We start from the raw sequence: 56,529 nt of genomic DNA on the forward strand, positions 1-56,529 counted from the left end.
ATGGCGATCACACGTATCGATGTTAATCGATTTCCTTGCAGGCGGGACAATTGCTTGGGAACGCTCCCATGATATGGGCGGACGCGCCAATGTGGGTACCCCGCCGGTCACCTCAACTGGTGATGTCCTTGCGGGTGAAGCGCCAGAAGGCCAGGCTCCAGAACAACGTGGCGTAGACGATTGCCGAGAACGCGCCCTTGACCACGTCATCGGTCTGCATCGGCGAGGACAGCAACCCCAGCCAGGCGCTGCTGTAGTGGGTGGGCAGCAGGTTCCGCAGGCCGCCCAGCGCGGTGATCTGGTCCAGGATGCTGGAGAGGATCCAGAGCAGCACCGCGCCGCCGACCGCGCCGAGCGCGGCATCGGTGGTCACCGACAGCAGGAACGCCAGCCCGGCCACCACCAGCAGCACCACCGCCAGGTACCCGAGCACCCCGAGCAGCCGCAGCAACCCGTCGGCCGGGGCCAGCTCGGCCGAGACCTGGCTGCTCAGCGGCTTCCAGCCGTACCGCAGCGTGCCGGCCAGCAGCGCGGTGCCGGCCAGCAACAGCAGCGCCAGCCCGGAGTACGCGAGCGCGACGACCAGCTTCACCGCGAGCAGCCGGGCCCGGGGCACCGGCACGGCCAGCAGGTAGCGCAGGCTGCCCCAGCTCGCCTCGCTGGCCACCGTGTCGCCGCAGAACAACGCCACCACCACGACCAGCAGGAACGACGCGGAGACCAGGATCGAGAACAGGGTGAAGTTGAGCCCGCCCGACGTGGCCAGGTCGGCCAGGCTGGAGAACTCGCCCCGCCCGCCGCGGTCGTCGTCCCCGGAGTCGAACTGGAACGCCACCAGGATGATCAGCGGCAGCAGCACCATGAACCCCAGCGCGAGCTGGGTACGCCGGCGCGACGCCTGCCGCCGGAACTCCGCGGCGAACGGAAGCGTCGCCGAGGGCCGGTAACCGGCCGCCGCACCGCCCGCGCCGGGCCCGGACGTGCCACCACCAGGCGACGATGCCACAGACGAACCCGCCATCACCGGTCCCCGCTTCCCCGAGAGTTCTCGCCGACCAGGGCGAGGAACGCGTCCTCCAGGCGGCGCCGGGGCACCACCCGGTCCACTCCGATACCGGCCCGGACCAGCTCGGCCACCACCTCGCTGCGGGCGGTGCCGTTGGTGTCGACCACCAGCCCGCCGTCGCCGTCGGGCAGCACCCGTACGCCGCCGAGCCGGTCGAGCACCGTACGCGCCGCGTCCGGGTCGCTCACGTCGAACAGCACGCTCGGCGACTCGCCGACGATCTCCTCCACCGGGCCGGACGCCACGATCCGCCCCTTGTTGACCACCACCGCGTGCGTGCAGGTCTGCTCCACCTCGGCCAGCAGGTGGCTGGAGACCAGCACCGCCCGGCCGTCGGTGGCGTAGCGCTGGAGCACCCGGCGCATCTCCGCGATCTGCGGCGGGTCCAGCCCGTCCGTCGGCTCGTCCAGCACCAGCAGCTCGGGCAGGCCGAGCATGGCCTGGGCGATGGCCAGCCGCTGCCGCATGCCGTGGCTGTACTTCTTCGTCCGCCGGTGCACCGAGTCACCCAGGCCGGCGATCGCCAGCGCCTCGTCGAAGTGCGCGTCCTCCCACGGGCGGCCGGTCGCCCGCCAGTACGCCTTGAGGTTGTCCAGCCCGGACAGGTGCGGCAGGAAGCCCGGCCCCTCGACGAGCGCGCCGATGCGGGAGAGCACCGGCGAGCCGGGCACCAGCCGGTGACCGAAGACGTAGATCTCCCCGGCGGTGGGCTGGGTCAGCCCCATCAGCACCCGCAGCGTCGTGGTCTTGCCCGCGCCGTTGGGCCCGAGCAGGCCGACCACCTGGCCGGGGTGCACCTCGAAGTCGACGTCGGAGACCGCGACGAAACCGTCCGCGTACTCCTTGCGCAGGTTGCGCACGGCGAGCGGGACGCCCGCGTACTCCGGGTGCACCGAGCTGTCCTGGCGACGGTGCCGGCGGCGGGTGAGCAGCACGACCACGACGAGCCCGAGCACGATCGCGGCGAGCAGACCGGCCAGCGCCCAGCGCCACACCGCGGCCGTGGTGGGGATGGGCGAGGCGTCGACGGTGGGCAGCGTCAGCGGCCCGTCGGCCAGCGCCACGGTGTGCACGGCCGGCTCGGCCGGGGAGGCGTACGCCTGGTCCGACGTCGCCACCACGAGCCGCAGCCGGTGCCCGGCCTCGACCCGCCGGACGATCCCCGGCAGCGTGACGGTGACCGGCGTGGCCGCGTCGACGGTGGCCGGCAGGCCGGTCAGTCGCACCGGCGCCACCAGGCCCGACGGCAGCGTGGCCGCGCCCTGCGGGTCGACGTCGTAGAGTTTCACGAAGAGCACCGCCTCGCCGGTCGGGGAGGCGGCCCTGATCCGCACGGTGGGCGCGCCCACCACGTCGACCGCGTCGTCCAGCGGCGCCGACTCGAAGCGGGCGTGCTGGCCGGGGATGTCCCCCGCCACGCCGTCCAGCAGCGAGCCGAGCGCGCCCGCGAACGGCACCGAGGAGATCGCCGCCGGGTTGCCGTTCGGCGGTACGGCGACCGGCTGGGGCGGGCCGGCGAGCGTCACCTCGCGGCGGTCCTGCCCGGCCAACCCCGGATAGTCGGCGGTACGGAAGCCGGTGGCCACCAGGCCCCGGTCGAGCGCGTCGAACCCGGCGATCCGGGAGAACGTGAACGTGTCGCCGGGGGCGGCTCCGTCGCCCTTGACGTAGTGGTCGAGCCACTGCGCGGTCAGGAACTTCACCCGGTCGGAGTCGGAGGTGGGTCCGGAGCCGCCGTCGTGGCCGCCGGTGAACCAGGCGACCCGCACCGGCGTGCCGGCGGCGGCGATGCCCCGGGCGTTGGCGTCCGCCTCGGCCAGCGGGAACAGCGTGTCCGCCTCGCCCTGCACCAGCAGCGTCGGCGACTTGATCCGGTCCAGCACGCCGGCCGGCGACGACCGGCGCAGCAGCTCGACCGCCGCCGCGTCGGCCCGGCCGGTGGTGGCGATGCGCAGGTACGCGGCGCAGACGTCGGCGGCGAAGCGGCCGCAGGACGGGTCGGCGGCGCCGCCCGGCGCGCGACCGGAACCGGTGCCCGGCCCGGCGCCCGGCTGCGGACTCGGCGGGCCGGCGGACTCGGGCGCGCCCTCCGGCGCGGCGGCGGTGGCCCCGGAGAGCCCGGCCGGACCGGAGCCGGCGTTCCCGCCGCCGCCGAAGAAGATGCCGGCCCAGCCCTTCTTGAACACGCCGTCGGTGGACTGCCGGCCGGTGCTCTCCGGCAGGAACGCCCGGGACAGGTCGTTCCAGGTGATCATCGGGACGATCGCGTCGACCCGCTGGTCCTGCGCGGCCAGCAGCAGGGCCAGGCCGCCGCCGTACGAGCCGCCGACCACACCGACCCGGGGGTCGCCGGCCGCGTCGAGGCGGATGTCCGGCCGCTCCGCCAGGCGGTCGAGCAGGCGCTGCGCGTCCCGCACCTCGTAGTCGGTGCTGTCCAGGTGGATCTGACCGCCGCTGCGCCCGAAGCCGCGAGCGGTCCAGGTGAGCACCGCGTACCCCCGGGCGGCCAGGTCCTCGGCGTCGGAGCGGACCGAGTCCTTGGTGCCGCCGAAGCCGTGCGCCAGCAGCACCGCCGGTACACGGTTCGCGGCCGACGCGCGGTCCGGCAGGTAGAGCGTGGTGTCCAGGTCGACCGGCTCGTCGCCGGAGGGCCCGGAGCGGACGGTCACCAGCGCCGACTCGGTGCGGAAGTCCGGGCTCTGCGGCCGGGCCACCCAGACGAGCCCGGCGGCGACGAGGACGACCACCGCCACGACGGCGACGATCCGGCGTGGGCGTCCGGCCAGGGCGCGCCGGATCCGCGCGACTGGTGATCTCATGCGGCACACGGTACGGGCCGATCGCTGTGCATTCGCTGAGATCCGCCGTACGTCTGTCCGGTTGCGCCGTTCGTCGCCCGCAGACCGTCGTCCGCCAAAGGTCCAGAACATCCCAGCGGTGCATGTTCGGATCATGTGAATTCACATCTACACGCGCAAACCACCGTCGATGTCACTTCTCGGCTACATGATCGGACGCTGAGTGACGCCCAGGCTCACTCAGCGTCGCCCAGAATGGACTGACGTGAAGCCGACTCATCGACCGAGGTTGCACCGACGTCCGGTTCGGCTACTTTTCCGGTCCGGTGCACGGGACTGCGTACGGCGACCTCCCGGGGCACCGACCGCCCCGCCGTCGCCGGAGGAGACACACCATGACAGTCCCCGCGCCGCGGGTCCGTCGGCGGCCCGCCGTACCGGGCCGTACGCTTCCCCTGCTGCTGGTGCTGGCGCTGCTCGTACCGCTCGGGTTCATCTTCGCCCAGGCCGAGAACAACACCGCCGACGACCACGAGCTGGCGAGCCGGGAACGGCTCGGCGTCCGCTACCTGCGCGCTCTCGGCCCGATCACCGACGCGCTGGTGGAGGCGCAGGCGATCGCGGTCGCCGAGGGGTCCGTCTCCCGGACCGCGCTCACCGCCGCGATCGAGGGCGTCGCCGAGGTGGACAACGCCGTCGGCGACGAGTTGCGCACCCACGAGCGCTGGGCCGGGCTGCGGGCGAAGCTGGAGGCGCTGCCGGACCGCGGGCTCGGCGACCCCGAGGCCGCCTTCCGGGCCTACGGCGAGGCGTGCGACCTGCTGCTGGCCCTCTACCGCAAGGTGCGGGAGAGCTCCGGACTGATCCGCGACCCGCGCTCGGACTCGTTCTTCCTCCAGGACGGCATCGGCGGTGACCTGCCCACCGCGACGGTGCTGGCCGGGCGGCTCGTCGACCTGGCCCGGCTGGCGGCCAAGCGTCCCGCCGCCGAGCGCGCGCGGACCGGAGCGGAACTGGCCGAGCTGCGCGTCGCCGCGCTCGGCCCGGCCACCGACCTCGTCGCCGACCTGCGCTCCGCTGTCGACAGCTCGGAGAGCACCGACCTGGGCGCCAACGTGCTCACCCCGCTGGACACCTACCAGCGCTCGCTGGAGACGTTCTCGGCCTACTCGGCGCCCGGCGGCGGCCGGTCCGCGCCGGGCACCGACCAGCTCACCCAGGCCGGGATCACCGCGCAGAACGCCGCCAAGCAGCTCCGGACGGTCATCCTCGACCAGCTCGACACGCTGCTGAAGGAACGGCTGGACGCGATCGACCGGGACCTGCTGCTGGGCCGGGTCGCGGCCGGCACGGCAGTCGCGCTGCTCGCCGGGATCGCCGCGCTGCACGTGGCCGCGGCGCGGCGGGAGCGGTCCTCCGGCCCTCCTCCGGCGCGCCGGACGCCGACCGAGGCAGGACCGCCACCGGCGGTCCACGAGGACCCGCCGATCGTCGCGTCCGAGGGTGACCGCCAGCCGGTCGCCGTCGGCCGGGGCGGCGACGCCGACCGGTGGAGGCCGTTCGATGCTGCTCGCTAGGTTACGGATCCGGGGCAAGCTCGCCCTGCTGGTGATCATCCCGCTGCTCAGCATGGTCGGGCTGGCCGTTCCGGTGGTCATCGACCGGGTGGCCGCCGCGCAACGGGCCGCCGACACCGCCGAGACGGTCCGCATCGCCAGCCGGGTCGGCAGCCTGGTCCAGGATCTCCAGCAGGAACGCCTGCTCTCGATCGGGCTGCTGCTCGGGCGGGTGGCCCGCACCGAGCTGATCCAGAAGTCGGCCACCGTCGACGACCGGGTCGCCGACCTGCGCGCCGAGACGCTGCCCGCGCCGATCCGCGAGAGCCTCGACGGGGTACGCAAGCTGGACGACGTCCGCACCGCCACGCTCGCCGGCCGGGCCAGGCCGGGCCAGATCCTGACCGCGTTCGCCGAGGTCGACACCGCCCTGATCGACGCGCTGCGGCTGCCGTACCAGGTGGACACCGACACCGCGGCCGGCCGGCAGGTGCTCGCCCTGGACGCGCTGCTGCGCGTCGACGAGGCACTCAGCTCCTGCACCACCCAGATCGTGCTGGTCAAGGCGACCGGCGACCCGCTGATGTCGCGGTCGTTCGTGGCGTGCATGGCGGCGCTCAACGTCGACAACCGGCGCTTCCGCCGGCTGATCACGCCGGAGCAGCTCAAGGTGGCCGAGCTGGACGACGCGGCGGTGGCCGCGCGGACCAGCCCGACGTTCCTGGTGGACAGCCTCCGCGACCCCGACGCCGCGATCGCGCCGGTCTCGCTGGACGTGCTCTTCCCCGCGTCCCGGTCCATGATCACGCTGGGCCAGTTCGTGGAGAAGAAGGTCGTCGCGGACGTCATCGCGGAGACCCGCGCCCGGGAACGCGAGGCCCTGACCGCGGCCTGGCTGGTCACCCTGGCGGCCGGCGTCATCCTGCTGGTCGTGGTGCTGCTGAGCATGACGGTGGCCCGTACCGTCGCCCGCCCGCTGAGCCGGCTCACCCGCTCCGCCGAGCGGGTCGCCCGGGTCGCCGAGGCGGAACTGACCCGGGTCGCCGACGACGAGTCCGAGAGCGTGCCACCGGTACGCCTCGACCCGGTGGAGGTCGGCGCCCGGGACGAGATCGGCGAGCTGGCCCGCGCGTTCGACCGGGTGCAGCGCACCGCCGCCCGGCTGGTCGAGCGCCAGGTGGCCGGACGCCGCAACGTGGCGCAGATGTTCGGCCACGTCGGGCGGCGTACGCAGAACCTGGTCGGCCGCCAGATCGCGCTCATCGACCGGCTGGAGCGGCAGGAGACGGACCCGGGCCGGCTGGAGCACCTGTACCGGCTCGACCACATCTCCAGCCGCCTGCGCCGTAACGCGGGCAGCCTGGTGGTGCTCTCCGGCGCCACCGGCTCGGACGGCCACGTGGCCCCGGTCCCGCTGGCCGACGTGGTCCGGCTCGCGCTCGGCGAGATCGAGGACTACACCCGCGTCGACGTGGAGGTGCCGCCCGGTGTGGCGGCGGCGCCCGCGATCGTCGGCGACCTGGTCCTGACGCTGGCCGAGCTGATGGAGAACGCCACCTCCTTCTCGGCGCCGCACACCCGCGTGGTGGTGACCGGCGAGCTGACCGACGGCGGCGCCCGGCTCGTCGTGGTCGACCACGGCATCGGCCTGACCGAGGAGCGGATGACCGAGGAGAACGCCCGGTTCACCCGCCGGGAACGGCTCGACCTCGCCCCGACCGAGGTGCTCGGTCTCTTCGTCGTCGGCCGCCTGGCCCGGCGGCACGGCTGGCACGTCCGGCTGACCCCGACCGTCGGGGGCGGCGTCACCGCCACCCTGGAGGTCCCGGCCGCCTCGCTCGTGGTCCGCCGGGCCGAGCCGGCCTTCGCCGGCGCCGCGCGGGCCGCCGTACCGCCCGGCGGGCACGAACGCGGACCGGCGACCGGCGAACCGCCCGCCGGTTTTGACGCGGAGCTGCTGAGCCGGGCCACCCGCAGCATGTCCAGCGGCAACCCGTGGAACGCCTTCGGCAACCGGGACGACGCTCCGGAGCCGGCCGAGGAACTGAACTTCCCCACCGCCGGTCCGCCGCCCGCCTGGCCGCCGGCCGCCGGTGCGCCCGCCACCCTGCCGGCCGGACCGGCGGCGCGCCCCGGCCGTACCTCCCCGCCGACACCGGTCGTCGGCCCGGTCCCGGTCGCTCGCCCGGCCGCCGGGCCGACGGCCGGCCCGACCCTCACGCCGCCGGCCGGTCCGGCCCTGACCCCACCGGCGGGGCCGGCCCTGAGCCCGCCCGCCGGTCCGGCCCTCGCGCCGACCGGCGGGGCCGGCCTGGCCGCCGGGCCGTCGTCGCCACCGGCCGCCCGGCCGGTGCGCACGCCCAGCGTCGGTTCCGCGCCCGTGCCGACCGCCGGACCGGCGTCGGCCCCACCGGTCGGACCGGTCCGCTCGGCGCCGCCCGCCGGTGGTCGCCCGTCGGTCCCGGCCGGGCCGGAGCCGGTCGGCCCGCCCTCCGGACGGCCCGGCGCCCGGTCGCCGATCCGGCAGCGGGTGCCCGGGGCGAACCTACCGGCCCCCGCGCCCACCGCCCCGGCCGGCCCGGCGACCGCCGGGCCGCTGATCGGCGTCCCCGCCGACCCGGCCCACGTCCGGGCCCTGGTCGAGGCGTTCCAGGACGGCGTACGCCGGGCCGAGGGCCACAGCGTCTCCGCCCCGCCCACCACGGAACGACCCCGGCTGAGCCGGCGGGTGCCGGGCGCGAACCTGGCCGCCACCGCGACCCAGTCCACGCCACCGACCAGTTCCGACCCCGGCGACCCCGTCGAGGTCCGCAATCTCGTCAACGAGTTCGAGGCGGGCGTCGCCCGTGCTCTGCGCGAAGTCAGCCCAGACCGTCATTACGAAGAGGACCCATCACGGTGACCAGCCCGTTCCTGCACGACAACATCGAACAGAGCGCCACCGGCGACCTCAGCCCCGAGGCGCGCACCTTCAACTGGCTGCTCGACTCGTTCACCTCCAGCACCGCCGGGGTGATGGAGGCGATCGCGGTCTCCTCGGACGGGCTGCTGATGGCCATGTCCGCCATCAAGGACCGGTCCAACGCGGAACGGCTCGCCGCCGTGGTCTCCGGCATGACCAGCCTCGCCGGGGGCGCCGCGAGCTGGTACGCGCTGGGCGCGCTCAACCGGGTGATCGTCGACATGGCCGAGGGATACCTGCTGATCAGCGCGATCAGCAGTGGTTCGGTCCTCGGCGTCGTCGCCGACCGCACGGCGAATCTGGGCACCGTGGCGTACGAGATGACGCTCTTCGCCGGCCGGGCCGGCGGCGCCCTGAGTCCCCGCCTGATCGCCGAGCTGAAGAACGCCGTCCAGCAATGATCCCGGGGGCCGCCGGCGCGGACCCGGAGCCGGAACCCGGCATCCGGGTCCGCCCCTTCCTGCACGCGTCCGCTCCGAGTCCGGAGCCGGACGCGGGCGACGGGGAGCCGACCGGCCCGCGCCCGTTCGTGCTGACCGCCGGACGGGTGGACGGCGACCCGGCGATCGGTCTGGAGACCCAGGTCACCGCTCGTCCGGGCAGCACCTCGTGGGCGGTGACCGCCCGGCTCGCCCCGGAGCTGGCGGCGATCGTCGCGATCTGCGCCGAGCCCGTCTCGGTGGCAGAGATCTCCGCCCGGACCCGGATGCACTTCGGTGTGACCCGGGTGCTCGTCGGCGACCTTCGCGCCGCCGGTCATCTCGACGTGCACGTCGCGGACGGCGACGACGCCCTCGATCCCGACATCATCCTGCGAGTGATTGATGGACTTCGTGCGATCTCCTGAATGGCCGGCGGCGGCCCTGGGCGGGCCGTCCGCGAACAGCGCCCCGAGCCGCTACGGCGGACCGGCCCCGCTGATCGGCCGCGCCACACCGCCACCGCCCACCCCGCCGCTGCCGTACCTGCCGCCCGGGGTGCCGCCACAGGAACCGGCACCGATCGTCAGCCGGGTGCCGGTGCCCCGCCCGCCGATCCCGGTCAAGATCCTGATCGCCGGCGGGTTCGGGGTCGGCAAGACCACCACGGTGGGGGCGATCTCGGAGATCGCGCCGCTGACCACCGAGGCCGAGATGACCACCGTCGGGATCGGCATCGACGACCCCGGCGGCGTCGCCGGGAAGACCACCACGACGGTCGCCATGGACTTCGGCTGCGTGACCATCGACCGCAGCCTCAAGCTCTACCTCTTCGGTACGCCCGGACAGGCGCGGTTCGGCTTCATGTGGGACGACCTGGCCCGGGGGGCGCTCGGCGCGCTCGTGGTGGTGGACAGCGCCCGCCTCGACGACTGCTACCCGGCCATCGACTTCTTCGAGCGGTCCGGGCTGCCGTTCGCCGTCGGCGTCAACGCCTTCGACGGGCGGCTGGCCCTCGACCTGCCGTCGATCCGCTGGGCGCTGGCGATCGCGGAGCACGTGCCGCTCGTGCAGTTCGACGCCCGGGACCGGCTCTCGGTCCGGGACGCCCTGCTTGTCGTCCTGGACCGGGCGCTGGACCGGGCGACCCGGTCGGGCCGGCGCGGCGACGGGCCGGCTCCGCAGTCACGGGCAGGCTGAACACCGAACAGTCGTTTCGATCCGTTGTCTGGCGAAGGGGTGGACGCCATGAGAGGTGATCTGGACGAGACACTGGCCCGGATGGCGCGACGCGAAGAGGCGATGCGCCGCCGGGCGCCCGGCGAACCGGCCGGGAGCGCCGACCAGGACGTGCCCCTGGAGGAGCTGCCGGTCGAGCCGGGCAACGGGCGGGCGGGGCACGGCGCGTACCGGCTGCGGGGCGGCGCGGCGCCGGCGCGGCGTGACCCGGTCGAGGAGGTCGCCGAGGCGGTCCGGCGGGTCGTGGCCGATCACCCCGGCGTCGCCGTGGCGCTCCGGGTGGAGCTGGGCGACCAGGCGTACCCGCTGCGGGTCTCCTGGTCGGGCCCCGCGGTCACGGTGGGCCCGCCCACGACGCCGACGCCCCCACCGGCGTGGCCCATGTCGGTGAAGACAGTGCCCGCCCCCGGCCAGGACTCGCTCGAGTCGGACCCGGCGGCCCGGCTGGCGGAGATGATCCGGCAGGATCCCTCGTTGCTGGACGGCCCGGACCCGCGCTGAGGCGGCACCGGCGTGGTCACGGCGGCTACTGTCGGCGGGTGGCGGAACCCGACCTGACCCTGACCGCGACGCTGCGGCCGGCCGCGCTCGACGCCCGCCGTGGCGTGGTACGCCTGCACCCCGAGGTGCTCACCGCGCTGGCGCTGCGCCCCGGCGACCCGGTGCGGCTGACCGGCCGCCGGACGACAGCCGGCATCGCAGCCGCCGCCGACCCGGGCACCAGCGACGTCCTGCTGCACGCCGACGACCTGCTGCTCGGCAACCTCGGGCTGCGGGCCGGCGGCCAGGTGACGGTGAGCCCGCTGCCGGCCACCGCAGCACGCCGGCTCACGCTGGCCGGCCCGGCCGCGGTGGTCGCCGCGGTCCCGCCGGAGATGCTGCGGCTCGCGCTGCTGGGCAAGGTCGTCACCCCCGGCGACGACGTCTCGCTGCTGCCGCAGGACGTGCTCCCGGACGCCGCCGTGCGCGGCCTGATCGAGGCCGCGCGGCGCAGTCTCGCCAGCTCCGTCGGGTACGCCTGGACCAGCACGCTGCTCAACGTCGTGTCCGCCGAGCCGGCGACCGGCGCGCTCGTCACCATGGACACGGTGGTGGGCTGGGAGCACGGTCCGGCCACCCGGGGCTCCGGGCCGGTGTCCCCGGGCGCGCCCGTCTCCGCTCCCTCGGCCGCGCCGGCCGGGACGGAACGGGCCGAGGGCCTGCTCGGCCCGGAGGACGCCCCGGACGTCGACGAGCTGCCCGGCCTGCGTGCCCAGGCCGAGGAGCTGACCGAGCTGCTGGACCTGGGCTTCCACCACCGCGAGGTGCTGGGCCGGCTCGGCACCACCGTCTCGCTCGGCGTGCTGGTGGAGGGACCGGCGGGCTCGGGCAAGTCCGCGCTCGTGCGCGCCGTGGCCGCCCGGGTCGGCGCGGGCCTGCGCCCGCTCTGGGCACCGGAGCTGGCCGCGCTCACGAACGACGCCGCGGCCCGCAGACTCCGTGAGGCGGCGTCGGCGGTACGCGCCGGCGGACCGGCGGTGCTGCTGGTCACCGACGTGGAGGCGATCGCCCCGGCCGACGAGCCCGGTCCGCTGGCCACCGTGTTCCGGCAGGTGGTCGCCGAGACGCTGCGGGCCGGCGTGGCTGTGGTCTGCACCAGCGGGCGGCCCGAAGCGGTCGACCCGGGGCTGCGCGGCCCGGATCTGCTGGCGCTGCGGATCACCGTGCCGCTGCCGGACGCGGCGCTGCGCCGGGAACAGCTGACAGTGCTCACCCGGCAGGTGCCGCTGGCCGGCGACGTCCGGCTGGACGAGGTGGCCGGTCGTACCCCCGGGTTCGTCGCGGCGGACCTGGCGGCGCTCGTCCGCGAGGCCGGGGTACGCGCGGCGCTGCGGCAGAAGACGGCGGAGACGCCGACGGTGGCGATGACGGACTTCACCGAGGCGCTGGAGGTGGTCCGGCCGACGACCATGTCCGCGTCCACGCTGGAGCTGGCGTCGGTGACGCTCGACGACGTGGGCGGGCTGCACGACGTCAAGCAGACGCTCACCGAGTCGGTGCTCTGGCCGCTCACCTACCCGGACACGTTCGCCCGGCTGGGCGTGACGCCGCCGCGCGGCGTGCTGCTCTACGGCCCGCCCGGCTGCGGCAAGACCTATCTGGTGACCGCGCTGGCCGGGTCCGGGCGGGCGAACGTGTTGTCGGTGAAGGGTGCCGAGCTGCTCTCCAAGTGGGTGGGTGAGAGCGAGCGGGCGGTCCGGGAGTTGTTCCGCCGCGCCCGCCAGGCCGCGCCCACGCTCGTCTTCCTGGACGAGGTGGACGCGCTGGCCCCGGTGCGCGGGCAGGCCAGCGACGGCGGCACCACCGACCGGGTGGTGGCGGCGCTGCTCACCGAACTGGACGGGGTGGAGGCGCTGCGCAACGTGGTGGTGGTCGGCGCGACGAACCGGCCGGAGCTGGTCGACCCGGCGCTGCTGCGGCCCGGCCGGCTGGAACGTCTGGTCTACGTGCCGCCGCCGGACGGCCCGGCCCGCGCGGAGATCCTCCGCGCCGCCGCCCGGGGCGTACCGCTCGCGCCGGACGTCGACCTCGACGCGCTCGGCGCCGAGCTGGACGGCTTCTCCGCCGCCGACTGCACCGCGCTGGTACGGGAGGCGGCGCTCGCCGCCATGCGGGAGTCGCTCAACGCGAGCACTGTGACTGCGGCGCACGTCGGGGCGGCCCGTGACCGTGTCCGGCCGTCGCTGGACCCGGTGCAGCTCGCGCACCTGGAGTCGTACGCGGCCGGCCGGTCCTGACGGGCCGCCCCGACGGTCAGCGCTCGTCGCGGCGGCGGGCGGCCGGGCGGCGGGGCCGCTCCGGGACGCGGCGGGAACGGTCGGCGCGCGGCTCCCGCTGCTCGCGTACCGGCCGGCTGCGGGAGCGCTCCGGCTCCGTCCGGACCGGCTCGTCGGCGTACTCGTCGTCGTCGAAGTCGTTGCCCTCGTCGTAGGCGGCGTACTCGTCGTCGGCCGGCCCGGCCTCTCCCCGCTCCTCCCGGAGCGCGGTCTCGTGGTCCTTGACGACCTGGGAGTCCTCGATCTCGCCGCGCCAGCCCTCGACCGCGTCCGGGTCGAGCACGGTCCGGGTCATCACGTGCCGGACGAAGTGCTTCAGCTCCAGCCGGACCCGGCGGCCCTGGGCCCGCCACAGGTTGCCGGTGTGCTCGAAGAAACCCTGCGGGTGGTACTCCAGCACGACCAGGATCCGGGTCAGCTCCGGGGCGACCTCGTGGAAGCTGACGGTGCCGTCGACCGAGCCCTTCTCGCCCTTGGACCGCCAGTGGATGAGCCGGTCCGGGATCTGCCGCACGATCGTCGACTCCCAGGTCCGGTGCGACCAGAGCACCTGCGCCTTCCAGGTCATCTTCTCGTCGTCGTCGCAGTCGGCCTGCTCGACCTTCTTCATGAAGCTCGGGAAGTCGCCGAACGTCGTCCACTGGTTGTAGGCGACCCGGACCGGCACGCCGACCTCGATGGTCTCGACGATGTTGGTGACCTTGAGCTTCCGGCCGCCGTCGCCGCCGCCCTTGCGACCGAACGCCGCCATCAGCTTCTCCTTACCGCCGGCCACGCCGGCATGGAACATGGCCTTCACGGGGGAGTTGCCCTCGGCGAGCTTCCGCGCGCCGGTGGCGGCGGCGACCAGGCCGGGATCGCCGCCCTGCTTGGCGTACTCGGTGAGTCGTCCCGTCGCGTCGGTGACCCGGCCGCTGATCGCCTGCACGGCCCGTTCGCCGAACGCCGAGGCGAGGTTGCGCAGCTCGCCGCCGATCTCGTCGCGTACCCGGTCGGTCAGACTGGTCGTCGCCACGGTCACCGCCCCCGCTGCTGTCGATCCGGCGCGACGGGCTGCTCGTCCAGTTCCGGCTCCTCGTCCGGCGCGGAGCGCTCGGTGTCCGGCCGGTCCGGGCCGCTCCTGCGGCGCAGCGCGTCGGCGCCGTCGCGCAGCCGTCCGCCGATCGCGTCGATGCCGCTGCCGGCGGCGGCGGTCGCCGCGGCCCGCCCGGCCGCCACGAGCGGCGGCCCGAGCCCGCCGAGGTTGCGCAACTGCGGACTGGCGCCCATCAGGTCCGCGCCGAGTTGCCTGATGCCGCCCGGGCGCTGGCTGGCCCGCCCGGCGGCGACCGCCGCGGCGAGCGTCAGCGCGGTACGCATCTTCTTCCGGCGACCCAGCAGGTAGCCGAAGCCCACCGCCAGCGCCACCCGTGCTCCGCTTTTCATCCGCTCTCCTCCGCACTCCCCGGGATGCGGACATCGCGATCCCGGAGAGGCGGGCAGTACCCGTCACCCCATTGGCAAAACATTTCCTCAGGGGAACGGAAAAGACGGTCGAAACCTCGCAGCGAGCGCTAGTGAGCAGCAAGAACGCAATCTGATACGGGCGTCAGCGGATCGGCAGCGCCGAATCCAGGCACATTCGGGCGTGCACTTTTCCGCCCTCCTCGCGCAATTCCGCACCGCATTTCCGCAACACCGACAGCGCGCCCGCGTTGTCCGGCGTGGTGTCCGCGACCACCGTGTGCATGCCGGCCGCCGCGGCGGCGTGCAGCAGCTGCCGGAGCGCGGCGGCGCCCAGACCCCGGCCCCGGGCCGAGCGGCCCAGCCACATGCCCGTCTCCACGGTGCCGGGCTCGTCCCGGCGGGTCATCCGGACCATGCCGACCACCTCACCGCCGGAGACGATCGCGTACATGGCCGTGCGTGTCGGGCCGTTGAGTCCGCCGAGGCTCGCCCGGTGGAATTCACGGAACGCGTCCCGGCGGGCGAGCGACCAGCCCGCGGGCGCCTGCACCGGAGGCATCACGTCCTCCGGTTCCGCCTCCGCCGCCGCTACGGAGAGCAACGGTTCCAGGTTCCGCTCGTCCACCGGCTCCAGCCGTACCGCACCCGTCACGAGGCGCAGTCTGCCGCTCTCCGTCCGGGCCGTCCACCCCTTTGGGCCCGGATTGCCGCTATGGCCGACCGCCTCGGCCGGTCGTACCCCCAGGGTGTTCCGCCTCACGCTGCGTTGTCATCCGACCGGGTTGTTCCGGCGTGAGCGTGCTCACGCCGAAGGGGCGAACTCACACAGCACCACCGAGGCGTCGTCGGTGCGCTTGCGCCGCCGCAACCGCTCCGGGTGGTCCCGCTCGGCCGCGCGAACCCGGTCGATCAGTCCCTCCGGCCCCTCCACGGTCGCCACCTCCAGCAGCCCGGCCCAGTCGAAGAGACCGAACTGCTCGACGGCGCAGGAGGCGCCGTCACTGAGCAGCGCGGCCCGGCGCAGCGCACCCGGCCCGCTCAGCGGGACCGTCCCGGTCACCGCGTGGTACGCCGCGTCCGGGTCGCTCGCCGCCGCCCAGTAGCCGTGGGTGCGGTTCATCCGGGTCCGCTGCACTGTCGTCGCCCGCCGGAACCAGGTCGCCGGGTCGGTCTCGCCGTCGGGCAGCGCGGCGGCGCTGCGGCGCAGGTCCGCCACGGCGGCCTCCAGCCGGTCGTCGGTGACCACCTCGATCCCGCCTGCGGTGTCGAGCACCAGCGGGCTGTCGCAGAGCACCAGGTAGTCGGCCCGGTCGCCGCTCTCCCGCAGCAGGCAGACCGTCGACGACGGGGTGCCCGGATGGTCGAGGTCGCAGGTCCCGCCGTGGTCGGCCCGGACCGCGAGGATCGCCGCCGCCAGACTGCTCATCAGCGTTGCCGCGGGCCGGGCCGCGACCGCCAGGCCGATCCGGGCGGCCAGGTGCCGGACGTACCAGGCGGGACCGTGCACGCATCCGGTGTCGAAGCCCTCCGGCACGGTGGCCCCGTCGAGGACGCCGACGAGCGGACCGAAGCGGAAGACCACGTCCTCGTTCTCCGGGCGTCCCGGCGCCGGGTCGGAGGCGGAACGCACCCGCATCGTCGGCGCCTCCCCGGCCGGGCGGGTCGGTCGGCTGCCGATCGCGTACCGGCGGTCTGGTGCCCCCATCGTGTCCTCCGTTCGTCGCCGTCGGCCGCCTACCCGCACGACGCCGGGCCATCCGCCGCGCGACCCCGATCGTGACAACCGCCAGTCACCTGCTCCGGACTTTCGGTAGCGTCGGACGCGACCGGGTCGGTCCCGGCGACAGGGGGTTGGAGATGTTGGAACGGTTGCACGAAGGGGGCATCCGGGCGGAGCACGCGTACCTCGCCGGATTCCTCAGCATCGGCCTCTCGGTCACCAGCTGGTTCCTCTCCAAGCACATGGAGCGCGCCGGAGTGGCGCGGGCGGACCGCTGGGGCATCTTCATCGGCGAGTGGGCGCCGACGTTCTTCGCCATCGGCAACGGGCTGCGCACGTACGAGAAGTGAGGCGGGTCAGCGGCGCCGGTTGCGGGCCCGGGACGAGCGGAGCCGGCGCAGCCGGCCGACGAGAACCGGCTCGGCGGCGAGCGCGGCCGGGTGGTCGAGCAGCGCGTTGAGCAGCTGGTAGTAGCGGGTCGCGGAGAGCCCGAACGTGTCCCGGATGGCCTGCTCCTTGGCCCCGGCGTGCTTCCACCACTGCGCCTCGAAGGCGAGGATGCGCTGCTCCCGCTCGGTGAGACCGGCCGGCGTCACCGCTTCCGGCGCAGCCTGCCCGACCGGCGCGACGGACTCCGGCTCGGCCGGCGGCTCGGCCTCGGGCGGCGGGGTGGACTCGACGGGCGGGGCGGTCCGGGGTGGCGGAACGGTCCCGCCCGCGTGGCGCGTACCCGCTGCCGGCCCCGGCGGGCCCGCCCGGTCGACGGCGGCCCGGTGTGAGGCGTCGGCGGACATGGCGCTCCTCTCCGGCGGCGGGTGACCGGCAGGCGGAGACGCGCGCCGGCCGGGGGGACCCCAGCGTAACCAGGGCCGCCCCCGGCCGCATCGGACGCGGGGTCCGCGCCGCCGGCCGGGCCGGCGGCGCGGACGAGGTCAGGAGATGTCGCGCCGGCGCATCGTCCAGAACGCGGCGGCCACGGCTGCCACCAGGGCCACCCCGAACACCACAGCCGACTGTTCCCACGTGACCACGTACTTGGCCGGTTCGCAGGCGCCCTGGGTGAACTGGCAGGTGTCGTAGTCGTACAGCTCCGCCTGCTTCAGGAACCACGACTGGGCGTACGTGGAGAGCACGTACCGGTCCCCGAACTGGATCCCCAGAATCGACACGGCGATCCGGATGCCGATCTCGCTCACCGCGAAGATCCCCACCGCCGCGCCGAGCGCCATCGCGGTGTGCCGGCCCAGCGAGGCCAGCGCGAACCCGACCGCCGCCACGAGCAGCGTCATCCCCAGCGCGCGCAGCCCGTCCAGCCCGATCGACTGCCACACTCCGGCGGTCATCTTCGCGGTGGTGCCGCGCTGGCTGGCGATCAGCCAGAACGCCGCCGTCCAGAGCGCGCCGAGCACCACTGTCAGGCCGAACACGGTGGTGAGCAGGGCGGCCAGCTTGGTGCTCAGCACGGTGAGCCGTTTCGGTCGCCAGAGCAGCAGGTTCATCATCCCGCCGGTGTTCCACTCGGCGCCCACGAAGGAGGCGCCGACGATGAAGCCGAACAGCGCCACGGAGGCGGCGAACACGGCGATGAACATGGGGAACTCGGCCCGGAAGTCGAACTGGTAGGGCAGGTTCCACTTCGGGTCGAACATGTCCGGCTGCGGCTGGTAGTCCTTGCCGCAGTTCGGGCCGTACCGTTCCTCGGTCTGCTCACCGCGGGCCTGCGCGGCCTCGCACTCGGCGATCGTGCGCTTCCACTCCTCCGTCGCCCGCTGGTACTGGGCCCGGGAGTCGGCCTCCGCCGCCGCCACCACAGTCGGCGAGAGCTTCTGGCTGGAGAAGCTGAACGCGGTGGCCACGGTGGCCAGGCCGACGAGCAGCAGGACGAGCATGAGCCGGGTCAGCCGGCGCTTGCCGAGCCGGCGCAGCTCGGTGACGAACAGGCTCATGCGCCCCAACCTCCTGCGGTGCCGGTCTGGTCGACCTTGGCGGACTGAACGACCTGACGGTGCTGGCCGGGAACCGGCGCGGTGGCGGTCAGTTCGAGGAAGACGCTCTCCAGGTCGACGGCGACCGGGGTGAGCTCGCTGACGTACAGGCCCTGCTCGGCGAGGAGCCGGCTGACCGTGGCGGGCTTGTCCACTCCGGACAGCATCAGGTGGTCCGGCTCGGCGGCCACGCGGACCCCGGCCCGGCTGAGCGCGTCGGCTGCCTGGGGCAGGTCGCTGACCGCCTCCAGGCGTACCCGCACGGCGCTCTGGGAGTGGGCCGCGAGCACCTGGTCGACCGGCCCGAACGCGACCCGGCGGCCGAGCGAGATGATGGTGACCGAGTCACAGATGAGCTGGATCTCGCCGAGGATGTGGCTGGAGAGCACCACCGTCATACCGGCCTCGGACAGGTCCCGCATCAGCCCGCGCATCTCCCGGATGCCGCCCGGGTCGAGGCCGTTGGCCGGCTCGTCGAGGATCAGCAGCTTGGGGTTCTTGAGCAGCGCGGAGGCGACAGCCAGTCGCTGCTTCATGCCGAGCGAGTAGGTCTTGACCCGCTCGCCGGCCCGGTCGCGCAGCCCGACCAGCTCCAGCACCTCGTCGACGCGCTGCCTGGGCAGCTCGCCGGCCTGGGCGAGCAGGCCCAGCGTGTCCCGCGCGGAGAAGTTCGGGAAGAACTGCGGGCTCTCCACGATGGCGCCGACCTGCCCGGCGACCACCGGCAGCGCGTGCGGCAGCTCCTGGCCGAGAATGGCCATCCGGCCGCCGTTGGGCCGGATCAGGCCGAGCAGCGTACGCAACGTGGTGGTCTTGCCCGACCCGTTCGGGCCGAGGAAGCCGTGTACCTGCCCGGCCTCCACTCGCATGTCGAAGCCGTCGAGCGCGTGGCGGACCCCGCGCTTCCGGCTCCGGTACGTCTTGCGGAGACCTTCGATCTCCAGGACAGCCGACACAGCTGACCTCCCCCGATAAGTAGGCGTCAGCGACACCATACGCGGTATGCACGCGAAGGCAATACCCGGTATGCAGTGTCGGCGTGTCGAGGCGTGTTAAAAGGGGGCCCCCTCCTCTACCGCAGGCGTTAAGAAGGGGCCCTTCCTTGCGCCGTCAGGCGCAGACGACGTGCACGCCCGCCTCGCGGAACGCCGCCACCACGTCCGGGGACGCGCCGGAGTCGGTCACCAGCGTCTCGACCCGGTCCACCGCGCAGATCCTGGCGAACGCGTGCCCACCGAGCTTCGAGGAATCGGCTATCACCACCACCCGCTTGGCGCGGGCGACCATGAGACTGTTCATGGCCGCCTCCCCCTCGTGGTGCGCGGCGGCGCCGAGCTGCGGGTCGATCGCGTCCACGCCGAGCAGCGCGACGTCCAGGGTCACCTCGCGCAGCAGCGCCCCACCGAGCGGACCGACCAGCTCGAACGACTTGGGCCGGACCACGCCGCCGGCCACCACCACCTTCATCCGCGAGCGCACCAGCAGCTCGTTGGCGATGTTCAGCGCGTTGGTGACCACCGTGAGCTGGGCGCCCTCCGCGCTGGTGTTGAGGTCAGGGCGCACGGCCAGCGCCCGGGCCACCTCGGTGCTCGTGGTGCCGCCGTTGAGGCCGACCACGGTGCCCGGGGAGACGAGCGCGGCGGCCGCCGTGCCGATCCGCTGCTTCTCGGCCGAGTGCTTCGCGGTCTTGTAGCGCAGCGGCAGGTCGTAGGAGACGCCGTTGGCGACCGCGCCACCCCGGGTCCGGGTGATCATCTGCTGCTGGGCGAGCTGGTCGAAGTCACGCCGGATGGTGGCCTGGGAGACGTCCAGCCGGTCGGCCGCCTCCTCGACGGTGACCCGGCCGCTGTCGGTCAGCATCTCCAGCAGCGCGTTCCAGCGCGCGTAGCGGTCCACCGCGGGGGCCTCCCCTGACTATGCGTGAACGGTGATCGGTTGCGTGCACACTAGTGCGCGAAACTCAGTCCGCGCAAAAGCCTTCGCTGCGCGAACTTGGAGACAGTTGCCACAACCACGCCACTTCGCGCAGAATGACGCGCGAAAGACGGCAGTATCGCGCCGTATTGCGCAAGGGTTTTCCCGGCGAGGAGTTGTCATGGCGTACGTGCACGCGGAGATCGCGAGCCAGCCCGACTGCTGGCGGGAGGCGGCGCGACTCGCCCCGACCGTCGCCGAGCGCCTGCCGCGCCCCGGCGAGCGGGTAGCGGTGGTCGGTTGCGGCACGTCGTGGTTCATGGCCATGGCGTACGCCGGGCTGCGCGAGGCCGCCGGCCACGGCGAGACCGACGCCTTCCAGGCCAGCGAGTTCCCCACCGGCCGCCAGTACGACCGGCTGATCGCGATCACCCGCTCCGGCACCACCACCGAGGTGCTCGACCTGCTCACCGCGCTGCGCGGGCGGATCCCCACCACGGTGCTGGTCGGTGACCCGGACTCGGCCGCCGTCGCGACGGCCGACGCCACTGTCGCGCTGCCCTTCGCCGACGAACGGTCGGTGGTGCAGACCCGCTTCGCCACCACCGCGCTCGCGCTGCTGCGCGCCCACCTCGGCGAGGACCTCAGCCGGCTGGCCGCCGACGCGGAGGTGGCCGTCCGGGCACCGCTGCCGATCGACCCGGCCGGCATCGAGCAGGTCACCTTCCTCGGTCGCGGCTGGACCGTCGGGCTGGCCCAGGAGGCCGCGCTGAAGTGCCGCGAGGCGGCCACGTTCTGGGCCGAGGCGTACCCGGCCATGGACTACCGGCACGGCCCGATCTCGGTCGCCGCCCCCGGCCGGCTGGTGTGGGCGCTCGGCGAGATCCCGGACGGCCTGCCCGAGGACGTGGCCGCCACCGGCGCCGCGTTTGTGCACAGCCGCACGCACGGCTGGCGCACGGTGCTGACGAGCTGGTCGGCCGGCCGCAACCCGGTCGACCCGATGGCCGACCTGATCCTGGCGCAGCGCTTCGCTGTCGCGCTCGCGACCACCCGTGGCCTCGATCCGGACGCGCCGCGTCACCTGACCCGGTCCGTGGTCCTGGCATGAGCGAACGCACCGAGCGCAGCCAGGGCCGTGAGCGCATGCCCAGCCAGCACGGCATGAGCGAACGCACCGAGCGCAGCGAGGGCCGTGAGCGCATGCCCAGCCGGCACGGCGTGAGCGAGCGAAGCGAGCCCACGGCGTGAGTGCAGGCGACGAGGTCGTCGTCGCGCTGGACGTGGGGGGCACCGGGATGAAGTGCGCCCTGGTCCGGCCGGACGGCACGACTGTGCACACCGAACGGCACGCCACCGACGCCCGGCGCGGTCCGGAGGCCGTGGTCGGCACGATCCTCGACGTGGCCGAAGGACTGGCCGGTAAGGCCCGCGCCGACGGCCACACGCCGGTGGCCTGCGGCATCGCCGTACCCGGAGTGGTCGACGAGGCGCGCGGCGTGGCGGTCTGGTCGGCCAACGTGGGCTTCCGGGACGTACCCCTGCGGGAGCTGGCGGGCACGCGGCTGGGACTGCCGGCGGCGCTCGGCCACGACGTGCGCGTGGGCGGCCTCGCCGAGGCGCGGCTCGGGGCCGGGCGGGACGCCGGCCACGTGCTGTTCGTCGCGATCGGCACCGGCATCGCCGCCGCCCACGTGGTCGACGGGTCGGCCGCCACCGGCGCGCACGGCGCCGCCGGGGAGATCGGCCACATCCTGGTACGCCCCGGCGGCCCACGCTGCGGATGCGGGCGGACCGGCTGCCTGGAGGCGGTGTCGTCGGCCTCGGCGATCGGACGCCGGTACGCGGAGCTGTCCGGCGCGCCCACCACCGCTGCCGAGGTGGGCGAGCGCGCGGCGGCCGGTGAACCGCTCGCCGTGGAGGTGTGGCAGGAGGCGGTCGAGGCGCTCGCCGACGGACTCGCCACCGGGCAGGCCCTCTACGATGTGTCGACAGTGGTGCTCGGCGGCGGGCTGGCCCAGGCCGGTCCCCGGCTGTTCGACCCGCTGCGGCGGGCGTTGCGCGAGCGGCTGACGTTCCACCGCGAGCCGCGCCTGGTCGCGGCCGACCTCGGGGACGAGGCCGGCTGCCTCGGCGCCGCCCTGCTGGCCCTGGACACCCTGGCGAAGGAGAGTCGATGACCCGGCGCGTGACCGGCAAGGTGGTGACCCCGACCGGCGTCATCCGGCAGGGTTGCGTGGAGATCGCGGACGGGCGGATCACCGCCGTGGCCGAGTATCCGTCGGTGCGCGACGGGCACTGGATCGTGCCGGGCTTCGTGGACATGCACACCCACGGCGGCGGCGGGCACACGTTCACCACGGGTGACCCGGAGGCGGCGCGGCAGGCCGCCGCGTTCCATCTCGGGCACGGCACCACCACGTTGCTGGCCAGCCTGGTCAGTTCCCCGTTCGAGCTGATGCGCGACGCCACCGCCGCCTACCGCCCGCTGGTGGAGTCCGGCGTGCTCGCCGGCGTCCACTTCGAAGGTCCGTACCTGTCGGCCGACCGTTGCGGCGCGCAGAACCCGGAGTTCCTGCGTGACCCATCCACCGCCGAGCTGACCGAGCTGATCGAGCTGGGCGGCGGCGCCGTACGCATGGTCACGATCGCTCCCGAGCGGGACGGCGCCACCAAGGCGATCGAGCTGCTGGTCGCGCACGGCGTGGTCGCGGCGGTCGGGCACACCGACGCCACCTGGGAGCAGACCCGGGCCGCGGTGGCCGCCGGCGCCACTGTCGGCACCCACCTGTTCAACGGGATGCGCCCGGTGCACCACCGCGAGCCCGGCCCGGTGGTGGCGCTGCTGGAGGCCCCGAACGTGGTGTGCGAGCTGATCGCCGACGGGGTGCACCTGCACGACGGCATGCTCGGCTTCGCCACCTCGGTGGCCGGTCCGGAGCGGGCCGCGCTGATCACCGACGCGATGGCCGCCGCCGGCATGCCCGACGGCGAGTACGAGCTGGGCGGCCAGGCGGTCACCGTGGCCGGCGGGGTGGCCCGGCTCGCCCACAACGGCGCGATCGCCGGCAGCACGCTCACCATGGACGCCGCGCTGCGGCACGCGATCGGCGCGGGCGTGGCTCTGCCGGACGCCTGCCGCATGGTCGCGACCACCCCGGCCCGCGCGATCGGGCTGGGCGACCGGGTCGGCGCGCTGCGCACCGGTCTGCGCGCGGACCTGGTGGTGCTGGACGACGACCTGAACGTGGTACGGGTGATGCGCGGCGGCGACTGGGTGGAGTGATCCGCCGGGCGTCAGACGCTGGGCACCTCGACGCCGAGCACCGCCTGCTCGTCCGGGCGGTGCACCAGCACGTCGGCCAGGTACGACTGCACCGCCCGACGCATCCCGACGTCCCGCCCGGCCTGCTCGGAGAGCAGCCACTTGTGCTCGATGATCTGGGCGAACAGCTCCTGCGGCTCCAGCTTGCGCCGCAGGTGCCCGGGGACCGCCCGGACCACCGGCTCGAAGACCTCGGTCAGCCAGCGGTGCGCCGCCTGCTGCTCGTCGGTCAGGTCGCTCTCCAGCCGGTAGGCGTCCAGGTCGTTGAGGAGCCTGCGGGCCTGGTTCTCCTCCGCGTCCAGGCCGGTCAGGCGCAGCAGCCGCCGGGTGTGGTAGCCGGCGTCGACCACCTTCGGCCGGACCAGGTAGCGCCCGTTGTCGGCTGTGGACATGGCCACCTCGGCCACGTCGAATCCCAGCTCGTTGAGGCGGCGGATGCGGCGCTCGATGTCGTGCCGGGCGGCGCGTTCGACCTGCTGCTCGTAGGTGATCTCGTGCCAGAGCCGCTCGTAGCGCCGCACGACCTCCTCGCAGACCACCTCCGGGTCGATCGACTCGTGCAACAGGCCGGCGGCCTGGAGGTCGAGCGCCTCGCCGAAGATGTTGACCCGGGCGATCTCCAGGTCCTCGCCGCGCTGGCCGTTGGACAGCGACGGGTGCAGCGCCCCGGTCTCGGCGTCGACCAGGTAGGCGGCGAACGCGCCCGCGTCCCGCCGGAACAGCGTGTTCGACAGCGAGCAGTCGCCCCAGAAGAAGCCCGTCAGGTGCATCCGCACGATCAGCGCGGCCAGCGCGTCCAGCAGCCGGTTCATCGTCTCCGGGCGCAGCGTGTTGGAGAACAGCGCCCGGTAGGGCAGCGAGAACTGGAGATGCCGGGTGATCAGCACCGGGTCCAGCGGCTCGCCGTCGTCGGTCTGCCGGTCGGCCACGATGGCGACGGCCTCGACCGACGGGAAGTCGATCCGTTCCAGCGCCCGCAGCAGGTCGTCCTCGCGCTCGGCGACCCGTTCGCCGGTCTCCTTCACCGCGTAGACGTACCCGCCGAGCCGGACGAACCGCACGATGTGCCGGGAGATGCCCTGCGGCAACGCGACCAGGTGTTCGGCAGGCCACTGCTCCAGCGGGGTCGACCAGGGGAGGTCGAGCAGCGCCGGGTCGACGAGAGCCGAGGTGATCCGCACGGCAACCAGTGTGACCGCTGACCCCCGCGCCGCGCTTCCCTTCGTGGCTCGGCACACAGCCGCCGATGCCCGCGCCGCGCCGGCGCCGTCGGCGGCCGGTAGCGTGGTCGCGTGCGTCAGACCTCGGGGGTACGCGGTGACCTGCGGCTGCGGCCGGTCCGGCCGGCCGGGTGGTGGTTCGACGGGCTGCTGCTCGCGGCCCTGGTGGCGATCACCGTGGCACTCGCCTCCGGGCACCTGTTCGGGCTCGACCGGGCGGTCGCCGACTGGTCGGACGAGCACCGCCCGACCGCTGCCCGCTGGGTGGCGATGACGCTCAACCTGCTCGGTCAGGGCACCCCGCTGACGCTGCTCGCGGCCGGGCTGGGTGTGCTGCTGGCGCTGCGGCTGCGCTCGGTACGGCCGCTGCTGCCGCCGGTGATCGGATTCGTACTCACCTTCTTCACGATCGGCCCGCTGAAGGTGTGGACGGCACGCCCGGCGCCGAGCGCCTCGGTCAAGGAGCCGTTCCTGTCGCCCGAGCAGACGCTGCCGCTGTTCCAGCACGACCTGCCGGTGCGCTTCGCCCAGTCGTACCCGTCCGGGCACGTCGCCAACGCGATCGTCTGGTACGGCGTACTGGCCCTGCTGCTGGCCCCGCTCGTGCGCACGCTCGGCCGGACCGTGCCACCCCGGCTGGTCACGGTGATCCGGGTGGTGCCCCCGGCGGTGGTCTTCTGCACCACCGTCTACCTGGGCTGGCACTGGCTCACCGACTCGATCGCCGGCCTGCTGCTCGGCCTGCTGCTGGACCGGCTGCTGCGCCGGGTGCCCTGGGACGACCTGCCGCTGCCGCGCCGCCTCGGCGACTGGCGGCGGCCGGTCGGCTGGTCCGCGCCGCGCTGAGCGAACGACGGCACCCGATGTTCACCGCGGGCTCCTAGGCTGCCGGTGTGGAACAGCTGGCACGGCGACTCGGCGTACCGGACGCGGTCGTCATCGGTCTCGGCTCGATGCTCGGCGCGGGCGTCTTCGTGGTCTTCGCCCCCGCCGCGGCGGCGGCCGGCGGCGTCGGCCTGCTCGTGGCGCTGGCGGTGGCCGGCTTCATCGCCTACTGCAACGCCACCAGCTCGGCCCCGCTCGCCGCCCGCTACCCCGAGTCCGGCGGCACCTACGTGTACGGCCGGGAACGGCTGCACCCGTTCGCCGGTTTCCTGGCCGGCTGGGGCTTCGTGGTCGGCAAGACGGCGAGCTGCGCGGCCATGGCGCTGACCGTCGGGGCGTACCTGTGGCCGGGGCGGGCGCGGCTCGTCGCCGTCCTCGCGGTGGTGGCGGTGACGGTGGTGAACCTGCGCGGCATCGGCAAGACCGCCGCCGCCACCCGGGTCCTCGTCGCCGTGGTGCTCACAGTGCTCGCCGTGGTGGCGGTGACCGGCGCGCCGCAGGTGGCGGCCGACCAGCTCACCGCCCCCGCCGACCTCGGGGTACGCGGCGTGCTGACCGCCGCCGGGCTGCTGTTCTTCGCGTTCGCCGGGTACGCGCGCATCGCCACGCTCGGCGAGGAGGTACGCGACCCGGAGCGCACCATCCCCCGGGCGGTGCCGCTGGCGCTCGGCGCGGTACTGGCGATCTACCTGACGCTGGCGGTGGTCGCGCTCGGCGTACTGGGCGCCGATCGGCTGGCGTCCACCGACGCGCCGCTCGTCGAGGTGGTGACCGCCGCCGGGCACCCGGGGCTGGCCTGGCTGGTCCGGGCCGGCGCGGCGGTGGCGGTCACCGGGGTGCTGCTCTCCCTGCTCGCCGGCGTCGGCCGCACCTCGCTCGCGATGGCCCGCCGCCGGGATCTGCCGGGCGCGCTGGCAGCGGTGCACCCGCGCCACCGGGTGCCGCACCGCGCCGAACTGGCCGTGGCCGTCGTGGTGGTCGCCGTCGTCGCGGTGGGCGACGTCCGGGGCGCGATCGGCTTCTCCAGCTGCACCGTGCTGGTCTACTACGCGATCACCAACGCGGCGGCGCTGACGCTCGGCCGGGACCCGGACCGGCGCGTCCCGGCACGGCTGCTCGCCGCACTGGGGCTGGTCGGCTGCCTGGTGCTGGCGGTCAACCTGCCCCTGCCGAACGTGCTCGCCGGGTTCGGTGTGCTCGCCCTCGGCGCGCTCGGGTACGCGATCCGCCGCCGTCTGCGACCTGCCTGACGCGGCCGGTCACTCCTCCGGGCGCCGCGCGGCGGGTGGACCGGCGGGCGCCGGTGGCGGCGCGGGCGTCGTCTCCCGGAGCAGCGCGGTCAGCCCGGCCCGCCGGGCCACCACTGTCAACCGGTCACCGGCCTGGATCACCATGCGCGGATCGGCCGTCCAGTCGGCCTTCTGGTTCGGCCGGGTGTAGGCGAGCAGGCGTACCTCGCCGGGCCGGGCCACCGCGCTCAGCGGACGCCCGTCCAGCGGCGAACCCGCCACCACCGGCACCTCGGTGACCAGCAGCGCGTGCCGGTCGACCGGGATGGTGGCGACGACCGCGCGGTCCAGCAGGGCCGCCGCGAACGACGGCGCGGCCAGATAGGACACGCTGCGCGAGATGCCGATGCCGAACGCCTGCTGGATCCGCTCGGCGAAGTCGCCGTCGAACAACCGCAGCACCACCCGCAGGTCCGGGTCCAGCGACCGGGCGATCAGCGCGGCACGCAGGTTCGTCCCGTCGTCGGTGGAGACCACCACCAGGGCCTGGCAGGTGTCGACCGAGGCGGACCGCAGCGTCTCCTCCCGGCCGGCGTCGCCGACGATCAGCGGTACCCCCAGCCGGTGCGCCAGCGCGGCGCCTCGCGCGTCGGCGTTCCTGTCGATCGCCACCACCTCGACGCCGAAGTCGTGCAGCTGAGCCATCACCCGGGTACCGATGTTGCCCAGCCCGACCAGCACCACGTGCCCGGAACGGTCCGGCTGGACCCGCCCGGCGTGCAGGGCCAGCCGGGCGTTGACGACGCCGTCGACCACGGCGGCCGTGATCAGCGGGATCAGCGCCAGCCCGGCCAGGTTGAGCACCACCTGCATGACCTGGGCGGCGACCGCCTTGTTGACGTCCGGGTCCTGGCCGGTGAGCGTGGTGACCAGCGTCAGGTAGACCGCCTCGCTCCAGCTGACGTCGGCGGCCCGGGCGTTGAGCCAGCCCAGCACCGCGATCACCCCGAGCAGCACCAGCACCGCGATACCGATCTTGCGGGTGGCGAAGTGCCGGACCGCGCGCAGCAGCACCGCCCCCGGCTGCCGTCGCCGCCGCGCCCGTACCAGCCGCCGCGCGGCCACCTCGGTGCCCGCCGGCCGCCCGGTCGCCTCGGCCAGCACCACGTCGGCCGCCGCCTCGTCGGCAGGGAGCACCCGCACCAGGTCCGGGTCGGTGGTGACGGCCAGGCCGCAGACCACGTCCTGCGGGCGTACGTCGTCGCGGCGCGCCACGTAGAGCGTGCGCCCGGCGTGCCGGAAGTGGGTGGGCGCCACCTCGCCCAGCGCGGCGGCGACGAAGGCGGGCGCGGCCATCGAGGCGTCGGAGAGCACCGCCGAGTCGGGGAAGAGCTGCCGCAGCCCGTCGGCCAGGTTGGTGTTGAACATGCGCACCACCAGGCGCAGCCGGGACTCGACCTCCTGGGCGCAGAGCGCGGCGTGCATGTTGCCCACGTCGTCCTGGTTCAGCAGGGCCAGCCCGGCCGCGCCCGCCAGCCCGGCCCGGCGGAACGCCGCCTCGTCGAGCCGTTCGGCGGTGACGACCCGTACCCCCGGCACGTCCCGCCCGTCCGGGCCATCGGCCCGGCGGCGGCCCGGCACCACGAGCGTGACCCGCACCCGCCCCTCGGCGCTGTCGGTGGCGAGCAGCGACCGGACCACCCAGTAGGCGAGCGGATCGGACCCGCAGACCACGAAGTGGGGGCGTTCGTCACCGTTCATCCGGAGCCGCCAGCCGGTCGCGCGGCGCGCGCGGTCACGCAGTGGCTCGGCCATGTCCGGATCGTAGTCAGCCGCTCGCGATGTGCGCAGCCCCGGCGATCATGAACGCATGGCGGGGCCGGGTACGGGTAGAGCACCGGCATGCAGACGTTCCTGCCGTATCCGGACTTCCTGGCCAGCGCCCGGACGCTGGACCAGAAGCGGCTGGGCAAACAGCGCGTCGAGGCGATCCAGGTGCTGCGCGGCCTGACCCGGCCGGACTACGGCTGGCGCAACCATCCGGCGGTGAAGACGTGGGCCGGGTACGAGGAGGCGCTGACCCGGTACGGGCTGGACATGTGCGCGGTGTGGTGCGAGCCGGGCCGGGCCGACACCTGCGCCGGCACGCTCGCCACCGACCTCGCCACCGCCTGCGGGATCGCGGTGATCCGCACCCAGGACGAACTGGCCGCCGCCGGTGAGCTGCCCCCCTGGTTGGGCCGCGACGACCTGCATCGCAGCCACCGGTCGTCGCTGCTGCGCAAGGACCCGGTCCACTATGCATCGTTGTTCACCGACGTCTCCCCCGACCTCGAGTACGTCTGGCCCCCCTCCGACCGCCCCCGCCGCTGCCTTGGGTGAAAGGAAGGGCCCCTTGTTAACACCTCCCCCCAGCGCCCCGCGCGGCGCACGCAGCGCGCGGGCCGCCCGGCGTTAAGAAGGGCCCCCGCACATCCGTATGCGTTAAAAAGGGCCCCTTCCTTTCACCTCAGGCAGACTGGGGGGACCACCGACTGGAGGAAGCCCCGTGGGTCTGTCGCAAGTGGTAGGTCGCCTGATCGGCGTACGCGAGCACGTGGTGGACCCGGGCGGCGGTGGCGCCCCCCGCGTGCCGCGACCGGTGCCGGCGCTGGTGGTCGGCGGCGGCATCGCCGGCATGTCGGCGGCGGTGGTGCTGGCCGAGCGCGGGGTGGCGGTGACAGTGCTGGAGGCCGCGCCGCACCTCGGCGGACGGCTCGGCGCCTGGCCGGAGGAGCTGCCCGACGGCGCCCAGCGCAACGAGCACGGCTTCCACGCGTTCTTCCGGCAGTACTGGAACTGGCGGTCGATCCTGCGCCGGGTCGACCCGGAGCTGGGCTTCCTCAAGCCGATCCCGGGCTACCCGATCCTGTCCGAGCAGTGGCCGACCGAGGAGTTCGGCAAGCTGCCGCCCGCGCCACCGGCGAACCTGCTGGCGCTGCTGCTGCGCAGTCCCAGCCTGCGCCTGGCGGACCTGCGGTCGATGGACCGGGACGCCGCGCTGCCGCTGCTCACCTACGACCCGGTACGCACCTACGAGGAGTTCGACGAGCGCACGGCGGACGAGCTGCTCACCTCGCTGCGGCTGCCGGACCGGGCGCGGGCCATGTTGTTCGAGGTCTTCTCGCACTCGTTCTTCAACCACGAGGCGGAGATGTCGGCCGCCGAGATGATCGCCCAGTTCCACTTCTATCTGCTCGGGAACCCGGAGGGGCTGGCGTTCGACTGCCCGGACCGGGACTACGCGACGGCGATCTGGGAGCCGCTGACCCGCCACGTGGAGAAGCACGGCGGCCGGGTGCTGACCGGCGCTCCGGCTGCCCGGCTGGACCGTACCCCGGCCGGCTGGCGCGTCACCGGCGCGGACGGCGACGTCTGGGAGGCGCCGCACGTGGTGCTCGCGGTGGACCCGCCGGCGCTCGCCGCGCTGGTCGCCGCCTCGCCCGGCCTGGTCGCGGCGGCGCCCGAGCTGGTGGCGCGGATGCCCGCGTTCGGCACGGCCGGGCCGCCGTACGCGGTGGCGCGGTATTGGATGGACGGGGACGTCGGCCCGGACCGGGCGGTGTTCAGTGGCGTCTCCCGGCAGCCCACGCTGGACTCGGTGACGCTCTACCACCGGCTGGAGGACGAGCCCCGCCGCTGGGCCGAGCGGACCGGCGGCTCGGTGGTGGAGCTGCACGCGTACGCCTGCGAGCCGGACGTGCCGGCCGACGAGCTGGCCGCGCGGATGCTGCGGGAGCTGACCGCGCTCTGGCCGGAGGTGTCCGACCTGCGGGTACGCGAGCTGCGCGCCCGGGTCGAGGCGCAGGCCCCGGCGTTCACGCCTGGTAGCCACGCCGGTCGTCCGGGGGTGGAGACCGATGCGGCGGGCCTCTATCTGGCCGGGGACGGCATCCGGACGGAGTTCCCGAGCGCGCTGATGGAACGGTCGGCGGCCACCGGGATCATCGCGGCGAACCACATCCTGCGCGCCGAGGGTGCGGCGGCCGAGCCGGTCCGGTCGATCCGCCCGCGCGGCCTGCTGGCCGGCAGGGTGGGCTCGAAACGGTCATAGGCGGTCAAAAACGGCTCTACGCTCGACTAATCCGGTGACACGGGAGGTCGGGCGGTGAGCACCGCGACGCGGGAGCGGCGCAACGAGGAGCACGGGACACCGCGGGACGAACGGACCGTGGTGGTCACCGCGCTGCGACTCGGCTGGTCGATGGCGGACGCCTACCACCACGCGCAGACCGCCGACCTGACCGACGACGGAAACCGGCCGGTGGCCGCGCCGCCGAAACTGTCGAACCTGACCGAGCTGGCCGGGTGGCACCGGCTCGGCATGTACCTGGACGGCGTGGACGTGGCGCTGGCCCAGATCGCGCCGCTCACTCCGGCCGGTCGTACCGCGCCGTCCACCGCCGCCGCCCGCCGCGCCACCGGCCCCGACCGGGAACCGCTGCTGCGCGCGCTCGACGACCTCAACATCGACGTGCTGCGCTGGACGATGGCGACGAACCACCGGGTGGGCGTGGCGTACCGGCTGGGGCGCTCACTCGCCGACACCGTGCGGCGCGGCGACGCCGACCGGCTTCCCGGCCGGTTCGGTGGCCGGCACCTCCAGATCAGCAGGTGGCTCGACGAGCTGGCGAGCGTGCTGCCGCCGTACTCGGCAGCCGTGGTGCGCCGCTCACTGGCGGCGTGGGCCACAGCGGTCGGCCGCGCCACGGTGGGCGACCCGGGCGAGGCCGGTCTCGCCGACCTCGCCCGGGAGCTGCGCAACCAGGGCGACCTGTGGCAGGACGTGCTCACCGGCGGCCTGCACCCGCGTGACCTGCTGGACGAGGAGAACTGGGCGGTGATCGCCCGCAACGTCGTCATCCGGGACCGGAAGCTGGTGGCGCAGGCGGCACGGGGAATCTTCTGGCCGGTGCTGGTGCCACTGCTGGTGGTGCTGCTCGCGGTGGTGGGCGTCAGCGCCGCCGCAGCGGCCGGCTCCCCCACCACCCGGGCGGCGGTGGCGCTCGTCGGCCTCGGCGCCGGGCTCACAGCGATCTGGCGGTCGATCTCCACGCCGACGCTGTCGGTGGCCGCCGAGGTGAACCGCCCGCTGCTGGACAGCGAGCTGGTGGTGCAGATGACCGCCCGGATCGACCGGCCGCTCGCCGCCGCGCGAAGCGCCGGACGGGCCGGACGGCAGCGGAGGCCCGTCGACGACGGATCGAAATACGTTGCCCAGGATTCCCGAATCGATCTACCGTGACCACGCAAGGTCAACCACCGCTACGGGAGCCGTCCATGTCGCTGCGATACGCCACCACGATGACGTCGTGGCCGCTCGGCGACGGCTGCCGGGAACACGGTCCCTGGCCCGGAGAGCACGACTGACGCCTCGCGCGTCCCCGTCGTCGCCGTACCGCCGATCGTGAAGGGAGAGCCCGGTGGACGCCGTCCTCGTCATCAACGCCGACCTCGGCCCGCTGCACCGGGTCACCGTCAAGCACGCGATCCGGATGCTGTGCCGCCGGGTCGCCGAGATCCACGAGGCCGAGCCGGACCGGGTGATCGGCGTCTTCCCACTGCCCCGGGTGGTGCGCCTCGTCCGGTACGTGGTGACCCGCTGGCGGTTCAGCGCCGGCCCGGCCTGGTCGCGGGCCGGGGTGCTGGCGCGCGACCGGCGGCGCTGCGCCTACTGCGACGGCGCGGCCAGCACGATCGACCACGTCCTGCCCCGCTCGCGCGGTGGCCGGAACACCTGGGGGAACACCACCGCCGCCTGCTACGCGTGCAACCAGCGCAAGGGTGACCGGACCCCGGCCGAGGCGGGCATGCCGCTGCGGCGGGCGCCGGTGACACCGAGCTGGGCCGCGCTGGCGCGGTGACGGACGGCCGGCGGGCACAGGGGGCGGTGCCGGGGTACGCCCCGGCGCGGCGCCCGCCGGCCCTCGTCCGCTGCCCGCCCGGGCGGTCAGTGGGTTTCCGGCGGGGTCCAGCCGAAGCGCGGCGGACGCCGCTCGTTGATGGCCGCCACGCCCTCGCGGGCCTCGCCGCTGCCCCGCACCTGGCCGTGCCACCACGCGAGCCGGTCGGCGTCGGCGCGCCCGTCGATGATCTCCTTGGCGGCGGCCACCGTGAGCCGGGAGCGCTCGGCGATGGTGGCGGTCAGCGCCGACACCCGCCCGGCCAGGTCCCCGCCCGGCAGCACCTCGTCCACCAGGCCGATCCGCAGCGCCCGCTCGGTGTCGACCAGCTCGCTGCTGAACAGCAGGTGCTTGGCGGCGGACGGGCCGACGAGCGCGGCCAGCCGGCGGGTGGTCGGCGCCGGGTAGACCAGGCCGAGCCGGGCCGGGGGTACGCCGAACCGGGCGTCCGCGGCGGCCAGGCGCAGGTCGCAGGCGACGGCGAGCTGGCAGCCGCCGCCCACGCAGGCGCCCTCGATGGCGGCAACCGTGGGACGGCCGAATGCGGCGAGCCGTTCCTCGGCGGCCACCGCGATGCTGCCGTCACCGGCGGCCAGCAGCTCGTCCAGGTCGCCGAGGTCGGCCCCGGCGCAGAACGTGCCGGCCGCGCCGGTGAGCACCAGCACCCGTACCGCCGGGTCGGCCTCCAGGCCGTCGAGCAGCACCGGAAGCTGCCGCCACATGGCCGGGGTCATGGCGTTGCGCCGGGCCGGGTTGTGGATGACCACCGTTGCCACGGGGCCGTCCACCCTGACGGTGAGTTCCGCGTCGGACATGGTGCGACCGTAACGGGCGGGGCCCGGCGACCACCCGCGTGGGGTGGCCGCCGGGCCCCGGGGTCGGGCGGTCAGGTCAGGAGACGTTGACAGCGGTGTCGTCGAGCACGAACGAGGTCTGCAGCGAGCTGTCCTCGGTGCCGGTGAACTTCAGCGTGACGGTCTGCCCGGCGTACGACGCCAGGGAGAACGACTTCTGGCTGTAGCCGCTGGCCTTGTTCAGGTTCGAGTAGGTCGCCAGCGTGGCCAGCACCGAACCGGAGGAGCTGAGCACCTGCACGTTCAGCTTGTCGTACTGGACGCTGCTGGTGGTCTCGGCCGAGTCGATGTGCAGCCAGAACGAGAAGGTGTACGCGGAGCAGCCGCTCGGCAGGCTCACCGACTGCGACAGCGAGTCGGTGCGGGTGCTGCCGTAGCCGTTCAGCCAGGCGTTCCACGTACCGGTGCGGGTCGGCTGGCCCTGCGAGCCGTACTGGCCGATCACGCCGGAGGTGGAGGTCCAGACCGTGTTGCCGGACTCGAAGCCCGGGTTGCCGAGCTTCTGGCCCGCGCCGGTGCAGCCGCCGCCCGTGCCGGTCACCGTCAGCGAGAACGTGGCGGTCTTCGTGCCGGACGCCGCGCTGCCGGTGACGGTCACCGAGTAGGTGCCGGTCGGCGTGCTGGAGCTGGTGGAGATGGTGAGCGTGGACGAGCCGCCCGAGGTCACCGAGGAGGGGCTGAACGACGCGGTGGCGCCGGTCGGCAGGCCGGACGCGGAGAACGTCACGGTCTGCGCGCTGCCGTTGGTGGTGGACGTGGCGACGGTGGCGGTGACCGAACCACCCGCGGTGACCGACCCGGCGGTCGGCGAGAGCGAGACGGAGAAGTCGTTGCCGGTGGAGCTGCACGGCGCGTCGTTACCGGCGACGTTCACAGCGGTCCAGGCGGCCTGGACGGTCTTGTACTCGGTGGAGCAGTTGCCGTACAGGTCGGTCGCGGCCCGCAGGGTGTACGCGCGGGAGGTGTTGGCCGGGTTGCTGGTGTTGACGTACGAGGTGTTCGAGGTGAAGTACACGTCGAGCGCCCGGTACCAGATCTTCTCCGCCTTGGTGCGGCCGATGCCGGTGACCGCCGGGGCCGAGCCGCAGACCGGCGAGGTGCCGTACGCGGTGGCGCCGGTGCCCTCGGCGAGGTTGAAGAAGAAGTGGTTGCCGACGCCGGAGGAGTAGTGCACGTCCTTGTTCTTCGTGCTGGTGGACCAGCAGGAGTCGGACGAGCCGTCCAGCGACGGGTTGTACATGTAGCGCAGCGGCGTACCGTTGCCGTTGATGTTGATCTTCTCACCGACCTGGTAGTCACCCGGGTCGCTCGGCGCGGCGGCGTAGAACTCCACCATGTTGCCGAAGATGTCGCTGGTGGACTCGTTGAGGCCACCGGACTCGCCGGAGTAGACCAGACCGGCCAGCGCCTCGGTGACGCCGTGGCTCATCTCGTGGCCGGCGACGTCCAGCGAGACCAGCGGGCGGGAGTTGCCCGAGCCGTCGCCGTAGGTCATCTGGGCCCCGTCCCAGAACGCGTTGACGTAGTTGTTGCCGTAGTGCACCCGGCTCGGCACGCCCTGGCCGTTGCCGAAGATGCCGTTGCGGCCGTGCACGTTCTTGAAGTAGTCGAACGTCTTGGCGGCGCCGAAGTGGGCGTCCACCGCGGCCGACTGCCGGTTCGAGGTGGCGCCGTTACCCCACGCGTTGTCCGCGTCGGTGAACGTGGTGCAGGTGGAGGTCCCGTTGTTCATGTCGCAGGTACGGCCGTTGCCACGCACCGGGTCGATCATCTGGTACGTGCTGCCGGAGAGCGTGGTGTCGATGGTGACCGAGCCGCTGTAGACGCCCTGGCCGGTGCCGGCCACCGTCTCGATCTCGTCGTACGAGCCGATCACCTTGCCGGTGGTGGCGTCGGTGACGACGTGCAGCTTCGACGGGGTCTGCTTGTCCGCCTTCCAGCCGGTCGCGACGGTCTCCCAGGCGAGGCGGCCCTTGCCGCTGCTGGCGTCGACGAACAGCTCTGGCGCGCCGACCGAGGTGAGCGAGCCGGAGAACGTCTTGCGGGCGCTGGCCTTGGCCGCCTCCGCGCCGACCTTCGCGGTGGTGCTCAGGGTCAGCGGGGCGTCGAGGCTGACCGACGCGCTGGTCATGGTGCCGTTCGGGGCAGTGTGGATGACGAAGTCACCGCCGTACACCCGGAGGCCCTGGTAGGTCCGGCTGTACCGGGTGTGCGCCGCCCCGGAGGGGTCGACCTTGGTGCGGACGGCCTGATAGGCCTCACCGCTGGCGCCCTTGACGACGCCGGGGTTGGCGCGCAGCAGGCTCGCGGCCTGGGCTACGGCCGACGTCTCGGGGCTGGGGGCGCTTGGCGCTGCCGCTTGCGCCGAAGTGGTGACGCAGGCCAGCACGCTGCTGGTGAGCAGCGCTGCGCTGACGGCGGCGACGGATCTTTTCACGGGCCCTCCTGGAAGGCGAAGTTGTGACGGGGGTAGTCACTGATGTAGATATAGCGATACATCGAAGAACGTGAAAGAGGCTGGCGAGAACCCGCCGGAGACACTGACCGAACGGATGAGGAGGACCGGTGGGCCGGAACCGGGTGGTCCCGTCGCGCGTCCGAACCGGTATGAGAGCTGCCCCCGCCATGGCGGCCGTCGCCGCCCTTCTCGTCCCGCTCGCCGGCTGCGCCCGCACCGACGCGCCACCCGTCATCACGGACGGCCCTTCGCCGCCGGCCACCGAGGTCGTACTCGTGAAGTCGGGCGGCATCGCCGGGCTGACCGACACCGTCCGGGTCGGGCCGGACGGCCACTGGACCCGCACCGACCGCGCCGGCGGCTCCCGCGAGGGGCAGCTCGCCGCGGAGAAACTCACCCGGCTGCGGCAGCTCGCGGCCGACCCCCGCCTGGCCGCCGAAGCCGCCGTCACCGTGCCGGCGACCATGTGCGCCGACGCGTTCAGCTACCGGCTCACCGTCGGGCCCAACCAGGTCAGCTACGTGGACTGCCCGCCGCAGGCCAAGCCACCGGCCGTCACGGCGCAGGTGGTGGACCTGCTCAACGGTGCCACCGGCTGACCGGCGCCGATTTCAAACCCGATCCGGCTGTGACATCGGCCTATGGCCGGCCGACCGGCGGCGGGGCCAGCATGGAAGGCATGACTCGCGCACTCATCGCCCTGACCAGCCACTCCGAGCTGGGCGGCACCGGCCGCTCCACCGGCTACTACGTCGGCGAGGCCGCCGAGCCGTGGGAGGTGTTCCGGGCCGCCGGATACGACGTCGACCTGGTCTCCGTGGCCGGCGGCGAACCGCCGGTCGACGGCCGGGACGAGAACGACAGCACCCAGAACGACTTTCTCGCCACCGCCGGCGTCACCGACACCCCGAAGGCCGCCGACGTCGACCCGGCCGGGTACGACGTGATCGTCTTCGCCGGCGGGCACGGCACCATGTGGGACTTTCCCGACGACCCCGACCTGGCCCGGATCGCCCGCTCGGTCTACGAGCGCGGCGGCGTGGTTGCCGCCGTCTGCCACGGCCCGTCGGCGCTGGTGAACCTGACCCTCACCGACGGCTCGCGCCTGATCGCCGGCAAGCGGGTCGCCGGCTTCACCAACAGCGAGGAGGCGGCCGTCGGCCTCACCGACGAGGTGCCGTTCCTGCTCGCCGACAAGCTCACCGAGGCCGGCGCGCAGCACGTGGCGGCGCCGGACTTCACCGAGCACGTGGTGATCGACGGACGCCTGGTGACCGGCCAGAACCCGCAGTCCGCCCGCGCGGTGGCCGACGCCGTGGTGAAGCTGCTCGCCTGAGCGCCGGGTCAGAACCGGTAGTCGTCGGGCAGGCCGGTGGCGCGCAGCTCGGGTGGCAGGTGGGCGACGTCGTTCAGCGCGACGAGCGTCGGCGGGCCACCCGAGCTGTAGCGGATCACCGTCAGCCCGCAGTTCTGCTGGTTGAGCCCGATCCAGCGGCGCTCCGGCGCCTCCAGCGCGTCCCGCACCAGCCAGGCGACCAGGAAGTTGTGGGTGACGACCAGCTCACGTACGTCACCCTCCGCGGGGGCGGCGGCGAACCGGGCCGCCGCCTCCGCCGTCACCCGCGGCCCGTCGCGCCGCTCCCGCTCGGTGAACCCGGCCAGGAACGCCGCGTACCGCTCGGGCAGGCCCGCCGGGTCGGTGTCGTGCGGCATGTGGTCGCCGGCCCGGTCGTCCTCGCGTACCGGAACACCCGGCAGCGACGCCGCGACCAGCGCGGCCGTCTCCGCGGCCCGGCGGGCCGGCCCATGGTGTACGGCGGCGAAGCGCGTGCCGCGCAGGCGCTCCCCCAGCAGCGTCGCCTGCCGCCGGCCGCGCTCCGACAGGCCGGTGTCCGCCTCCTCCTCCGGCCGGTCCTGCTCGCCGTGGCGGACCAGGTAGAGCAGGCGGCTGGGCATCGGCACCTCCACGGTCAGGGACCGCGAGACTAGCCCTCCGCCGCGCCGTTCACTGCCCCTGGCGCATCTGCCCGATCCGGATCCGGTTGCCGAACGGGTCGCGGATGCCGAAGTCGATCCCGTACGGCCGGTCGGTCGGCTCGTCGGTCACCTCCACGCCCTTCGCGACCAGATCCGCGTACGTCTTGTGCGCGTCGTCCGTGGTGAAGAAGAGGAAGCCGCCCGCAGCGCCCTTGGTCAGCAACTCCCGGACCTGCTCGGCGGTCTTCGGGTCCAGGGCCGGCGGGCCCGGCTTCTCCAGCAGGATCTCCCGGCCCGGGTCGCCCGGCACGTTCACGGTGAGCCAGCGCATGAAGCCGAGGTCCTGGTCGGTGCTGACCTCCAAGCCGAGCTTCCCGACGTAGAAGTCGAGCGCCTCGTCCTGGTCGAGTACGTAGATCTGCGAGCGGGAAGTCGAAGTCATCGTCATGCCGATGACGCTAGAGCAGCGGATTGACCTGCTGCTTATCCAAAACTGCTCGGTCTGGTCCAGGACTTGGCGAAGCAGCTCGGCACGTCCGGCGAAGCGGTCCTACGACGCCGGTAGTCCGAGGGCGACTCACCGACGATGCCGTGGAACGTCCGGCTGAACGTGCCGAGGCTGGAGAAGCCGACGGCGAGGCAGATGTCGGTGACGTCCCGCTCGGTCTCCAGCAGCAGGGCCATGGCCCGCTCCACCCGGCGCCGCTGCAGGTAGCGATGCGGGGTCTCGCCGAAGGTGGCCCGGAAGGTACGGATGAAGTGCGCCTCGGACACGTGCGCGATCCGGGCCAGCGCGGTGATGTCCAGCGGCTGCGCGTACGCCCGGTCCATCGCGTCCCGGGCGCGCAGCATCGCCCGGTTGGACTCCTCGACCGCTCTGCTCACGCCGTCCCCCCGCCGGCCAGCCTACCGAAACGGGACCCCGAACACGGTCCTCGATGCGCGGGCCACCGCTGGTGGCCTGGGCCTACGCGCCAGTCGCCGTCCGGTTGCAGTGAAGCCGTGTCGGTTACCCGATGTGATCGCGGGACCACGCACGCCGACGGCAGGTGCGAGCATCGATCCGTTCGCGGCGGATCGCCTGCCGCGGATCGAAGAACGGGGGTTCTTGATGCACATCAGAAGACTCACCGCCCTGGCCGGACTGGTCGGTCTGATCGCGGCGCTGCCCGTCGCGGCGGCGCCTGCCTCGGCGGCCGCGCGGCCGTCGACCGCCTCGGTGGCCGACCGGCTCGTGCTGGAGCCGACGGAGCGCGGCTACCGCGGCTCCCTCACTGTCGACCTGACCTATCGGGGCGCCGAGCCCGGCCGGGCCAGTTACGTGATCACCGAGCCGATCCCCGGCTCCTACGAGAACGTCGAATGGGGCATCAGCTGCAACAGCAGCGGAGACGTCCTCCCCGACGGGCGGACCCGCGTCGAGTGCAACGTGCCCGGAGGTGAGCTGACCTCTGGTGAACGGCGCAGCTTCACCATCGACTTCACGGTCCTGACCCCGACGCGCCCCTACGCGATGAAGGCCGGGGCGGGTCGCCTCGCCGTCAAAGTCGACGGCACCACAGTGACCGACGAGAGCTTCTCGACGCGCTTCCGCTCGACGACCGGCTCACTCGCCGACCCCCAGCCCTACGTACGCGACAGGCAGCCGGACCTGCGCGTGACCGCCCCCGACGCCGTCACCCTGGTACGGCAGCCCGACGGCATGTTCGAGGGCCGGTTGCCGGTCACCCTGCGGTACGCCGGCGACGCACCGCACGATTCCGTCTGGTACGCCGTGGAACGCGTGCCGGACGGCGTCTGGGAGCCGTGGACCGAGAGCTGCGGGATCAACTGCGTCGAGGGCGGCGCGTTCATGACCGGCGAGGAGCGCTCGCTCACGCTGATCGTCAGCGCGCCCGCCGACACTCCGGTCGGGGAACTGGGCCCGGTCGACATCCAGTTCCACCTGTCCCGGGCGATCGCTGCGGACGTCGACCCGGGGGACAACCGCATCACGTTCACCGTCAGCACGGTCGAGGCGCCCTGACCCGCGCCACCGGTTTTCGGCCGCCCCCGCCCGGTGGTTTCCCACCGGGCGGGGGCGGCCCCTGGTGTGCGCGCTGCTCTCATCCGGCCCGCACGACGGCTCCTGCGATCACGAGCCGCAGGTGTTGAGCATGCTCTGCAGTGCGGACTTCTCGGATGACTGGAGCGTCAGGCCCCAGTTGTACTTCACGGTGATCCACATCTTGCTGTAGGTGCAGCGGTACGACGTCAGGGGCGGCTGCCACGTCGAGGGGTCCTGGTCGCCCTTGGCCTGGTTGACGTTGTCGGTGACCGCGATCAGCTGCGGGCGGGTCAGGTCGTTGGCGAAGCTCTGCCGACGGCTCGTCGTCCAGGAGTTGGCTCCGGACCGCCACGCCTCCGCCAGGGGCACTACGTGGTCGATGTCGACGTCGGAGGCGGCGTACCAGGTCGCACCGTCGTAGGGGCTGTACCAGCGGCCTGAGGTGGCGGCGCAGGAGCTGCTGACCACGACGGACGTGCCGTCCCGCTTGAGGACCTGCTCGCGGGTGTTGCAGGTGCCGGTGATGGTGATCCAGTGGGGGAACAGGTCCCGCGAGTAGCCGGACATTGAGCCCTGTGCGGCCACCGTCAGCGCGTTGAGCTGCGACTGCGCCGTCGCCTGGGAGGGGATGCCGGGAGGGGTGGCCGAGGCCGGCTGCGCGTTCACGGCGGCGAGAACAGCGCCCGCGAGCGCGGCGACAGTGATCGCGGCGGCACGGCGCCGGGCACGCGGGGTGGGGGTGACGGGCGTGATCGGCATGGCGGCGACCTTTCGTCGAGGAAAGTGACAGCAACCTTCCCTGACGATCATGTCCATCGATCGTCGTCCCTGTAAAGAACAGCTGTCCGGTTGTCGAGCATCGAACCGCCCCTCATCGCCGACGTGCCGACTCCGTCGGCGTCACTCAGGGCAGCGGCGGCGTGACGGTCGTTGTATCTTCTGCGGCGTGAGCGGGGGTCGGGACGCTGGCGGCCGCAGGAGGCGGAAGCAGGTCAGCGCGGAGGAACGCGCGGTCGCCGTGGCCCTGACCGTGGTGGGCGTGACCGGCATGTTCCTCACGGACCAGGGCAGGTTGCGACCCGTCACCTGACCTGCGGTGTTGTCGGCATCTTGTCCGAAGTGCGAGGTACAGGTCCGTTAGCTGCCGTCCACCGGGTCGTCGTACGGCGGCGACACCTCGTCGTTCCAGGAACGTTTCACGTAACCGCCGGTGAGATCTTGGAGCTGCAGGTTGACCTCGATCAGGGTGTTGATTTCCTGGAGCACCTCGTCGAGATCGTCGAACGTGACCTGGAACCGGCGGTCGTAGGCGGCCATCTCGGGGATGCCATAGTCCTCGGCGACCTCAGCGGCCTCAGCGACAATCCGTGGCCCCGCGTCGAAGGTCACCTCCAACTGGGGACCATCGGACCATTGGACGGTGAATCGGTCGCTCTCCTCGGCCACCACCATCGATTTCAGGCGCTGCGAGGCGTCGGCAAGGGTGGCGGGCCCGGTGAAGTAGACCCGGAACCCAGCGCGCGGCCAGAGGTGAGACGAAACGGGATCGTCCAACAGCAGGTCGACCGCAGCGTCGATTCTGGACTCAGCTTCGGTCAGCGGCACACCCAGTTGCGAAACATGGGCGACCAGGCCCGTCGCGTCCGCCACCACGTGCCCGATCCGGTACATGGTCCGGACGAGCCCTTCAGCATCCACGTCACTGCCGCTGTGCCAGAACGGCAGATTGACGGCCGCCTCACCGGACCGGTAGCGCACCGTAATGCCGCTGGGCTGGTGCGTCAGCGTGCGGCTCGGGCCGTCCTCGCCCAGAACCACCTCGCCGACGACGTCCCGTACGCCGGAAACGATGGCGTCCCATGCCTGCGAGTCGGACGGCTCACCCGTACCCTTCCGTTCGCCGTCCGACGCCTTCAGCGAGGGCTGTCCGACGGGCTCGGGTAGCAGGATGAGATCAAGAGTCATGGCCGTCAGGCTAGGGCCTGTGACGGGCGGTGGTGACCCTCGTTGCTGTCATCCGGCCGGATCGCGGCGCTGCCGCCGCGAAATGCCTTGTGGAATTGGAGCCCCCGGCCGGGATCGAACCGGCGACATCTCGCTTACAAGGCGAGTGCTCTGGCCAGCTGAGCTACAGGGGCGCGTGCGTCGGGCTCAGCATAGCGACTGAGCCCCGGAAATCCCGCCTCGCAGGGCTCCCGAGCACGGAAAACGTCGGCATCCCGACCGGGGTGGCCGATGGATCATCGCCCGGGCACGCTCCCAACGGGGAGATTGATGCCTCGCAGTGCCCTGCTGACCGTTATGCGTATGCCGTCCATCCCATCCGGAGAACCACGTCTTGGCACGATCGCGAAAGCCGTTTACCGTGCAGTGACACGGACGACACTCCGGCGGGCTTCGGCTGCCTGAGCGACGACCCCGTTGGCCGGCGCCTTGGGCGCCGGTCGCTCCTTCACTCGGATCGTCCGGCACGTTCCTGCCGGTGAAAGGAAGCGCTCCATCATGGCTACGGTCACCTACGCGAAGGCGTCCCGGATCTATCCGGGCACCGAGCGCCCCGCCGTCAACCAGCTCGACCTCCAGATCGGTGACGGGGAGTTCCTCGTCCTGGTCGGCCCGTCCGGCTGCGGCAAGTCCACCAGCCTGCGGATGCTCGCCGGCCTGGAGGACGTCGACGACGGCGCGATCTACATCGACGACCGGGACGTCACGCACCTCCCGCCGAAGGCCCGCGACATCGCGATGGTCTTCCAGAACTACGCCCTCTACCCGCACATGACGGTGTACGAGAACATGGCGTTCGCGCTCAAGCTGCGCAAGACCTCGAAGTCGGAGATCGACCGGCGGGTCAAGGAGGCGGCCGGGCTGCTCCAGCTGGAGGAGTTCCTCGGCCGTAAGCCGAAGGCTCTCTCCGGCGGTCAGCGCCAGCGTGTCGCCATGGGCCGCGCGATCGTCCGCGAGCCGCAGGTCTTCCTCATGGACGAGCCGCTGTCGAACCTCGACGCCAAGCTGCGTGTCCAGACCCGTACCCAGATCGCCTCGCTCCAGGCGAAGCTGGGCGTCACCACCGTGTACGTCACCCACGACCAGGTCGAGGCCATGACCATGGGTCACCGGGTGGCGGTCATGCTGGACGGTGTGCTCCAGCAGGTGGACACCCCTCGGGCGCTCTACGACACCCCGGCCAACGTCTTCGTCGCCGGCTTCATGGGCTCCCCGGCCATGAACATCAAGACGGTGAAGCTGACCGACCAGGGCGGCGTGTTCGCCGAGATGATCGTGCCGCTGACCCGCGAGCAGGTCGAGGCGGCCCGCTCCGAGGGCGGCGACGGCAAGGTCACCGTCGGCTTCCGCCCGGAGGACTGCGACATGGTCAGCCCGTCCGAGGGCGGCATGCCGGTCGTGGTCGAGCTGGTCGAGGACCTGGGCTCCGACGCCAACGTCTACGGCCACGCCGCGCTGGAGGGCCACAACGAGCGGTTCGTGGTCCGCACCGACCGGCGCAGCATGCCGAACATGGGTGACACCGTGTTCGTCAAGCCGCGTACCGGCCGCAGCCACGTCTTCCACGCCACCACCGGCCAGCGGATCTGACGTACGTACGCGAAAAGGGGCGGCCCGCCACGGCGGACCGCCCCTTTCTCGTACTCTCGATCAGACCTCGACGGACCGGCGGCGCGCGACCTCGGCCAGCGTGACCGCGGCGGCGACGCTGGCGTTGAGCGACTCCACGTCGGAGACCATCGGGATGCTGACGGTCAGGTCGCAGGTCTCCCCGACCAGGCGGGACAGCCCGCGCCCCTCCGAGCCGACCACCACGACCAGCGGGCCGACGGCGGCCTCCAGGTCGTACAGGTCGGTCTGCCCGTCGGCGTCCAGGCCGACCACGACGAAGCCGGCTTCCTTGCAGGCCTTGAGCGACCGGGTCAGGTTGGTGACCTGGGCGACGGGCACGCGCGCGGCCGCGCCGGCGCTGGTCCGCCAGGCGGTCGCGGTGATCCCGGCGGCACGCCGTTCGGGTACGAAGACACCCTGCGCGCCGAACGCGGCGGCCGACCGGATGACGGCGCCGAGGTTGCGCGGGTCGGTGACCCCGTCCAGCGCGACCAGCAGCGGGGCGGCCTGCTCCAGCGCCGCGGCCACCAGGTCGTCGAACGGCTCGTAGGCGAACGGCGGCACCTGGAGGCCGACGCCCTGGTGCAGCACCCCGCCGGTCATCCGGTCCAGCTCGGCGCGGCTGACCTCCAGGATCGCGATGCCCCGGTCGGCGGCGGTACGGACGATCTCCTTGACCCGGTCGTCGACGTCGATGCCCAGCGCGGTGTAGAGCGCGGTCGCCGGCACCTGGGTGCGCAGCGACTCCAGCACCGGGTTACGCCCGACCAGCAGCTCCGGGCTGTCCTTCGCCGGGTTGGCCTTGCGGCCCGGCGCGACCCGGGGACCGCCCCGGCCGGCCGGCTTTCCGCCCCGGCCCTTCGTCGTGGGCGTGCCTCGGCCACCGCCCTTGCCCCAGGTGGTGTCCTTGCTGCCGGGCTGCCCGATCTTGGGCGCGCGGCCCTCCTCGGCGGCTGCGCGGCGCTCCTTGTCCTGCTTCCAGGCGGTGCGCTGGGGCAGCTTCTCGGTGCCCGAGTACGCCTTGTGCCAGGGCCGCTCGTCGGCGGGCAGCGTGCGACCCCGCCCGGCGAGCGAGTCCTTGTTCTTGCCTCCGGTGCCCTTGGGGGCACCCGCCTTCGGCGTCAGTCGCCGGCCACGGCGCTGCGAGTTGCCGGCCATCAGTCCTGCTCTCCAATAGTCCAACGCGGGCCCTGGGGGGTGTCCTCGACGACCACGCCTGCTTGCTTGAGCTGGTCGCGTACGGCGTCGGCGGCGGCCCAGTCCTTGCGGCCGCGGGCCTGCGCGCGCTGCTCCAGGGCCAGCGCGATCAGGGAGTCCACCACGCCGCGCAGGTCGTCCGTGCGGCCGCCGCCGGTCCAGGCCGGGTCCAGGGGGTCGACGCCGAGGATATCCAGCATGCCCCGGGTGGCGGCGAGCGTCGTGCGGACGGTCACATCGTCGCCGGCGGTCAGCGCGGTGTTGCCGTCGCGGACCACCTCGTGCAGCGCCGCCAGCGCCGCCGAGGTGTTCAGGTCGTCGTCCATCGCGGCGACGAACGCGGCCGGCAGGTCGCCGGGCCGGCCGCCGCCGACCCGCTCGACCGCCCGCTGCACGAAGCCCTCGACCCGCCGGTACGCGACAGCGGCCTCGCGCAGCGCGTCCTCGGAGTAGTCGATGCGGGACCGGTAGTGGGCGGCGACGTAGTAGTAGCGCAGCTCGACCGGGCGCACCCCGAGCGAGGCCACGTAGTCGAGGTCGAGCGTGTTGCCCAGCGACTTGCCCATCTTGGTGCCGCCGATGCCGAGCAGGCCGTGGTGCACCCAGTAGCGCGCGAACGGCAGGTCGGCCGCCTGCGACTGGGCGATCTCGTTCTCGTGGTGCGGGAACGTCAGGTCGAGCCCGCCGCCGTGGATGTCGAACTCGGGGCCCAGGTAGCGCCAGCACATGGCCGAGCACTCGATGTGCCAGCCGGGCCGGCCACGGCCCCAGGGCGACGGCCACGAGGCGTCGGCCGGCTCGCCCGGCTTGACACCCTTCCAGAGGGCGAAGTCGCGCGGGTCCCGCTTGCCCCGGTCGGGGGCGTCACCGGCCGGCTGCATGTCCGCCGGGGACTGGCCCGACAGCGAGCCGTACGCGGGCCACGAGGCCACGTCGAAGTAGACGTCACCGGAGCCGTCGGTGGCCGGGTAGGCGTGACCGGTCTCGATCAACCGGGCGATCAGCTCGTGCATCTCCGGGACGTGCCCGGTGGCCCGCGGCTCGTACGTCGGCGGGAGCACGTTCAGCGCCCGATAGGAGGCGGCGAGGATCTGCTCGTTCGCGTACGCGATCGACCAGAACGGCCGGTCCTGCTCCATCGCCTTGGCCAGGACCTTGTCGTCGATGTCGGTCAGGTTGCGGATGAACGTGACCTCGAAGCCCTTGTCGAGCAGCCAGCGGCGCAGCACGTCATAGTTGACGCCGGAACGAAGGTGGCCGATGTGCGGCGGGGCCTGGAGCGTGAGACCACACAGGTAGACCCCCACCTTGCCGGCTTCCCGCGGGACGAAGTCCCGCACCGATCGGGTGGCGGTGTCATACAGGCGTAGCGTCACCTCACAAGGGTAGCCGTCCGCACATTTCGAGGTTGGCCGGAGCCGGGTCGTACGCTGCGTGCTGTGGACACGGCGGCGCGCCCGGGAGAGACCGCACAGACCCTGGACCGGGGTCTGCGCCTGCTGCACCTCGTCGCGGACGCTCCGGGCGGTCTCACAGTCACCGAGGCGGCGCACCGGCTGGGCATCGGCCGGGCCGCCGTCTACCGGCTGGTCGGCGCGCTGACCGGCCACGGGATGCTCCGACGCGACGGCGAGGGCCGCCTGCGCATCGGCGTGGGAGTGCTGCACCTGGCCCGCCGGGCCCAGCCGCTGCTGGCCGAGGGGGCGCTGCCCGCGTTGCGCCGGCTCGCCGAAGGCACCGGCGCGACCGCCCACCTCACAGTGGTCGAGGGCGGCGAGGGGGTGGCGCTGGCGGTGGTCGAGCCGAGCTGGACGTCGTTCCACGTGGCGTACCGGACCGGCACCCGGCACCCGCTCGAGCGGGGCGCCGCCGGCCGGGCGGTGCTGGCCGGGCGGGCCGGTGATCCGGGGCCGGTGACCACCAGCGGCGAGCTTCAATCAGGCGCGTACGGGGTGGCGGCGCCGGTGCTCGGCGTGCCCGGCCTGGAGGGCAGCGTCGGGGTGGTGTCGCTGACCCCGCTCGACGTGGCGGACGTCGGCGCCCAGGTGACGGCCGCTGCCGAGGCGGTCGCCGCAGCGCTCTCCTGAGCCCCGCATGCCCTTACGCCAGCTCGGCGAAGTGGCTGCATCAACACGCCCCGGACCCCGCCACCTCCCCGAGGTGAAGTCGATCAAGGCAGCTCAGAACACCGTGCGGCCACACGGCCCAGCCCACCCCAGGGCCGTCGCGCCACTACGCCGAGGTGGCTACATCAGTGCCCCGAACCCGCCCTCCTCCACACACCCTCACGCCAGCTCGCCGAAATGGCTGCATCAAGTGGCCCGGACACAGCCACCTCCCCGAAGTGGAGTCGATCAAGCCAGCTCCACATCCCCGGATGCCCTCACGACCCAGCCCACCCCAGAACCTCACGCCACTACGCCGAAGTGGCCACATCAGCGCACCCGAACCCACCCTCCTCCACACACCCTCACGCCAGCTCGGCGAAGTGGCTGCATCAACACGCCCCGGACACCACCACCTCCCCGAAGTGGAGTCGATCAAGCCAGCTCAACACCCGGACGCCCTCACGACCCAGCCCACCCTCACGCCACTACGCCGAGGGGGGTCACATCAGCGCACCCAAGCCAACCACTCCACACACACCCTCACGCCATCAGACCGAAGTGGCCGCGCCGGCGCGATCGAAACGTCCCTCCGCACACCTCACGCCAGCTCGGCGAAGTGGCTGTATCAAGCGGCCCGGATACCACCACCTCCCCGAGCTGGAGTGGATCAAGCGCAGGTTGAGCGCATAGCACGCGGGCAAGGCCGTGCGGGGGTTGTCCACAGGGCTCGGCAGGCGGAAGGGCTGCGGCTGTCCACAGGGGTATCGATCTCGACCCGTACGCCGCCACGCTCGTGACATGCCACCTCATCCTCATCGACCACCGGAGTTGGCCTGGCAGGTCTTCCGGGGCTCGGAAGCCATCCGGCGCGGACTGCTGTCCCGGCACCATCTGCGAGGCGCGTCCTGGATCCGCCTCCGGCAGGACGTCTACGCCGACGCGCGGCTCGACCGCGACCACGCGCTGGCCTGCCGCGCGGCGCTGCTGCGCATGCCACCCGGCGCGGCGATCGCCGGCCCTTCGGCTGCCTACCTGCACGGAGTCGAGCACGCCGCCGATTTCACCGACGACGTGCACGTCCTGCTGCCGGCCACGGTCCGGGCCGACTCCCAGCCGGGTGTCCGGGTGCACCACGCCCCGATGTCGAGCACACGCAGCGGCCTCCTGGTCCCCGCCGGCAGCGCCGCCCCCGCGCGAACGAGCCCACCCGTCGGCACGAGCCAACCCGTTGGCACGAACGCGCCCGTCAGTACGAGGTCGCTCGCAGGCACGAACCCACCCGCAGGCATGAACTCGCCCGCCGGCACGAGCCCACCCGTCCGCACGAGGTCGTCCCACGGCACGAACCCACCCGCAGACATGACGCCCGCCGGCACCGCGTCGCCCGTCGCGGCACCCCTGGCGGCGGACTGCCTTCCGGGCACACCGGGCCGGACCAGATCACCGAATCCGGCCGGCTCCCGCAGCCGGCCCGGACCGCCCGGCCCGGCCGACCCGCAGAACGCCGCCGCAGCCGCAGCATGGAACCCGTTCGCAGAGTCGTCCCCCGGCGCGGCAATGATCCTGGCCGGGCCGCCGCGACGCACCGAGCCGGCCGCCTGTGCCTGGGAGACAGCGGTCTGGGCCGATCCCGTGAAGGCGGTCGGCATCATCGACGGGCTGCTGCGTACCGGTTCGGTGAACCGGTCGGCACTGGCGAGCGAGGCGGCCCGGAACGCCTGTCGCCCCGGTGGGCGGCGGGCGGCATGGGTGTTCGGCCTGACCGACGGGCTTGCCCAGTCCCCGCCCGAGTCCCACCTGCGGGTACGCCTCGTCTTCGCCGGCCTGCCGCGTCCGGTGGCCCAGCATCCGGTGCGCGTGTCGACCGGCCTGATCCTGCACCCCGATCTGGCCTGGCCGGAGTTCCGGGTCGCGGTCGAGTACGACGGTCAGTGGCACTCCGACGCGGACCGGATGCACCTCGACCGGCGGCGGCTCAACCAGCTCGTCGAGGCCGGCTGGCTGGTGTTGCACGTGACCGGCCGCCGTCTGCGCAAGGAGTTCCCCGCCCTGGTGCGGGAGATCCGCGCAGCACTGGTGGCCCGCGGGTGGCGGCCGTGACCCCGCCCGCCACCCCACCAGCCGCCACGCCGCCAGCGGCGCAGGTCACCGGAACGCCGAGGTGGCGGCGTCCGGGTGATCCGGACGCCGCCACCTCGGGGAAACGGTTGTTACGGTCGCACGTTGGGCTTGAGCGGGGTCTTCACCGCGGCGTAGGCGTCGACGATGCCGTAGCCGTAGAAGCCGTTGAAGTTCAGCGAGCCCGCGCAGTACGCGTCGAACTCGGCGCTCCGGCCCTCGTTGGTGTAGCTCTGCAGCCGCGGCTCCGGGCAGGCGTGCTCGGCCGCCGTCCGGTAGAGGTGCTGCTCGACCAGGTTCGGCGCCATGCCGTAGCCGTTGCGGCCCTCCTTCTTGCCGTGCTTGCTGACGATCAGCGCCGCCACGCCCGAGACGTGCGGGGACGCCATCGAGGTGCCCTGCAGGTAGGTGTAGTAGCCACACTCACCCTTGGTGGTGCACTGCTTGAACACCGAGTTCTCGAAGCCGGCGACGATGTTGCCGTTCTCGTCGACCGACCCCTCCTCCTGGAGCACCTTCTTCGGGTACGTGGAGAGGATCATGTTGGCGTCGGTGCGGTACGTGTCGGTGCCGAAGCCGTCGCGGAACCAGCCACCCGGCGCCGCCACCGAGATCTGCTCGGTGCCGTAGTTCGAGTAGTCGGCCTTCTTGCCGGACGGGCCGACCGACGACACACCGATCACGTGCGGGCCCTCGACCGGCAGGTCCCAGCAGGTCGCGTTGTCGATCGGGCGCGGGTACGGGTCGGCGCCGTAGTCCGGGCTGCTCACGTCGGTGCGCGGCGCGCCCAGGTCCTCGTGGTTGTTGCCGAGCGAGCCGACCAGCGTGACGCCCTTGCGGTGCGCGAAGTTGAGCGCCCGCTTCATGGCCTCGATGACGGTGCGCTGCTCGGCCTGCGCCTCCGGCGAGTCGGCCGGGTTGGCGGTGCAGTTGTAGAGCCACGGGTCGACGTAGAAGGACATGTTCACCACGTCCAGCCCGGAGCGGCCCGCGTGCACCAGGGCGTTCACCACGGGGTTGAGGAAGAAGTAGCCGCTGTCCTGGCCACCCTTCAGCTCGACGAGCAAGATCTTCGGCGCCACGCCGGAGAGGCCGAAGCCGTTGGCGGCGGCGCCGATGGTGCCGGCCACGTGCGTGCCGTGCCCGCCGTCGTCGGTGCCGACCGGGTCGACGCAGCTCGCCACCTCGCACGGGCCGTCGACCTCGGGGATGTCCGGGGCGAAGTTGCGCGACAGCGCCCAGTTGAAGTTCGGCGCCAGGTCGGGGTGGCTGGCGTCGACGCCGGTGTCCAGCACGCCGACGGTGACCCGGCGGTCACCCGGCTCGATCTTGCGGGCCTGGTCGGCCCGGATCATGTCCAGACCCCAGAGCTTGTCGTCGAGCGGGTCCATCTTCTTGGCCTTGCCCTTGGCGACCTTGCCCTTGGTCGCCGCGGCGGCCAGCAGGTTCTCCTGCTCGACCCGGTCCAGCTTCGGCTTGCGGCCGATCGCCTTCTCCTCGGCCGCGCCGACCAGGGCACCGGCGGCGGTGGCCCGGCTGGCGAAGTCCGCCCGGTCGCTTCTGACCTGGAAGAGGCCGACGTCGTCGGTGCGGGCGACGACAGTGCCGCCGGCGGCGGCGATCGCGGCGATCGCGGCGTCGGTGGATACGCCGCTCTCGGCCAGCACGGTGAAGGTCCGGGTGTCCGACGGCGCGGCGTTCGCCGGGATCCCCAGGCCGGTCACCGTGAGTGCCAGCGAGGCCGCAGCCGCGACCGCGCCGACGGTGAAGCGCTTGCTCACCACATCAGATCCTCTCGTTGAGGGACGTGGTGTCATCCCACATCACGGGAGCGGGTTCCGCCAGATCGACGTCCGTTATCGGATGCAACTAGGCATTCGCGCTCATCACGGTGATGAGCGTCGTTGGCAGTTCGGCCAACGTGGACACCTCGGCGTCCGGTTCGAGGCCCCGAGGCCGGGGAAGTCCGCCCCGGTTGAGCCATACGGCACGCAGCCCGGCCCGCTGGGCGGCGACCACGTCGTGCTCCGGCGAGTCGCCCACGTGGACGATGCGCGCGGCGGGCAGTCCGGCGGCTGCCGTCACCGCCGCAAAAAACTCCCCGTCCGGCTTCTTCGGCAGGCCACCCTCGTGCGCGTACAACTCGAAGGCGAACTGCCCGGCGAGGCCGCAGCGTTCGGCGCGGCTGTTGCCGTTCGTGGCGAAGCCCAGCAGGTGATGCGGGCGCAGCGCCGCCAGCGCGGGCAGCACGTCGGGGAAGGGCCGGCTCAGCGCGTACCGGCGGGCGAAGAAAAACGCCGCGAACTCGTCCAGGTCCGCCTCCAGCCCGGCCCGGGCCAGCGAGCGGGCCAGGGCGGTCCGCCGAATCTCCTGCACCGGGGCCGCGCTGAGCGCGCCGAACACCGCACCCCAGTCCCCCTCCAGGTCCGCGAGCGACACCCCGGCCGCCGCCGGGGTCCGCCGCCGCATCTCCTCGACTACGGCGACGAGCGCGCCGGTGACCGCCGGGCGCAGGTCGACGAGAGTCTCGTCGGCGTCGAAGACGACGGCGCTGCGCGGCCCGATCATCGCTCGCCGGTCAGTGCCGGCTCGGCCGGTGCCGTCACCGACGCCGGTGGTGAGCCCCGCAGTTCGTCCGCACGGACCAGGGCGACGCCGCCGAGGATGAGCACCCCGCCGGCCAGCTGGATCAGGCTGGGCAGTTCGTCGAGCACCAGCCAGGCGATCAGCACCGCGAACATCACCTCGGTCAGCCCCACGAAGGAGGACAGCCGGGCCCCGAGCAGCCGCGTTCCCGCGACACCGGCGAGGTACGCGACCACCGCAGCGATCAGCGACAGCCCGGCGATCGGCACCAGCCAGCTCACCTGATGCCCGGCGAAGGTGACGTCGGCGGTGCCGGCGGTAAGCGGCAGCGCTCCGATGCCGCCGAGCAGGAGCAGCGCCAGCGCGCCGACCGCCATGCCGCCGCTGGCCATCACGACCGAGGGCAGTTCGTCGTCGAGCCGCCCGGCGATGACGAAGTAGCCGGCCAGGCCGACGCCAGCGCCGAGTCCCCACAGCACGCCCACCGGGTCCAGGCGGCCGGCGCCGGTGAGGTCGAGGACGAGCGCCAGCCCGCACAGGGCGGTGACCGAGCCGGCCACCGTCAGCGCTCGCGGGCGCTGCCCGTGGACGAGCCACATCCATCCGACCACCAGCACGATGCCGAGGTATTCCAGCAGCAGCGCCACGCCGACCGGGAGGTAGCGGACCGCGTTGAAGAAGCACGCCTGCGCCGTGGCGACGCCGAGCAGCCCGAACAGCAGAACTGTGACGCCGTTGCGCCGCAGCACCGACCACTTGCCGCGCAGGGCCAGCGCGGCGGGCACGGCGAGGACCAGCGCGGCGATGCCGACCCGGGCGATCACCACCGCCACCGCCGACCACTCGCCGGTGATCAGCGGACGGGCGAACGTGCCCGAGGTCGCGAACGTGATCGCGGAGAGCAGTGCCAGGCCGAGCCCGACGCTGGACCGTTCACGCATCGGCAGCTCCTGGTCATGAGTGAAGGGCGGTTATGCTGATGACGCTAGGCGTAGCCTCCGACAGGAGTCAAGTTGCTTTTTGCTCATGACACCGAATGTGCGCTGGTCGGCGCCGCCGCACTGGTGAACACCGCCGACGGCAACCGGGAAGGGCTGTCCGACGTAGCCGCTCTCGACGACTTCTTCACCACCTACGGGTGGAGTGGCAGACACGAGCGCACCGACGTCGAACTGCGCCAGGTCCGCGCGCTCCGGCCCCGGCTGCGCCGCATCTGGTACGCCGAAACCGACGAGGTGGTGGCGATCGTCAACGGACTGCTGCGCGAGTCGCACGCGCTGCCGCAACTCGTCCGGCACGACGACGAGCCGTACCATCTGCACGCCGTGCCCCGGGACGCGCCGCTGGCGACCCGGATGGCGGTCGAGGCCGCGATGGCGATGGCCGACCTCGTCCGGATGGGCGAGCTGAGCCGGCTGCGGCACTGCGATCACCCAGACTGCGACAATGTGCTGGTCGACCTTTCCCGGAACCGGTCCCGCCGGTTCTGCGACGCCGGCTGCGGCAACCGGGCCGCGGTGAGCGCCTACCGGGCCCGTAAGGCCGCCGCGTCCCAGTCCTGACGAGTAGCGGGCCAGGCGTCGCGGCGCAGCTCGTACTCCACCTCGCCGTGCTCCGTACCCGGGATCGGGTCGTCGAAGGCGAGGTGGAACGTGCGGACGTAGCGCAACCCGGCGCGGGCCATCACCGCGCGGGAGCGGTCGTTCACCGCCATCGTCTGGGCCCACACCCGGCGGACGCCGACCGTGTCGAACGCGTGCCGCACCAGCGCCCGCGCGCCCTCGGTGGCCAGCCCGTGCCCCCAGGTCGCGCGGCGCAGCCGGTAGCCCAGCTCCGCCTCGGCGCCGTCGTCGGACGGGTCGAGCGAGTGCCAGCCGAGGAACTCGCCGGGGAACCGGTCGAGCGTCGCCCAGCGGCCGAGCCCGGGAAACCTGTCGTACTGCGCCAGCAGCCGGGGCAGCACGTCGTCCCGGAACGTCGCGGCCGGGGTCGGCACACCGCCGGTCAGGAAGCGCATGACCTCCGGGTCGGCATCGAGCGCCACCAGCCGGTCCACGTCGTCCGTCGTGAACCGGCGCAGCGTCAGCCGCGCGGTCTCCAGCAGCACTCCGCCGTCGTCACGCACTGTCGGATCATGCCGCGCCCACGGTTACGGGTCGAGGCAATTACCGGCGCCGTCCTCAGGGGTGGGTCATCCGGAGCAGGTCCAGCGCCTCGTCCAGCTGGGTCTCGGTGAGCTTGCCCGAGTCGACGTGACCACGGGAGATCACCACCTCGCGGATGGAGACCTGCTTCGCCAGCGCCTCCTTCGCGATCGAGGCGGCCTCGTCGTACCCGAGGTGGCGGTTGAGCGGGGTGACGATCGACGGCGAGCCCTCCGCGTACGCCAGGCAGACCTCGGCGTCCGCGACCAGGCCGGCCACCAGCCGCTCGGCGAACAGCCGGCTGGACGCGGCGATCAGTTTGATCGACTCCAGCAGGTTGCGGCCCATCACCGGGAGCATCACGTTCAGCTCGAAGTCGCCCTGCGAGCCGGCGAACGCCACCGCCGCGTCGTTGCCGATCACCTGGGCGCAGACCTGACGCATCGCCTCGGCCACCACCGGGTTCACCTTGCCCGGCATGATCGATGACCCCGGCTGGAGGTCGGGGATGCGCAGCTCACGCAGGCCGGCGCGCGGGCCGGAGCCCATCCAGCGTACGTCGTTGGCGATCTTGTAGAGGCCGACCGCGACGGTACGGAGCTGGCCCGAGGTCTCCACCAGCGCGTCCCGGGCGCCCTGCGCCTCGAAATGGTTGCGCGCCTCGGTCAGCGGCAGGCCGGTCGACTCCCGCAGCTTGGCGATCACCCGGTCGGCGAAGCCGAGCGGCGTGTTGATGCCGGTGCCGACGGCGGTGCCGCCCAGCGGCAGCTCGGCCAGCCGGGGCAGCGCCGACTCCAGCCGCTCGACGCCGTAGCGCACCTGCGCGGCGTAGCCGCCGAACTCCTGCCCGAGCGTGACCGGGGTGGCGTCCATCAGGTGGGTACGCCCGGCCTTGACCACCGTCTCGAACTCGGCCGCCTTCTCCGCCAGCGCGCCCGCGAGCTGCTTCAACGACGGGATCAGGTCCTCCACCACGAACTGCGTGGCGGCCAGGTGGATCGAGGTGGGGAAGACGTCGTTGCTGGACTGCGACGCGTTGACGTGGTCGTTCGGGTGCACGTCCCGGCCCAGCTCGCGGCTCGCGAGGGTGGCGATCACCTCGTTGGTGTTCATGTTGGACGACGTGCCGGAGCCGGTCTGGAACACGTCCACCGGGAACTGGTCGTCGTAGCCGCCCGCGGCGACGTGCGCGGCGGCGGTGGCGATCGCCTGCGCCACGTCCGCGTCGATCACCCCCAGCTCACCGTTGACCAGTGCCGCCGCCCCCTTGATCTGCGCCAGGGCCTTGATCTGGGCGGGTTCCAGCCCGCGCCCGGAGATCGGGAAGTTCTGCACCGCGCGCTGGGTCTGCGCCCGCCACAACGCCTCGGCGGGCACCTCCACCTCGCCCATCGAGTCACGTTCGATCCGGTAGCCAGTCGCCTCTGGAGTCGTCACGCCTACCATCCTGCCGCGCCTCCCGGCGGTGTGCAGGGAAAGTGGCGGCCCCCTCAGCCCAGCTCGGCCAGCAGCTTCTCGGTGTCCCGCTGGTCCGGCGTCTCGACCTGACGGAACAGCGCCAGCGCGCGCACGGCGTACCGGCGGGCCTGGCCGGCGTCGTCGTGGCGCAGGCATCGCGCGAGACCGTCCAGGGCGCGGGCCTGCTCGTAGCGCAGGCCCATCCGCTCGGCGTCGGCGAGCACCCGGCGGTGCAGGTCCAGCGCGCTGGCCACGTCGTCCTGGTCGAAGATCGCCCGGGCCAGCAGGTTCCGGGAGGCGCACTGCCCGACCAGGTCCCCGGCATCGATCATGGCCACGAGGGCGTCCCGATGCAGCGAGGCGGCCAGCTCCGGCCGGCCCTCCTCGCGCTCCATCGTGCCCAGCTCGTTGAGCAGCTCGCCCTCGCCGTAACGGTTGCCCACCCGGCGCTTGAGGCCCAGGCCGACGCGCAGGAGCCGGCGCGCGGGCCCGTGCTCGCCGCGCCGGTGCCGCGCCATGCTGAGGTGCCCGATCGAGTTGCCGAGCTGCCGCAGGTCGCCGGCCTGCCGCGAAACAGCCATCTGGTTACGGCACATCCGCACGGCCTCGTCGTACCGGCCGCGCAGGATCAGCGCGTACGACAGGTTGTTCAGCAGGTTGGCCAACCACGACGACTCGCCCGACCGACGGGCGATCGCCGCGGACTCGGTCAGGATCTCGACACCCCGCTGGTGCTGCCCGTCGACCATGTACGCGGTGCCCAGGTTGCCGAGCACCTTGCGCAGCTCGCCCGGCCGGTCGAGCCTCCGGTAGATGCCGACCACCGCCTCCAGTCGCCGGATGGCCTCGGCGAACCGCGCCCGGCGGTAGTCCGCCGAGGCGAGATAGTTGAGCATCGTCGCCACGGCCTCCTCGTCGCCCAGACGCTCGGCGGCCCGCAGACCGATCTGATGCGTCTCGATCAGGTCGTCGAGGCGGCCGCCGTAGAAGTTACTGACCCATGCGACCCGGGCGAGCTGCCAGCTCTGCCGGAGAAAACCCTCGCTCTCCGCCAGCCGGACGAGCGCCGTCACGGTCGAACGGTTCTTCTCCAACCATGCTCGGCCGAGGCCGACGGTGGCTGCCACCAGGTCGGGCCGCGCCGGCGCCGGCAGGTCGAACAGGGACGGCTCGGCGCCCGTCTCCAGCGACCGCCCGATGGACGCGGTGACCTGAAGATGGAAGTCGATGAGACGGCCCACCGCCGCCCGCCGCTCGTCGGCGGTCTCGCGTCCCGCGCCGAGCGTGCGCGCGTACTCCCGGATCAGGTCGTGCAGCTGGTAGCGGCCCGGTTCCACCTCCTCGACGAGGTGCGCGTCGACCATTTCGTCGAGCGCGTCCTGCGCCTCCGGCAACAGCAGGTCGGCGAGCGCGGCCGGCACCCGGCTGTCGACACTGCGCCCCGG

Annotated in this window: 53 protein-coding genes and 1 tRNA gene (1 of these 54 running past the window's edge); 26 read left to right on the plus strand and 28 right to left on the minus strand. The window is 73.1% G+C overall.

Translation table 11 applies throughout. The features are described 5' to 3' along the window. Positions 1-112: 112 nt before the first annotated feature. Positions 113-1,021, minus strand: coding sequence for an ABC transporter permease (locus MicB006_RS08985; RefSeq protein WP_116505199.1), 909 nt, complete (start codon positions 1,019-1,021; stop codon positions 113-115). Further along, positions 1,021-3,885 (minus strand): alpha/beta fold hydrolase, encoded by a 2,865-nt coding sequence (locus tag MicB006_RS08990; RefSeq protein ID WP_116505201.1) that lies wholly within the window; start codon positions 3,883-3,885, stop codon positions 1,021-1,023. Before MicB006_RS08990 ends, MicB006_RS08985 begins: the two co-directional genes overlap by 1 nt. Positions 3,886-4,259: 374 nt before the next feature. On the opposite strand from MicB006_RS08990, the gene MicB006_RS08995 reads away from it, so the two are divergent. Genes MicB006_RS08995 through MicB006_RS09025 form a run of 7 tightly spaced genes read left to right on the plus strand, consistent with a single transcriptional unit; the run spans position 4,260 to position 12,817 of the window. Then, entirely contained in the window at positions 4,260-5,441 is a 1,182-nt protein-coding gene (locus tag MicB006_RS08995) for a hypothetical protein (RefSeq protein WP_116505203.1), read from the plus strand. Further along, positions 5,428-8,322: a nitrate- and nitrite sensing domain-containing protein gene (locus tag MicB006_RS32665; RefSeq protein WP_116511274.1), complete on the plus strand. Its 2,895-nt coding sequence runs from the start codon at positions 5,428-5,430 to the stop codon at positions 8,320-8,322. The genes MicB006_RS08995 and MicB006_RS32665 overlap by 14 nt, the downstream gene beginning before the upstream one ends. After that, positions 8,319-8,783, plus strand: a complete 465-nt coding sequence (locus tag MicB006_RS09005) for a roadblock/LC7 domain-containing protein (RefSeq protein ID WP_073829144.1) — start codon at positions 8,319-8,321, stop codon at positions 8,781-8,783. Before MicB006_RS32665 ends, MicB006_RS09005 begins: the two co-directional genes overlap by 4 nt. After that, entirely contained in the window at positions 8,780-9,229 is a 450-nt protein-coding gene (locus tag MicB006_RS09010) for a DUF742 domain-containing protein (RefSeq protein WP_073829145.1), read from the plus strand. The genes MicB006_RS09005 and MicB006_RS09010 overlap by 4 nt, the downstream gene beginning before the upstream one ends. After that, a complete protein-coding gene (locus MicB006_RS09015) occupies positions 9,207-10,001 on the plus strand; it encodes an ATP/GTP-binding protein (protein WP_192900210.1) in 795 nt (264 codons plus the stop codon). The genes MicB006_RS09010 and MicB006_RS09015 overlap by 23 nt, the downstream gene beginning before the upstream one ends. Before the next feature lie 48 nt (positions 10,002-10,049). Beyond that, positions 10,050-10,541, plus strand: coding sequence for a hypothetical protein (locus MicB006_RS09020; protein ID WP_116511276.1), 492 nt, complete (start codon positions 10,050-10,052; stop codon positions 10,539-10,541). Between the two features lie 38 nt (positions 10,542-10,579). Then, the gene (locus MicB006_RS09025; protein WP_116505205.1) at positions 10,580-12,817 is read left to right on the plus strand and encodes an AAA family ATPase; all 2,238 of its coding nucleotides are present in this window, start codon (positions 10,580-10,582) and stop codon (positions 12,815-12,817) included. Between the two features lie 16 nt (positions 12,818-12,833). Here MicB006_RS09025 and MicB006_RS09030 read toward each other — a convergent pair whose 3' ends face one another. The 4 genes from MicB006_RS09030 to MicB006_RS09045 form a co-directional block, all read right to left on the minus strand. After that, positions 12,834-13,871 (minus strand): SRPBCC family protein, encoded by a 1,038-nt coding sequence (locus tag MicB006_RS09030; protein ID WP_116511278.1) that lies wholly within the window; start codon positions 13,869-13,871, stop codon positions 12,834-12,836. A 2-nt stretch (positions 13,872-13,873) separates the two neighbouring features. Then, positions 13,874-14,281, minus strand: coding sequence for a hypothetical protein (locus MicB006_RS09035; protein ID WP_073829147.1), 408 nt, complete (start codon positions 14,279-14,281; stop codon positions 13,874-13,876). 163 nt (positions 14,282-14,444) lie between these two features. Further along, entirely contained in the window at positions 14,445-14,954 is a 510-nt protein-coding gene (locus tag MicB006_RS09040) for a GNAT family N-acetyltransferase (protein ID WP_073829148.1), read from the minus strand. A 150-nt stretch (positions 14,955-15,104) separates the two neighbouring features. Further along, positions 15,105-16,007: a hypothetical protein gene (locus MicB006_RS09045; RefSeq protein ID WP_116505207.1), complete on the minus strand. Its 903-nt coding sequence runs from the start codon at positions 16,005-16,007 to the stop codon at positions 15,105-15,107. Positions 16,008-16,159: 152 nt separating this feature from the next. Here MicB006_RS09045 and MicB006_RS09050 point away from each other — a divergent pair, with 152 nt between their 5' ends. After that, positions 16,160-16,372: a hypothetical protein gene (locus MicB006_RS09050; protein WP_073829150.1), complete on the plus strand. Its 213-nt coding sequence runs from the start codon at positions 16,160-16,162 to the stop codon at positions 16,370-16,372. Positions 16,373-16,378: 6 nt separating this feature from the next. Here the strand turns inward: MicB006_RS09050 and MicB006_RS09055 are convergent, their stop codons facing one another. The 4 genes from MicB006_RS09055 to MicB006_RS09070 form a co-directional block, all read right to left on the minus strand. Further along, positions 16,379-16,816, minus strand: coding sequence for a DUF3263 domain-containing protein (locus MicB006_RS09055; protein WP_116505209.1), 438 nt, complete (start codon positions 16,814-16,816; stop codon positions 16,379-16,381). Between the two features lie 138 nt (positions 16,817-16,954). Next, positions 16,955-17,968 (minus strand): ABC transporter permease subunit, encoded by a 1,014-nt coding sequence (locus MicB006_RS09060; protein WP_116505211.1) that lies wholly within the window; start codon positions 17,966-17,968, stop codon positions 16,955-16,957. Continuing rightward, positions 17,965-18,963, minus strand: coding sequence for an ATP-binding cassette domain-containing protein (locus MicB006_RS09065; RefSeq protein WP_116505212.1), 999 nt, complete (start codon positions 18,961-18,963; stop codon positions 17,965-17,967). The genes MicB006_RS09060 and MicB006_RS09065 overlap by 4 nt, the downstream gene beginning before the upstream one ends. 154 nt (positions 18,964-19,117) lie before the next feature. Continuing rightward, positions 19,118-19,903 (minus strand): DeoR/GlpR family DNA-binding transcription regulator, encoded by a 786-nt coding sequence (locus MicB006_RS09070; RefSeq protein WP_073829154.1) that lies wholly within the window; start codon positions 19,901-19,903, stop codon positions 19,118-19,120. Between the two features lie 199 nt (positions 19,904-20,102). On the opposite strand from MicB006_RS09070, the gene MicB006_RS09075 reads away from it, so the two are divergent. The 4 genes from MicB006_RS09075 to nagA are packed head-to-tail and all read left to right on the plus strand — an operon-like array spanning position 20,103 to position 23,207. Beyond that, positions 20,103-21,032 (plus strand): SIS domain-containing protein, encoded by a 930-nt coding sequence (locus MicB006_RS09075; protein ID WP_116505214.1) that lies wholly within the window; start codon positions 20,103-20,105, stop codon positions 21,030-21,032. Next, complete coding sequence (locus MicB006_RS31970) at positions 21,029-21,172, plus strand: hypothetical protein (protein WP_192900211.1); 144 nt, start codon at positions 21,029-21,031, stop codon at positions 21,170-21,172. Before MicB006_RS09075 ends, MicB006_RS31970 begins: the two co-directional genes overlap by 4 nt. Continuing rightward, positions 21,169-22,101 (plus strand): ROK family protein, encoded by a 933-nt coding sequence (locus MicB006_RS09080; RefSeq protein ID WP_116505216.1) that lies wholly within the window; start codon positions 21,169-21,171, stop codon positions 22,099-22,101. Before MicB006_RS31970 ends, MicB006_RS09080 begins: the two co-directional genes overlap by 4 nt. Beyond that, positions 22,098-23,207 (plus strand): N-acetylglucosamine-6-phosphate deacetylase, encoded by a 1,110-nt coding sequence (gene nagA / locus MicB006_RS09085; protein ID WP_116505217.1) that lies wholly within the window; start codon positions 22,098-22,100, stop codon positions 23,205-23,207. The genes MicB006_RS09080 and nagA overlap by 4 nt, the downstream gene beginning before the upstream one ends. Positions 23,208-23,218: 11 nt before the next feature. Here the strand turns inward: nagA and MicB006_RS09090 are convergent, their stop codons facing one another. Then, entirely contained in the window at positions 23,219-24,427 is a 1,209-nt protein-coding gene (locus MicB006_RS09090) for a DUF4032 domain-containing protein (RefSeq protein WP_116505219.1), read from the minus strand. Positions 24,428-24,538: 111 nt separating this feature from the next. On the opposite strand from MicB006_RS09090, the gene MicB006_RS09095 reads away from it, so the two are divergent. Both MicB006_RS09095 and MicB006_RS09100 read left to right on the plus strand, forming a co-directional pair. Then, positions 24,539-25,312, plus strand: a complete 774-nt coding sequence (locus tag MicB006_RS09095) for a phosphatase PAP2 family protein (RefSeq protein ID WP_116505221.1) — start codon at positions 24,539-24,541, stop codon at positions 25,310-25,312. Between the two features lie 47 nt (positions 25,313-25,359). Next, on the plus strand, positions 25,360-26,601 hold the full coding sequence (locus MicB006_RS09100; RefSeq protein ID WP_116505223.1) for an APC family permease: 1,242 nt from the start codon (positions 25,360-25,362) through the stop codon (positions 26,599-26,601). 9 nt (positions 26,602-26,610) lie between these two features. Here MicB006_RS09100 and MicB006_RS09105 read toward each other — a convergent pair whose 3' ends face one another. Further along, complete coding sequence (locus tag MicB006_RS09105; protein ID WP_370013436.1) at positions 26,611-28,395, minus strand: TrkA family potassium uptake protein; 1,785 nt, start codon at positions 28,393-28,395, stop codon at positions 26,611-26,613. Between the two features lie 87 nt (positions 28,396-28,482). Between MicB006_RS09105 and MicB006_RS09110 the strand changes: the two genes are divergently transcribed. From MicB006_RS09110 to MicB006_RS09125, 4 genes are all read left to right on the plus strand, one after another. After that, positions 28,483-28,962, plus strand: coding sequence for an MSMEG_6728 family protein (locus MicB006_RS09110; protein WP_116505225.1), 480 nt, complete (start codon positions 28,483-28,485; stop codon positions 28,960-28,962). Positions 28,963-29,128: 166 nt separating this feature from the next. Beyond that, positions 29,129-30,673, plus strand: a complete 1,545-nt coding sequence (locus tag MicB006_RS09115; protein WP_116505227.1) for an FAD-dependent oxidoreductase — start codon at positions 29,129-29,131, stop codon at positions 30,671-30,673. A 54-nt stretch (positions 30,674-30,727) separates the two neighbouring features. Beyond that, positions 30,728-31,864 carry a hypothetical protein gene (locus MicB006_RS09120; RefSeq protein ID WP_116505229.1) on the plus strand — a complete coding sequence of 379 codons (1,137 nt, stop codon included), beginning with the start codon at positions 30,728-30,730 and terminating at the stop codon, positions 31,862-31,864. 178 nt (positions 31,865-32,042) lie between these two features. After that, positions 32,043-32,483, plus strand: coding sequence for an HNH endonuclease (locus MicB006_RS09125; protein WP_043327959.1), 441 nt, complete (start codon positions 32,043-32,045; stop codon positions 32,481-32,483). An 86-nt stretch (positions 32,484-32,569) separates the two neighbouring features. Here the strand turns inward: MicB006_RS09125 and MicB006_RS09130 are convergent, their stop codons facing one another. Together MicB006_RS09130 and MicB006_RS09135 are read right to left on the minus strand one after the other, a co-directional pair. Further along, positions 32,570-33,337, minus strand: coding sequence for an enoyl-CoA hydratase/isomerase family protein (locus tag MicB006_RS09130; RefSeq protein WP_116505230.1), 768 nt, complete (start codon positions 33,335-33,337; stop codon positions 32,570-32,572). A gap of 76 nt (positions 33,338-33,413) precedes the next feature. Then, on the minus strand, positions 33,414-35,813 hold the full coding sequence (locus MicB006_RS09135; RefSeq protein ID WP_116505232.1) for a M4 family metallopeptidase: 2,400 nt from the start codon (positions 35,811-35,813) through the stop codon (positions 33,414-33,416). 188 nt (positions 35,814-36,001) lie between these two features. Between MicB006_RS09135 and MicB006_RS09140 the strand changes: the two genes are divergently transcribed. Together MicB006_RS09140 and MicB006_RS09145 are read left to right on the plus strand one after the other, a co-directional pair. Then, the gene (locus tag MicB006_RS09140) at positions 36,002-36,433 is read left to right on the plus strand and encodes a hypothetical protein (protein WP_116505234.1); all 432 of its coding nucleotides are present in this window, start codon (positions 36,002-36,004) and stop codon (positions 36,431-36,433) included. A gap of 80 nt (positions 36,434-36,513) precedes the next feature. After that, positions 36,514-37,170: a type 1 glutamine amidotransferase domain-containing protein gene (locus MicB006_RS09145; RefSeq protein ID WP_225980684.1), complete on the plus strand. Its 657-nt coding sequence runs from the start codon at positions 36,514-36,516 to the stop codon at positions 37,168-37,170. Positions 37,171-37,178: 8 nt separating this feature from the next. Here MicB006_RS09145 and MicB006_RS09150 read toward each other — a convergent pair whose 3' ends face one another. Genes MicB006_RS09150 through MicB006_RS09160 form a run of 3 tightly spaced genes read right to left on the minus strand, consistent with a single transcriptional unit; the run spans position 37,179 to position 38,696 of the window. Further along, positions 37,179-37,790: a histidine phosphatase family protein gene (locus MicB006_RS09150; protein WP_116511281.1), complete on the minus strand. Its 612-nt coding sequence runs from the start codon at positions 37,788-37,790 to the stop codon at positions 37,179-37,181. A gap of 49 nt (positions 37,791-37,839) precedes the next feature. Next, complete coding sequence (locus MicB006_RS09155; RefSeq protein WP_043327953.1) at positions 37,840-38,259, minus strand: VOC family protein; 420 nt, start codon at positions 38,257-38,259, stop codon at positions 37,840-37,842. Positions 38,260-38,294: 35 nt separating this feature from the next. After that, the gene (locus tag MicB006_RS09160; RefSeq protein WP_116505238.1) at positions 38,295-38,696 is read right to left on the minus strand and encodes a helix-turn-helix domain-containing protein; all 402 of its coding nucleotides are present in this window, start codon (positions 38,694-38,696) and stop codon (positions 38,295-38,297) included. A 226-nt stretch (positions 38,697-38,922) separates the two neighbouring features. On the opposite strand from MicB006_RS09160, the gene MicB006_RS09165 reads away from it, so the two are divergent. Then, positions 38,923-39,837: a hypothetical protein gene (locus tag MicB006_RS09165; RefSeq protein WP_116505239.1), complete on the plus strand. Its 915-nt coding sequence runs from the start codon at positions 38,923-38,925 to the stop codon at positions 39,835-39,837. Between the two features lie 108 nt (positions 39,838-39,945). On the opposite strand, the gene MicB006_RS09170 is transcribed toward MicB006_RS09165, so the two are convergent. Next, positions 39,946-40,617: an HNH endonuclease family protein gene (locus tag MicB006_RS09170; RefSeq protein WP_116505241.1), complete on the minus strand. Its 672-nt coding sequence runs from the start codon at positions 40,615-40,617 to the stop codon at positions 39,946-39,948. A 187-nt stretch (positions 40,618-40,804) separates the two neighbouring features. Between MicB006_RS09170 and MicB006_RS31805 the strand changes: the two genes are divergently transcribed. Next, positions 40,805-40,948 (plus strand): hypothetical protein, encoded by a 144-nt coding sequence (locus MicB006_RS31805; RefSeq protein WP_161565915.1) that lies wholly within the window; start codon positions 40,805-40,807, stop codon positions 40,946-40,948. 47 nt (positions 40,949-40,995) lie between these two features. Here the strand turns inward: MicB006_RS31805 and MicB006_RS09175 are convergent, their stop codons facing one another. Both MicB006_RS09175 and MicB006_RS09180 read right to left on the minus strand, forming a co-directional pair. Further along, positions 40,996-41,823, minus strand: coding sequence for a hypothetical protein (locus tag MicB006_RS09175; protein WP_116505243.1), 828 nt, complete (start codon positions 41,821-41,823; stop codon positions 40,996-40,998). A gap of 96 nt (positions 41,824-41,919) precedes the next feature. Further along, positions 41,920-41,996 (minus strand) — tRNA-Thr (locus MicB006_RS09180). Positions 41,997-42,360: 364 nt separating this feature from the next. Here MicB006_RS09180 and MicB006_RS09185 point away from each other — a divergent pair. Next, positions 42,361-43,452 carry an ABC transporter ATP-binding protein gene (locus MicB006_RS09185; RefSeq protein ID WP_116505245.1) on the plus strand — a complete coding sequence of 364 codons (1,092 nt, stop codon included), beginning with the start codon at positions 42,361-42,363 and terminating at the stop codon, positions 43,450-43,452. Between the two features lie 60 nt (positions 43,453-43,512). Here MicB006_RS09185 and rlmB read toward each other — a convergent pair whose 3' ends face one another. Together rlmB and cysS are read right to left on the minus strand one after the other, a co-directional pair. After that, positions 43,513-44,631 carry a 23S rRNA (guanosine(2251)-2'-O)-methyltransferase RlmB gene (rlmB, locus tag MicB006_RS09190; protein WP_116505247.1) on the minus strand — a complete coding sequence of 373 codons (1,119 nt, stop codon included), beginning with the start codon at positions 44,629-44,631 and terminating at the stop codon, positions 43,513-43,515. Continuing rightward, the gene (gene cysS, locus MicB006_RS09195) at positions 44,631-46,046 is read right to left on the minus strand and encodes a cysteine--tRNA ligase (RefSeq protein ID WP_116505249.1); all 1,416 of its coding nucleotides are present in this window, start codon (positions 46,044-46,046) and stop codon (positions 44,631-44,633) included. Before cysS ends, rlmB begins: the two co-directional genes overlap by 1 nt. A 63-nt stretch (positions 46,047-46,109) precedes the next feature. Here cysS and MicB006_RS09200 point away from each other — a divergent pair, with 63 nt between their 5' ends. Then, positions 46,110-46,757 (plus strand): IclR family transcriptional regulator, encoded by a 648-nt coding sequence (locus MicB006_RS09200; protein ID WP_116505251.1) that lies wholly within the window; start codon positions 46,110-46,112, stop codon positions 46,755-46,757. A gap of 819 nt (positions 46,758-47,576) precedes the next feature. After that, complete coding sequence (locus tag MicB006_RS09205) at positions 47,577-48,878, plus strand: hypothetical protein (RefSeq protein WP_192900212.1); 1,302 nt, start codon at positions 47,577-47,579, stop codon at positions 48,876-48,878. A 110-nt stretch (positions 48,879-48,988) separates the two neighbouring features. Here MicB006_RS09205 and MicB006_RS09210 read toward each other — a convergent pair whose 3' ends face one another. From MicB006_RS09210 to MicB006_RS09220, 3 genes are all read right to left on the minus strand, one after another. Further along, positions 48,989-50,677, minus strand: a complete 1,689-nt coding sequence (locus tag MicB006_RS09210; RefSeq protein WP_192900213.1) for a S8 family serine peptidase — start codon at positions 50,675-50,677, stop codon at positions 48,989-48,991. Positions 50,678-50,765: 88 nt separating this feature from the next. Then, the gene (locus MicB006_RS09215) at positions 50,766-51,464 is read right to left on the minus strand and encodes an HAD family hydrolase (protein WP_116505257.1); all 699 of its coding nucleotides are present in this window, start codon (positions 51,462-51,464) and stop codon (positions 50,766-50,768) included. Further along, entirely contained in the window at positions 51,461-52,423 is a 963-nt protein-coding gene (locus tag MicB006_RS09220; protein ID WP_116505259.1) for a DMT family transporter, read from the minus strand. Before MicB006_RS09220 ends, MicB006_RS09215 begins: the two co-directional genes overlap by 4 nt. 72 nt (positions 52,424-52,495) lie before the next feature. On the opposite strand from MicB006_RS09220, the gene MicB006_RS09225 reads away from it, so the two are divergent. Continuing rightward, entirely contained in the window at positions 52,496-53,044 is a 549-nt protein-coding gene (locus tag MicB006_RS09225) for a CGNR zinc finger domain-containing protein (RefSeq protein WP_116505261.1), read from the plus strand. On the opposite strand, the gene MicB006_RS09230 is transcribed toward MicB006_RS09225, so the two are convergent. The 3 genes in view from MicB006_RS09230 to MicB006_RS09240 are tightly spaced (at most 55 nt apart) and all read right to left on the minus strand, a layout consistent with a single transcriptional unit that may run on beyond the window. Then, positions 53,008-53,607, minus strand: coding sequence for a GNAT family N-acetyltransferase (locus MicB006_RS09230; protein WP_116505263.1), 600 nt, complete (start codon positions 53,605-53,607; stop codon positions 53,008-53,010). The genes MicB006_RS09225 and MicB006_RS09230 overlap by 37 nt on opposite strands. Positions 53,608-53,662: 55 nt before the next feature. Continuing rightward, the gene (locus MicB006_RS09235; RefSeq protein WP_192900214.1) at positions 53,663-55,072 is read right to left on the minus strand and encodes a class II fumarate hydratase; all 1,410 of its coding nucleotides are present in this window, start codon (positions 55,070-55,072) and stop codon (positions 53,663-53,665) included. Positions 55,073-55,116: 44 nt separating this feature from the next. Further along, positions 55,117-56,529, minus strand: partial view of an AfsR/SARP family transcriptional regulator gene (locus tag MicB006_RS09240; protein WP_116505266.1) — the end only. 1,566 nt of this gene lie beyond the right edge of the window; 1,413 of the gene's 2,979 nt are visible here — the last part of the coding sequence; its start codon lies off the right edge, out of view; its stop codon occupies positions 55,117-55,119.

Source organism: Micromonospora sp. B006, assembly GCF_003408515.1.
Lineage (GTDB): Bacteria > Actinomycetota > Actinomycetes > Mycobacteriales > Micromonosporaceae > Micromonospora > Micromonospora echinospora_A.

Bases quoted from the DNA above. Each gene is read 5' to 3' on its own strand.
- MicB006_RS08985 (WP_116505199.1), bottom strand. From the start codon at position 1,021: ATGGCGGGTTCGTCTGTGGCATCGTCGCCTGGTGGTGGCACGTCCGGG.
- MicB006_RS08990 (WP_116505201.1), bottom strand. From the start codon at position 3,885: ATGAGATCACCAGTCGCGCGGATCCGGCGCGCCCTGGCCGGACGCCCA.
- MicB006_RS08995 (WP_116505203.1), top strand. From the start codon at position 4,260: ATGACAGTCCCCGCGCCGCGGGTCCGTCGGCGGCCCGCCGTACCGGGC.
- MicB006_RS32665 (WP_116511274.1), top strand. From the start codon at position 5,428: ATGCTGCTCGCTAGGTTACGGATCCGGGGCAAGCTCGCCCTGCTGGTG.
- MicB006_RS09010 (WP_073829145.1), top strand. From the start codon at position 8,780: ATGATCCCGGGGGCCGCCGGCGCGGACCCGGAGCCGGAACCCGGCATC.
- MicB006_RS09015 (WP_192900210.1), top strand. From the start codon at position 9,207: ATGGACTTCGTGCGATCTCCTGAATGGCCGGCGGCGGCCCTGGGCGGG.
- MicB006_RS09020 (WP_116511276.1), top strand. From the start codon at position 10,050: ATGAGAGGTGATCTGGACGAGACACTGGCCCGGATGGCGCGACGCGAA.
- MicB006_RS09035 (WP_073829147.1), bottom strand. From the start codon at position 14,281: ATGAAAAGCGGAGCACGGGTGGCGCTGGCGGTGGGCTTCGGCTACCTG.
- MicB006_RS09045 (WP_116505207.1), bottom strand. From the start codon at position 16,007: ATGGGGGCACCAGACCGCCGGTACGCGATCGGCAGCCGACCGACCCGC.
- MicB006_RS09050 (WP_073829150.1), top strand. From the start codon at position 16,160: ATGTTGGAACGGTTGCACGAAGGGGGCATCCGGGCGGAGCACGCGTAC.
- MicB006_RS09055 (WP_116505209.1), bottom strand. From the start codon at position 16,816: ATGTCCGCCGACGCCTCACACCGGGCCGCCGTCGACCGGGCGGGCCCG.
- MicB006_RS09060 (WP_116505211.1), bottom strand. From the start codon at position 17,968: ATGAGCCTGTTCGTCACCGAGCTGCGCCGGCTCGGCAAGCGCCGGCTG.
- MicB006_RS09075 (WP_116505214.1), top strand. From the start codon at position 20,103: ATGGCGTACGTGCACGCGGAGATCGCGAGCCAGCCCGACTGCTGGCGG.
- MicB006_RS31970 (WP_192900211.1), top strand. From the start codon at position 21,029: ATGAGCGAACGCACCGAGCGCAGCCAGGGCCGTGAGCGCATGCCCAGC.
- nagA (WP_116505217.1), top strand. From the start codon at position 22,098: ATGACCCGGCGCGTGACCGGCAAGGTGGTGACCCCGACCGGCGTCATC.
- MicB006_RS09105 (WP_370013436.1), bottom strand. From the start codon at position 28,395: ATGGCCGAGCCACTGCGTGACCGCGCGCGCCGCGCGACCGGCTGGCGG.
- MicB006_RS09110 (WP_116505225.1), top strand. From the start codon at position 28,483: ATGCAGACGTTCCTGCCGTATCCGGACTTCCTGGCCAGCGCCCGGACG.
- MicB006_RS09130 (WP_116505230.1), bottom strand. From the start codon at position 33,337: ATGTCCGACGCGGAACTCACCGTCAGGGTGGACGGCCCCGTGGCAACG.
- MicB006_RS09140 (WP_116505234.1), top strand. From the start codon at position 36,002: ATGGCGGCCGTCGCCGCCCTTCTCGTCCCGCTCGCCGGCTGCGCCCGC.
- MicB006_RS09145 (WP_225980684.1), top strand. From the start codon at position 36,514: ATGACTCGCGCACTCATCGCCCTGACCAGCCACTCCGAGCTGGGCGGC.
- MicB006_RS09150 (WP_116511281.1), bottom strand. From the start codon at position 37,790: ATGCCCAGCCGCCTGCTCTACCTGGTCCGCCACGGCGAGCAGGACCGG.
- MicB006_RS09155 (WP_043327953.1), bottom strand. From the start codon at position 38,259: ATGACGATGACTTCGACTTCCCGCTCGCAGATCTACGTACTCGACCAG.
- MicB006_RS09165 (WP_116505239.1), top strand. From the start codon at position 38,923: ATGCACATCAGAAGACTCACCGCCCTGGCCGGACTGGTCGGTCTGATC.
- MicB006_RS09170 (WP_116505241.1), bottom strand. From the start codon at position 40,617: ATGCCGATCACGCCCGTCACCCCCACCCCGCGTGCCCGGCGCCGTGCC.
- MicB006_RS09175 (WP_116505243.1), bottom strand. From the start codon at position 41,823: ATGACTCTTGATCTCATCCTGCTACCCGAGCCCGTCGGACAGCCCTCG.
- MicB006_RS09185 (WP_116505245.1), top strand. From the start codon at position 42,361: ATGGCTACGGTCACCTACGCGAAGGCGTCCCGGATCTATCCGGGCACC.
- rlmB (WP_116505247.1), bottom strand. From the start codon at position 44,631: ATGGCCGGCAACTCGCAGCGCCGTGGCCGGCGACTGACGCCGAAGGCG.
- MicB006_RS09205 (WP_192900212.1), top strand. From the start codon at position 47,577: ATGCCACCTCATCCTCATCGACCACCGGAGTTGGCCTGGCAGGTCTTC.
- MicB006_RS09215 (WP_116505257.1), bottom strand. From the start codon at position 51,464: ATGATCGGGCCGCGCAGCGCCGTCGTCTTCGACGCCGACGAGACTCTC.
- MicB006_RS09220 (WP_116505259.1), bottom strand. From the start codon at position 52,423: ATGCGTGAACGGTCCAGCGTCGGGCTCGGCCTGGCACTGCTCTCCGCG.
- MicB006_RS09235 (WP_192900214.1), bottom strand. From the start codon at position 55,072: ATGGTAGGCGTGACGACTCCAGAGGCGACTGGCTACCGGATCGAACGT.